56 protein-coding genes and 3 riboswitches (2 of these 59 cut by a window edge) are annotated in these 56,823 nt (G+C 55.6%); of the genes, 40 read left to right on the top strand and 16 right to left on the bottom strand.

Features of this window, described 5'->3' with window-relative positions; all coding sequences use genetic code 11:
* Together PYL13_RS01225 and cobO are read right to left on the bottom strand one after the other, a co-directional pair.
* A protein-coding gene (locus PYL13_RS01225; RefSeq protein ID WP_275643422.1) for a cobyric acid synthase crosses the window boundary here: on the bottom strand, positions 1-620 show its 5' end (the start). It extends 838 nt beyond the left edge of the window; 620 of the gene's 1,458 nt are visible here — the first part of the coding sequence; the start codon lies at positions 618-620; its stop codon lies off the left edge, out of view.
* Between the two features lie 11 nt (positions 621-631).
* Positions 632-1,249: a cob(I)yrinic acid a,c-diamide adenosyltransferase gene (gene cobO / locus PYL13_RS01220; RefSeq protein ID WP_275643421.1), complete on the bottom strand. Its 618-nt coding sequence runs from the start codon at positions 1,247-1,249 to the stop codon at positions 632-634.
* A gap of 134 nt (positions 1,250-1,383) precedes the next feature.
* Positions 1,384-1,596, top strand: a riboswitch (cobalamin riboswitch).
* A 122-nt stretch (positions 1,597-1,718) separates the two neighbouring features.
* On the opposite strand from cobO, the gene PYL13_RS01215 reads away from it, so the two are divergent.
* From PYL13_RS01215 to PYL13_RS01185, 7 genes are read left to right on the top strand one after another with little or no spacing between them, the layout of a single operon-like run.
* Entirely contained in the window at positions 1,719-2,144 is a 426-nt protein-coding gene (locus tag PYL13_RS01215) for a DUF1636 family protein (protein WP_275643420.1), read from the top strand.
* Complete coding sequence (gene cobW, locus PYL13_RS01210; protein ID WP_192490566.1) at positions 2,141-3,178, top strand: cobalamin biosynthesis protein CobW; 1,038 nt, start codon at positions 2,141-2,143, stop codon at positions 3,176-3,178. Before PYL13_RS01215 ends, cobW begins: the two co-directional genes overlap by 4 nt.
* A 3-nt stretch (positions 3,179-3,181) precedes the next feature.
* Positions 3,182-6,532, top strand: a complete 3,351-nt coding sequence (cobN, locus tag PYL13_RS01205) for a cobaltochelatase subunit CobN (RefSeq protein WP_275643419.1) — start codon at positions 3,182-3,184, stop codon at positions 6,530-6,532.
* The gene (cobG, locus tag PYL13_RS01200; RefSeq protein WP_275643418.1) at positions 6,529-7,884 is read left to right on the top strand and encodes a precorrin-3B synthase; all 1,356 of its coding nucleotides are present in this window, start codon (positions 6,529-6,531) and stop codon (positions 7,882-7,884) included. Before cobN ends, cobG begins: the two co-directional genes overlap by 4 nt.
* Positions 7,884-8,516, top strand: a complete 633-nt coding sequence (locus PYL13_RS01195) for a precorrin-8X methylmutase (protein ID WP_259148972.1) — start codon at positions 7,884-7,886, stop codon at positions 8,514-8,516. The genes cobG and PYL13_RS01195 overlap by 1 nt, the downstream gene beginning before the upstream one ends.
* Positions 8,513-9,262, top strand: coding sequence for a precorrin-2 C(20)-methyltransferase (locus PYL13_RS01190; RefSeq protein WP_275643417.1), 750 nt, complete (start codon positions 8,513-8,515; stop codon positions 9,260-9,262). The genes PYL13_RS01195 and PYL13_RS01190 overlap by 4 nt, the downstream gene beginning before the upstream one ends.
* Positions 9,259-10,020, top strand: coding sequence for a precorrin-3B C(17)-methyltransferase (locus PYL13_RS01185; RefSeq protein ID WP_250984167.1), 762 nt, complete (start codon positions 9,259-9,261; stop codon positions 10,018-10,020). Before PYL13_RS01190 ends, PYL13_RS01185 begins: the two co-directional genes overlap by 4 nt.
* Here the strand turns inward: PYL13_RS01185 and PYL13_RS01180 are convergent.
* The gene (locus PYL13_RS01180) at positions 9,987-10,754 is read right to left on the bottom strand and encodes a cobalt-precorrin-6A reductase (protein WP_275643416.1); all 768 of its coding nucleotides are present in this window, start codon (positions 10,752-10,754) and stop codon (positions 9,987-9,989) included. The two genes, PYL13_RS01185 and PYL13_RS01180, sit on opposite strands and share 34 nt — an antisense overlap.
* Here PYL13_RS01180 and cbiE point away from each other — a divergent pair.
* The 3 genes from cbiE to cobM are packed head-to-tail and all read left to right on the top strand — an operon-like array spanning position 10,753 to position 13,165.
* Positions 10,753-12,021 (top strand): precorrin-6y C5,15-methyltransferase (decarboxylating) subunit CbiE, encoded by a 1,269-nt coding sequence (cbiE, locus tag PYL13_RS01175; protein WP_275643415.1) that lies wholly within the window; start codon positions 10,753-10,755, stop codon positions 12,019-12,021. The genes PYL13_RS01180 and cbiE overlap by 2 nt on opposite strands.
* Positions 12,018-12,395 (top strand): cobalamin biosynthesis protein, encoded by a 378-nt coding sequence (locus PYL13_RS01170; protein WP_250984170.1) that lies wholly within the window; start codon positions 12,018-12,020, stop codon positions 12,393-12,395. The genes cbiE and PYL13_RS01170 overlap by 4 nt, the downstream gene beginning before the upstream one ends.
* Positions 12,392-13,165: a precorrin-4 C(11)-methyltransferase gene (cobM, locus tag PYL13_RS01165; protein WP_275643414.1), complete on the top strand. Its 774-nt coding sequence runs from the start codon at positions 12,392-12,394 to the stop codon at positions 13,163-13,165. The genes PYL13_RS01170 and cobM overlap by 4 nt, the downstream gene beginning before the upstream one ends.
* Here cobM and PYL13_RS01160 read toward each other — a convergent pair.
* Positions 13,120-14,250 carry a cobalt-precorrin-5B (C(1))-methyltransferase gene (locus PYL13_RS01160; protein ID WP_275643413.1) on the bottom strand — a complete coding sequence of 377 codons (1,131 nt, stop codon included), beginning with the start codon at positions 14,248-14,250 and terminating at the stop codon, positions 13,120-13,122. The genes cobM and PYL13_RS01160 overlap by 46 nt on opposite strands.
* 58 nt (positions 14,251-14,308) lie before the next feature.
* On the opposite strand from PYL13_RS01160, the gene cobA reads away from it, so the two are divergent.
* The 9 genes from cobA to PYL13_RS01115 all read left to right on the top strand — a co-directional run bounded on the left by cobA (position 14,309) and on the right by PYL13_RS01115 (position 25,554).
* On the top strand, positions 14,309-15,094 hold the full coding sequence (gene cobA / locus PYL13_RS01155) for a uroporphyrinogen-III C-methyltransferase (RefSeq protein ID WP_275643412.1): 786 nt from the start codon (positions 14,309-14,311) through the stop codon (positions 15,092-15,094).
* On the top strand, positions 15,091-16,404 hold the full coding sequence (locus tag PYL13_RS01150) for a cobyrinate a,c-diamide synthase (protein ID WP_275643411.1): 1,314 nt from the start codon (positions 15,091-15,093) through the stop codon (positions 16,402-16,404). Before cobA ends, PYL13_RS01150 begins: the two co-directional genes overlap by 4 nt.
* A gap of 96 nt (positions 16,405-16,500) precedes the next feature.
* A complete protein-coding gene (locus tag PYL13_RS01145; RefSeq protein WP_275643410.1) occupies positions 16,501-18,033 on the top strand; it encodes an acyl-CoA carboxylase subunit beta in 1,533 nt (510 codons plus the stop codon).
* Between the two features lie 90 nt (positions 18,034-18,123).
* A complete protein-coding gene (gene yghU / locus PYL13_RS01140; protein WP_275643409.1) occupies positions 18,124-19,035 on the top strand; it encodes a glutathione-dependent disulfide-bond oxidoreductase in 912 nt (303 codons plus the stop codon).
* An 11-nt stretch (positions 19,036-19,046) separates the two neighbouring features.
* Positions 19,047-19,424, top strand: a complete 378-nt coding sequence (locus tag PYL13_RS01135) for a hypothetical protein (RefSeq protein WP_192490551.1) — start codon at positions 19,047-19,049, stop codon at positions 19,422-19,424.
* A gap of 34 nt (positions 19,425-19,458) precedes the next feature.
* Positions 19,459-19,995 carry an RNA 2'-phosphotransferase gene (locus tag PYL13_RS01130; RefSeq protein WP_275643408.1) on the top strand — a complete coding sequence of 179 codons (537 nt, stop codon included), beginning with the start codon at positions 19,459-19,461 and terminating at the stop codon, positions 19,993-19,995.
* 28 nt (positions 19,996-20,023) lie between these two features.
* The gene (locus tag PYL13_RS01125) at positions 20,024-22,027 is read left to right on the top strand and encodes an acetyl-CoA carboxylase biotin carboxylase subunit (RefSeq protein ID WP_275643407.1); all 2,004 of its coding nucleotides are present in this window, start codon (positions 20,024-20,026) and stop codon (positions 22,025-22,027) included.
* A gap of 72 nt (positions 22,028-22,099) precedes the next feature.
* Entirely contained in the window at positions 22,100-24,241 is a 2,142-nt protein-coding gene (gene scpA / locus PYL13_RS01120; RefSeq protein ID WP_275643405.1) for a methylmalonyl-CoA mutase, read from the top strand.
* Between the two features lie 119 nt (positions 24,242-24,360).
* Complete coding sequence (locus PYL13_RS01115; RefSeq protein WP_275643404.1) at positions 24,361-25,554, top strand: cytochrome-c peroxidase; 1,194 nt, start codon at positions 24,361-24,363, stop codon at positions 25,552-25,554.
* A gap of 58 nt (positions 25,555-25,612) precedes the next feature.
* Here the strand turns inward: PYL13_RS01115 and leuB are convergent, their stop codons facing one another.
* From leuB to PYL13_RS01100, 3 genes are all read right to left on the bottom strand, one after another.
* Complete coding sequence (gene leuB / locus PYL13_RS01110; RefSeq protein ID WP_192490547.1) at positions 25,613-26,725, bottom strand: 3-isopropylmalate dehydrogenase; 1,113 nt, start codon at positions 26,723-26,725, stop codon at positions 25,613-25,615.
* 228 nt (positions 26,726-26,953) lie between these two features.
* Complete coding sequence (leuD, locus tag PYL13_RS01105; RefSeq protein WP_192490546.1) at positions 26,954-27,559, bottom strand: 3-isopropylmalate dehydratase small subunit; 606 nt, start codon at positions 27,557-27,559, stop codon at positions 26,954-26,956.
* Between the two features lie 167 nt (positions 27,560-27,726).
* Entirely contained in the window at positions 27,727-27,963 is a 237-nt protein-coding gene (locus PYL13_RS01100; protein WP_275643403.1) for a hypothetical protein, read from the bottom strand.
* Positions 27,964-28,074: 111 nt separating this feature from the next.
* On the opposite strand from PYL13_RS01100, the gene PYL13_RS01095 reads away from it, so the two are divergent.
* Positions 28,075-28,986 (top strand): HpcH/HpaI aldolase/citrate lyase family protein, encoded by a 912-nt coding sequence (locus tag PYL13_RS01095; RefSeq protein WP_275643402.1) that lies wholly within the window; start codon positions 28,075-28,077, stop codon positions 28,984-28,986.
* Positions 28,983-29,189 carry a DUF1737 domain-containing protein gene (locus PYL13_RS01090; RefSeq protein ID WP_259148994.1) on the top strand — a complete coding sequence of 69 codons (207 nt, stop codon included), beginning with the start codon at positions 28,983-28,985 and terminating at the stop codon, positions 29,187-29,189. The genes PYL13_RS01095 and PYL13_RS01090 overlap by 4 nt, the downstream gene beginning before the upstream one ends.
* A gap of 65 nt (positions 29,190-29,254) precedes the next feature.
* Here PYL13_RS01090 and PYL13_RS01085 read toward each other — a convergent pair whose 3' ends face one another.
* Entirely contained in the window at positions 29,255-29,695 is a 441-nt protein-coding gene (locus PYL13_RS01085; protein ID WP_192490542.1) for a metallopeptidase family protein, read from the bottom strand.
* Positions 29,696-30,028: 333 nt separating this feature from the next.
* On the opposite strand from PYL13_RS01085, the gene rplU reads away from it, so the two are divergent.
* The 17 genes from rplU to leuC all read left to right on the top strand — a co-directional run bounded on the left by rplU (position 30,029) and on the right by leuC (position 45,579).
* The gene (gene rplU / locus PYL13_RS01080; RefSeq protein ID WP_192490541.1) at positions 30,029-30,343 is read left to right on the top strand and encodes a 50S ribosomal protein L21; all 315 of its coding nucleotides are present in this window, start codon (positions 30,029-30,031) and stop codon (positions 30,341-30,343) included.
* A gap of 41 nt (positions 30,344-30,384) precedes the next feature.
* Positions 30,385-30,654: a 50S ribosomal protein L27 gene (gene rpmA, locus PYL13_RS01075; protein ID WP_250984184.1), complete on the top strand. Its 270-nt coding sequence runs from the start codon at positions 30,385-30,387 to the stop codon at positions 30,652-30,654.
* A 128-nt stretch (positions 30,655-30,782) separates the two neighbouring features.
* Positions 30,783-31,418 carry a GNAT family N-acetyltransferase gene (locus PYL13_RS01070; protein WP_275643401.1) on the top strand — a complete coding sequence of 212 codons (636 nt, stop codon included), beginning with the start codon at positions 30,783-30,785 and terminating at the stop codon, positions 31,416-31,418.
* Positions 31,415-32,008: a GNAT family N-acetyltransferase gene (locus PYL13_RS01065; protein ID WP_275643400.1), complete on the top strand. Its 594-nt coding sequence runs from the start codon at positions 31,415-31,417 to the stop codon at positions 32,006-32,008. The genes PYL13_RS01070 and PYL13_RS01065 overlap by 4 nt, the downstream gene beginning before the upstream one ends.
* A 145-nt stretch (positions 32,009-32,153) precedes the next feature.
* Positions 32,154-33,224, top strand: coding sequence for a GTPase ObgE (obgE, locus tag PYL13_RS01060; RefSeq protein WP_192490537.1), 1,071 nt, complete (start codon positions 32,154-32,156; stop codon positions 33,222-33,224).
* Positions 33,221-34,390 (top strand): glutamate 5-kinase, encoded by a 1,170-nt coding sequence (proB, locus tag PYL13_RS01055; RefSeq protein ID WP_275643399.1) that lies wholly within the window; start codon positions 33,221-33,223, stop codon positions 34,388-34,390. Before obgE ends, proB begins: the two co-directional genes overlap by 4 nt.
* A complete protein-coding gene (locus PYL13_RS01050) occupies positions 34,383-35,669 on the top strand; it encodes a glutamate-5-semialdehyde dehydrogenase (protein ID WP_275643398.1) in 1,287 nt (428 codons plus the stop codon). Before proB ends, PYL13_RS01050 begins: the two co-directional genes overlap by 8 nt.
* On the top strand, positions 35,644-36,297 hold the full coding sequence (locus PYL13_RS01045; RefSeq protein ID WP_192490534.1) for a nicotinate-nucleotide adenylyltransferase: 654 nt from the start codon (positions 35,644-35,646) through the stop codon (positions 36,295-36,297). The genes PYL13_RS01050 and PYL13_RS01045 overlap by 26 nt, the downstream gene beginning before the upstream one ends.
* Positions 36,298-36,398: 101 nt before the next feature.
* The gene (rsfS, locus tag PYL13_RS01040; RefSeq protein ID WP_246788134.1) at positions 36,399-36,827 is read left to right on the top strand and encodes a ribosome silencing factor; all 429 of its coding nucleotides are present in this window, start codon (positions 36,399-36,401) and stop codon (positions 36,825-36,827) included.
* Positions 36,828-36,989: 162 nt separating this feature from the next.
* A complete protein-coding gene (gene rlmH, locus PYL13_RS01035; RefSeq protein ID WP_275643397.1) occupies positions 36,990-37,472 on the top strand; it encodes a 23S rRNA (pseudouridine(1915)-N(3))-methyltransferase RlmH in 483 nt (160 codons plus the stop codon).
* A 101-nt stretch (positions 37,473-37,573) separates the two neighbouring features.
* Positions 37,574-38,998, top strand: coding sequence for a murein hydrolase activator EnvC family protein (locus tag PYL13_RS01030; RefSeq protein WP_250984189.1), 1,425 nt, complete (start codon positions 37,574-37,576; stop codon positions 38,996-38,998).
* The gene (locus tag PYL13_RS01025; RefSeq protein WP_250984190.1) at positions 38,988-40,316 is read left to right on the top strand and encodes a S41 family peptidase; all 1,329 of its coding nucleotides are present in this window, start codon (positions 38,988-38,990) and stop codon (positions 40,314-40,316) included. Before PYL13_RS01030 ends, PYL13_RS01025 begins: the two co-directional genes overlap by 11 nt.
* A 65-nt stretch (positions 40,317-40,381) precedes the next feature.
* A complete protein-coding gene (locus PYL13_RS01020; protein WP_275643396.1) occupies positions 40,382-41,578 on the top strand; it encodes a divergent polysaccharide deacetylase family protein in 1,197 nt (398 codons plus the stop codon).
* Between the two features lie 47 nt (positions 41,579-41,625).
* On the top strand, positions 41,626-42,141 hold the full coding sequence (locus PYL13_RS01015; RefSeq protein WP_275643395.1) for an RNA pyrophosphohydrolase: 516 nt from the start codon (positions 41,626-41,628) through the stop codon (positions 42,139-42,141).
* A 104-nt stretch (positions 42,142-42,245) separates the two neighbouring features.
* Positions 42,246-43,043: a transporter substrate-binding domain-containing protein gene (locus PYL13_RS01010; RefSeq protein WP_250984193.1), complete on the top strand. Its 798-nt coding sequence runs from the start codon at positions 42,246-42,248 to the stop codon at positions 43,041-43,043.
* Between the two features lie 49 nt (positions 43,044-43,092).
* Entirely contained in the window at positions 43,093-43,908 is an 816-nt protein-coding gene (locus tag PYL13_RS01005; protein ID WP_250984194.1) for an amino acid ABC transporter permease, read from the top strand.
* 261 nt (positions 43,909-44,169) lie between these two features.
* On the top strand, positions 44,170-45,579 hold the full coding sequence (gene leuC, locus PYL13_RS01000; RefSeq protein WP_192490525.1) for a 3-isopropylmalate dehydratase large subunit: 1,410 nt from the start codon (positions 44,170-44,172) through the stop codon (positions 45,577-45,579).
* A gap of 88 nt (positions 45,580-45,667) precedes the next feature.
* Here leuC and PYL13_RS00995 read toward each other — a convergent pair whose 3' ends face one another.
* From PYL13_RS00995 to PYL13_RS00965, 7 genes are all read right to left on the bottom strand, one after another.
* Entirely contained in the window at positions 45,668-47,092 is a 1,425-nt protein-coding gene (locus tag PYL13_RS00995; RefSeq protein WP_246788154.1) for a M48 family metalloprotease, read from the bottom strand.
* 374 nt (positions 47,093-47,466) lie between these two features.
* Complete coding sequence (gene thiQ / locus PYL13_RS00990; protein WP_275643394.1) at positions 47,467-48,186, bottom strand: thiamine ABC transporter ATP-binding protein; 720 nt, start codon at positions 48,184-48,186, stop codon at positions 47,467-47,469.
* Positions 48,183-49,808 (bottom strand): thiamine/thiamine pyrophosphate ABC transporter permease ThiP, encoded by a 1,626-nt coding sequence (gene thiP, locus PYL13_RS00985; protein ID WP_275643393.1) that lies wholly within the window; start codon positions 49,806-49,808, stop codon positions 48,183-48,185. Before thiP ends, thiQ begins: the two co-directional genes overlap by 4 nt.
* A gap of 32 nt (positions 49,809-49,840) precedes the next feature.
* Positions 49,841-50,863 (bottom strand): thiamine ABC transporter substrate binding subunit, encoded by a 1,023-nt coding sequence (gene thiB, locus PYL13_RS00980; protein ID WP_275643392.1) that lies wholly within the window; start codon positions 50,861-50,863, stop codon positions 49,841-49,843.
* Between the two features lie 41 nt (positions 50,864-50,904).
* A riboswitch (TPP riboswitch) is annotated at positions 50,905-51,013 on the bottom strand.
* 76 nt (positions 51,014-51,089) lie between these two features.
* Positions 51,090-51,482 carry a VOC family protein gene (locus PYL13_RS00975; RefSeq protein ID WP_275643391.1) on the bottom strand — a complete coding sequence of 131 codons (393 nt, stop codon included), beginning with the start codon at positions 51,480-51,482 and terminating at the stop codon, positions 51,090-51,092.
* A gap of 95 nt (positions 51,483-51,577) precedes the next feature.
* The gene (locus tag PYL13_RS00970) at positions 51,578-53,404 is read right to left on the bottom strand and encodes an ABC-F family ATP-binding cassette domain-containing protein (RefSeq protein ID WP_275643390.1); all 1,827 of its coding nucleotides are present in this window, start codon (positions 53,402-53,404) and stop codon (positions 51,578-51,580) included.
* Positions 53,405-53,407: 3 nt separating this feature from the next.
* Positions 53,408-54,061: a thiamine diphosphokinase gene (locus tag PYL13_RS00965; protein ID WP_275643389.1), complete on the bottom strand. Its 654-nt coding sequence runs from the start codon at positions 54,059-54,061 to the stop codon at positions 53,408-53,410.
* Between the two features lie 89 nt (positions 54,062-54,150).
* Positions 54,151-54,227, top strand: a riboswitch (SAM riboswitch).
* A 100-nt stretch (positions 54,228-54,327) separates the two neighbouring features.
* Here PYL13_RS00965 and metA point away from each other — a divergent pair.
* Positions 54,328-55,245, top strand: coding sequence for a homoserine O-acetyltransferase MetA (gene metA, locus PYL13_RS00960; RefSeq protein WP_250984201.1), 918 nt, complete (start codon positions 54,328-54,330; stop codon positions 55,243-55,245).
* A 74-nt stretch (positions 55,246-55,319) separates the two neighbouring features.
* Complete coding sequence (locus PYL13_RS00955) at positions 55,320-56,342, top strand: aldose epimerase family protein (RefSeq protein WP_259149011.1); 1,023 nt, start codon at positions 55,320-55,322, stop codon at positions 56,340-56,342.
* Positions 56,343-56,350: 8 nt separating this feature from the next.
* On the opposite strand, the gene mtgA is transcribed toward PYL13_RS00955, so the two are convergent.
* Positions 56,351-56,823, bottom strand: partial view of a monofunctional biosynthetic peptidoglycan transglycosylase gene (gene mtgA / locus PYL13_RS00950; RefSeq protein ID WP_275643469.1) — the 3' portion only. The gene runs 211 nt beyond the window's last position; the window shows 473 of its 684 coding nt (coding positions 212-684); the start codon falls outside the window, past its right edge — the gene reads right to left on this strand; its stop codon occupies positions 56,351-56,353.

The following is a 56,823-nucleotide window of genomic DNA, read 5'->3' as shown; positions in this document are numbered from 1 at the left end:
TCGAACAGTGTTGGATCGCCGCGGAAACGGTTGACGATAAATCCCTCGATCATCGCCGCATCATCCAGGTCCAGAACCGTTTTGGTGCCAACCAGGCTGGCGATAACGCCCCCTCGGTCAATATCGCCGATCAGAATGACGGGTGCATTGGCGGCACGGGCAAATCCCATATTGGCAATATCATTGGCGCGCAGATTGACTTCGGAGGCACTGCCAGCACCTTCGACCAGCACCAGATCAGCTTGTGACTTGAGACGTTCCAAACTCTCTAACACATGCGGCATCAGACCTGCCTTCATATGCTGGTAATCGGCAGCCTTAGCATTACCAATGACCTTTCCCTGCACAACCACCTGCGCACCGGTTTCGCTTTGCGGCTTCAACAGCACCGGGTTCATGTGAACAGATAGAGGAACGCCGGCAGCGCGCGCCTGTAGCGCCTGGGCGCGGCCAATTTCACCGCCGTCAGCGGTCACAGCAGCATTGTTGGACATGTTTTGAGGTTTGAATGGCAGCACCGACAAGCCACGTTTGACAAAGGCGCGGGCAAGGCCTGCGACCATAAGCGATTTGCCGACATCAGAGCCGGTGCCCTGAAACATCAGAACGCGTGCTGCCATGTGGTTTTATCCTAAAACTCGATACCGGCCTGGGCTTTGACGCCAGCCTTGAAGTGATGCTTCACCAGCGTCATCTCAGTCACCATATCAGCAGCATCGATCAAAGGCTGCTTGGCGTTACGGCCGGTGACGACAACATGCAAATCGGGGCGACGGTTCTGCAATGTCTCGATCACGTCGTTCAGGTCAAGATATTCGTAGCGGAGAGCAATGTTCAACTCGTCGAGGACAAGAAGTCCGATCGTTTTGTCCTCCATAAGCGTCTTTGCTTCCGCCCATGCCTTGGCGGCTGCGGCGACATCGCGTTTCAGATCCTGAGTGTCCCACGTGAAACCTTCGCCCATGGTGCGCCATTCGACGCGGTCTCCGAACAGAGTCAAGGCTTGTTGTTCACCGGTCGCCCAAGCGCCCTTTATGAACTGCACGACACCGACGCGGCGGCCATTGCCAAGCATGCGCAGCGCCAGACCGAAGGCCGCGGTAGACTTGCCTTTACCCGGTCCGGTGTTGATGATCAAAAGCCCTTTTTCGACCGTTTTTTCCGCGACTTCGGCATCCTGGACGGCTTTGCGATTGACCATTTTTTGGCGGTGACGCTCGGCCTCAGTCTCGGTAATCTCGCGGGTCATGGCGGTATTCCTGTCATTGCTATGTCTAAAAACGCTTATCTGCTATTTGCGAAGCGGCAACTATAGCCAATTTGCCTCACCCGGCAATGCTGGCGGCATGTGGGCTTTGCATTGACCGCAGCAGCGGTTGCGCCTAAGTGTAAATCACTGACGGTCTTTTTCCGGCAACGGGAAAAGCTAAGAGGGAACACGGTTCCGCCCCGATTTGACGGGCCACTCCGTGGCTGCCCCCGCAACTGTAAGCGGTCAGCCCACGCCGAAACGCCACTGGACATATGTTCGGGAAGGCGGCGACACGGGCGCCATAAGCCGCAAGCCAGGAGACCTGCCGTTTCAGGAAAATACGTCTGTCGGGCGGGGTGCTCCGGTCAGTCGAACCGATCGAATATCTGGCTCTCATCGCGATGAATTGCCGTTTTCGATAACCGCACCCCATGATTTTTTGAAGGCGCGGAAAGCGAATACGGATTTGGATATTACGGCAACATCGCCCTGCCTTGACGGTAAAACACAAAACGGCACCGCTGATGGTGTCGTTGTATTTGTCTGCCGAAACTGTCGCAGCGAGGACGATCCGAATGCCGATCCCCGCCCCGGCGCGCTTTTGTCATCTGCCGCTATCGCGAAGGCCCAGGAAGTTGGTATCGAGGTACGTAGCGTCAATTGTCTTGCCAATTGCAAGCGTGGTTTGAGCGCTAGTATTCGCAGTGCTGATGGCTGGTCCTATATTTTTGGCGGCCTTGCACAAGACGAGGCTGACGACCTGCTGATCGGCGCGCAATTGCTTGCCAGTGCGCCGGACGGTCTTATGCCTTGGCGCGGACGTCCCGACAGTTTGAAACGCGGCATGATTGCCCGTATTCCACCATTTGATTACACAGAGGAAAAATCATGAGCAATTCGCTGGACCGTGTCCCTTGCACCATCGTCACCGGTTTTCTGGGTGCTGGAAAAACCACGCTTCTGCGTGGTCTTCTGGAAAAACTGGAAGGCAAGCGTCTTGCGATTATCGTCAATGAGTTTGGCGATGTTGGCATTGATGGCGAAATCCTCAAGGGTTGCGGTATCGAAAGCTGCCCGGAAGAAAATATCGTTGAACTGGCAAATGGCTGTATTTGCTGCACGGTTGCCGATGATTTTCAGCCAGCGATCGAGCAGATCCTCAGCCGTCAGCCGAAGGTGGAGCATATTTTGATCGAAACCTCCGGCCTTGCCCTGCCGAAGCCTCTGGTGCAGGCGTTCCAGTGGCCGGCAATCAAAAGCCGCGTCACGGTGGATGCTGTTATCGCCGTTGCCGATGGTGCTGCACTTGCAGAAGGCATGGTGTCGCATGATCTGGATGCTCTAGCCGCCCAGCGTGCCAATGACGAGGCGCTTGACCATGATGATCCGGTCGAAGAAGTGTTCGAAGACCAGATTGCCTGCGCTGACCTTATCGTCCTGACCAAGGGTGATCTGCTGGATGCTGAAGGTCTGGAACGCGCCAAGGCCCATATTGGCGAACATCTGCCCAAGGCTGCAAAGATCGTTGTTGCGTCCAATGGCGCCATCGATCCCGCTGTCCTGATCGGTCTTGGTCTTGCTGTGGAAGACGACATTGAAAATCGCCATACCCATCACGATGAGGAAGAAGACCACGATCACGACGAGTTCGACAGCTTCGTTGTGGAATTGTCCGCGGTAAGTGACCCTGAAGCTCTGGCGTCCCGTATCGCTGAAACAGCCGCTGCGGAAAACGTGCTGCGCATCAAGGGATTTGTCGAGGTTTCCGCCAAGCCTATGCGCCTGCAGGTGCAGGCAGTAGGTTCGCGCGTCAATCATTACTTTGACCGCCCTTGGGCAGCAGGCGAAACCCGCCGCAGCCGTCTGGTGGTTATTGGTGAAAAGGGTATCGATCGCGCAAAAATCGAAAAGATGCTTGCGGCCTGATCCATGCATATTCTCGCCACCACATCTTCGTCTCTCGACGACCTGATCGAGCCGGTTGATCTCAACCAGCCACAGGCGGATGTGGTGGTGTTATCTTTTTCTAGCAGCGATCTGGCAGGTCTGGAGCGCGGTTGGACGCAGGCATGTGCTGGCTCCCTCTCGCTCGTCTCTGCCAACCTGTCCGAACTTCGCCATCCCATGTCTGTCGATCTCTGGATTGAGAAGACGGCGGAAAAGGCGAAACTGATCCTTATCCGGATTCTCGGCGGTGCAGATCGTTGGCGTTACGGTGTCGATCAGCTTGGTTTGATGGCTAGGCGACGTGGCATCAAACTGGTCCTTTTGCCCGGTGAATGCAGCGAGCGGGACGACAAGTTGGAAGCGGCGTCCACCGTTGACGCTTCTACTCTTTCGGCAATCCTGTCATTTTTCCGCGAAGGCGGCAGCTCCAATATGGCGCTGCTGTCCGCCGGTTTGAGCGCTTTGGTTCAGGGTGAAGCATGGCCTGAGATCGTACCAGACCCTTTGCCAAAGGCCGGGTTCTACCGACCCGGTGAGGGGTTTGTCGATCTTGAGCGAGCATTGGATGGCTTTGCTCCCGATGCACCTGTCTTGCCAATGTTATTTTACCGCTCGATGTTGCTGGCGGCGGATATCGCGCCTGTCGATGCGTTGTTTGCTGCTTTGGAAAGGCGTGGGTTTGCGCCATTGCCGATTTTCGTCAGCGGCCTGAAGGACGCTGAGGCAATTCGGTTTCTAGAGGAGAAGCTGCCTCTGTTGGAACCTGCAGCAATCATCGCTGCGACTGCTTTTGCAAGCCACACCGACGATGTTGGCGATACGCTTTTCGACCGATTGGGCGTTCCGGTTTTTCAGGTCATCATGGCGACAACACGTCATGATGGCTGGGTCGACAATATGCGCGGTCTCAACCCTTCTGATCTTGCCATGCATGTGGTGCTGCCAGAGCTGGACGGGCGCATTCTGGCTGGGGTCATCTCGTTCAAGCAGCTTGATCCGCAGGGTGGGCAAGGTCTGGTAAACGTCGCTGAAGCTGATCGCGTCGAGCAGGTTTCTGCACGGGTCGAAGCTTTTCTTCGGCTCAAGAGTGCAGAGCCATCCGATCGACGCCTCCTCATTCTGATGCCGGACTATCCCGGTGCCGCACCGGGCCGAACCGGATATGCTGTTGGTCTGGACGTGCCACAGAGCGTGCTGGAGATGATGCGTGACCTCAGTGATGCTGGTTACCGCGTTGAAAACATCCCTGAAACCGCACGCGGTTTGCTGGATCGTATTGAAGGCGAAACAGCTGATCTTTCGCAGGCTGACTATGCCGCCTTTTGCGCATCGCTCCCGTCGTCTGCTTGTCAGGCCTTACAAGACACCTGGGGTGACGCGGCACTGGACGATGTCGTTACTGATGGTCATTTCCATTTTAGAGCAGCGCATTTCGGCGCGGTGACGGTCGCACTTGCTCCTGATCGCGGACGCAACGAGGACCGGCGTGTTGATTATCACGATCCTGCCTTGCCGCCGCGTCATGCATTGGTGGCTTTTGGTGCCTGGATGCGTGAAAAGCTTGACGCACATGCTGTGATCCATGTGGGTGCCCATGGCACCCTTGAATGGTTGCCGGGTAAAACCGTTGCGCTGTCGCAAGCCTGTTTTCCGGAAATTGTTACCGGACCGCTGCCTGTCATCTATCCATTTATCGTGTCCAATCCGGGTGAAGCTGCTGTCGCCAAGCGACGTATCGCGGCGGTCACCATCGGGCATATTCCGCCTGCACTCGTGGATGCCGGACTTTCACCAGATCAGGCGGCGCTGGAGCAGCTTGTTGATGAATATGCACAGGCGGATGGGCTTGACCGCCGCCGCCGCGATAGACTGGCCACGCTGATCGTTGAAAAGGCGCGCGATACGGGCCTGGCAGCTGACGCCGGCGTTGACTTGGGTGATGATGCCGATACGGCGCTGTCGCGCATTGATGCTTTTCTCTGCGATCTCAAGGATTTTGCCATCAAGGATGGCCAGCATGTGTTTGGGCGCGCGGTGGATGGCGAACAGGACCCGCTGAGAACTCAAAGTGCAACCGCAGAAAAAGTTGCTTTGTTGGCAGCGCTGGACGGCCAGCACATAGTTCCCGGCCCGTCAGGTGCTCCTGCGCGTGGCAGGCTGGATGTGTTGCCGACCGGGCGCAATCTTTACGCTGCCGATCCGCGCACCATGCCCACACCAACGGCGTTTGAACTGGGCCGGATGGCGGGCGAAGAGGTGTTGCGGCATTATCTGCAAAGCCACGGTGATTGGCCAAAACATCTGGTTTTCGACCTCTGGGGATCGGCCTCCTTACGCAATGGTGGTGAGGATGTCGGGCAAGCTCTGCATCTGATGGGGGCAAGGCCGATCTATGATCCTGCCACTGGCCGGGTGACTGGCATCGAAGTTTTGCCACCGGCTGCGCTTGGACGTCCCAGAGTGGATGTCACCTTCCGCATTTCCGGCCTGTTCCGCGACATGTTTCCAGCTCTGATTGCGCTGCTGGATGCTGCGGCCAAGGCGATTGCGCAGCGTGAAGAAGCGCCCGGCGATAATCCACTGGCTGAGGAAGCGGTCACTCTGGGTCGTATTCCCGCGCGTATCTTCGGCTCTGCACCCGGCACTTATGGAGCGGGGATTGAAGAAAAATTGGCAAATGGCCGCTGGGATGAGCGCGATGAATTGGGGCAAATCTATCTTGATGCTGCTAGCCATGCCTTTGGCGGTGCCGACGGTTTGGATGTCTTTGCTGATACCGGCTTTGCTGGTCAGGTGAAAAAGGCTGAATTTCTGATCCATACTGGTGATGATCCCGGGCGGGATCTTCTCGATGGTTCATCGGATGTCGCTTTTATCGGTGGTTTTGCTGCAGCCAAGGCCGCACTTGGTCAAGCCGCAGATGTCGTGGCACTGGACACCACTGATCCGGCTCGCCCAAGGGCAAGATCCATCGCGCAGGCCTTGACCCGTGTGGTGCGGGCTCGCGCAGTCAACCCACGGTTCATTGCCGGACAAATGCGCCACGGGCCGCGTGGTGCTGCCGAATTTGCCGAAACGGTTGATCGATTGATTGGTTTTGCTGAAACCACTCATGTCGTTCCGTCATCGCTGATCGAGGCGCTTTATGATGCCTATTTGGGCGATGAGGCGGTTCGGGATTTCATTCTGCAAGAAAACCCGCAGGCTGCCGAGGTAATGGCGCAGCGATTTATCTCTGCCCGCCGCCGAAATCTCTGGCACAGCCGCCGTAACGCCGTGGACGCTGAGCTCGAAATACTGCTCACACCCCGACAGATGCGGGTGGCAACATGAGTGCATTGCCGCTTTCCGACATACAGCCATTTTCGCGTCGTGGCGTTTGTCCGGCACTGTCTGCACCGATGCAGACCGGTGACGGGTTGCTGTCTCGGGTGGCCTTTACGGGTTATGTGTATCCGCAGGATTTCATTACACTTTGCGCATTGGCCACTCGGCACGGCAATGGTCTGGTTGATATCACCGCACGCGGCGGGCTTCAGTTTCGTGGCCTGAGCCCACAAAGCGCAAGCAGGCTGGAGCGTGACGTCCTGAAACTTGGCTTGCCTATTCGCCAAGGTCTGGCCGTTGAAACGTCACCGCTGGTTGGCGTCGACCAAACCGCAATTGCGGACACACGAAACATCGTACACCGGATTCGTTTATCGGCTGAAAAGCTTGGTCTTCACGACAGGTTAGCGGCGAAGATGTCGGTCATCGTTGACAGTGGCGGCCATGTCAGTCTCGGTGATTTGCTGGCTGACATTCGTCTGCGGGCCGTGACAATGAATGGCGAGATATTCTGGCAACTAACGCTGGGTGGCGCGGAAAATAAGGCTTTGAGGGCCGGTTTGCTGCGCCAGGAACACGCTGCTTCCGTGGTCATTGATCTGCTTTCGCACCTTGCGACAATCGGGCCAGATGCGCGTGGACGGGATTTGGATCTCGCTACCGTACGTACGGTCTGCGGTGAACGGTTGCTGGACCACGATGTCGATGTTGCCCCACGCGTAGCACAATTGCCGTACGGTCTGATGCCGTTGGGTGATGGTTTCTTTGCTGCTGGACTTGCACCTGCGTTCGGACAAATTTCAGCCGAGATGTTGGCTTCGCTCTTTCAAAAAGCAGCTGTACTGGGTTTGGCAAATGTCAGACCTGGACCATCGCATTCGCTGATATTTTGTGGCCGCGAAGCGGATTGCCGAGAGTTGCTTGCCTATGCTGCCACGGCTGGTTTTGTGACGATGGCAAGAGATCCCCGATCTGCCATCGCCGTCTGTCCGGGCGCCCCAGCCTGTGGTTCAGCCTTCATGCCGACCCATGCGCTTGCAGACCATGCAGCTGCTGAATGTGGCTCGATACTGGACGGATCATTTACGCTGCATTTATCAGGCTGCGCCAAGGGATGTGCACATCCCTCACCAGCGCTTTTGGCTTTCCACGGCCGTGCTGAAGGTCTGGCTTTTGGGCTTTCAGCGCGTGTCGGAGACCCACCAACTGCTATTCTGCCGATTGGCGCACAAAAGGCTGCGCTTTCGCGGCTTGCCCAGCTTTACGAAAAAGAACATAAGCCCGGAGAAAACGCGCGTACATTTTTTTCCCGTTTGGGAAGCGAAACCGTCAGCGCGCTGCTCCAACAGGATAATTGATGACCGACTACGATTACATCCGCGATGGTAATGCCATCTACGAACGCTCATTCGCCATTATCCGCGAGGAAGCCGACCTTTCTGCGTTCACAGTTGATGAGGCTGACATTGCGATCCGTATGATCCATGCCTGCGGACAGGTCGAAGCCGCGCAGCACTTCCGTTTCTCCAAAGACTTTGTTGTCGCTGCGCGTGGTGCATTGCAGGCCGGTAAACCTGTTTTGTGTGACGCTGAGATGGTTGCGCGTGGCGTTACCCACGCACGTCTTCCGGCCAATAACGAAGTGATCTGCACCTTGCGTGATCCGCGCACGCCTGAGCTCGCCAAACAGATTGGCAATACCCGGTCGGCAGCAGCGCTTGATCTGTGGGCAGATAAGCTTGATGGCGCGCTTGTGGCCATTGGCAACGCGCCAACCGCGCTGTTCTATCTGCTTGAGATGCTTGACAAGGGCGGAGTGCGTCCGGCCGCCATTATCGGCATGCCGGTTGGTTTTGTCGGGGCTGCGGAATCGAAAGATGCTTTGGAGGTCAGCCCGCTCGGCATTCCCTACGCCATCGTCAAGGGACGCCTGGGTGGTTCGGCCATGACTGCTGCCGCGGTTAATGCCATCGCGAGGGCGGGTCTGTGAGTGCTGCTCTTCTTGAAAATGTCAAAGGCAAGCTGATTGGTGTTGGCACCGGCCCGGGTGATCCTGAGCTTTTGACCTTGAAAGCCGTTCGCGCCATTGAAACTGCCGATGTGCTGGCGTTCTTCTGCAAAAAAGGCAGCACCGGCAATGGACGCGGTATTGTCGAGGCTTTCATCCGACCAGGCACCATCGAGATGCCGCTGGTTTACCCAGTTACGGTGGAAAGCGATAAGAACGGCGAGGACTATCGCGGTGCGATAGCCGGATTCTTTGATCAGTCGGCCAAGGATATTGCCGTTCATCTGGATCAGGGACGTAATGTCGCGGTGCTGTCCGAGGGCGACCCGCTGTTTTATGGTTCCTATATGCATCTGCATTTGCGACTTGCGCCATCGTATCCGGCGGAAGTGGTGGCGGGTATCACGGCGATGTCTGGTTGCTGGTCGATGACTGGCCTTCCACTGGTACAGGGCGACGACATCTTGAGTGTCCTGCCTGGCACGCTTTCGGAAGACATCCTCGCAGAACGTCTGTCTGGCACTGACGGTGCTGTTATCATGAAGGTCGGACGCAACCTGCCCAAAATTCGCAAGGCGCTGGAAAAGGCCGGCAAGCTGGAAAGCGCGCTTTATGTCGAGCGTGGCACGATGGCGAACAGTGCGGCCATTCCGATGCGCGAGCGGGACAGTTCTCCTGCTCCCTATTTTTCGCTGGTTCTGGTTCCTGGCTGGAAAGACCGTCCATGAGCGGCCGTCTTACCGTTGTTGGACTCGGTCCGGGCAATCTCGCGCAGATAACACCGCAAGCTCTGACAGCTGTGGAAGCGGCAGACGATTTTTTCGGCTATATTCCCTATCTCGACCGCCTGTCCTTGCGGCCGGATCAGCGTCGCCATGCCTCTGACAATCGCGAGGAAATCTCCCGCGCCGAAGCCGCGCTGACGCTGGCTGCGGCGGGTGGCAATGTCTGCGTGGTATCCGGTGGTGATCCCGGCGTTTTCGCCATGGCTGCGGCGGTCTGTGAGGCCATTGAAAATGGTCCTGACGCGTGGCGTGATATCGAATTTTCGGTGGTGCCAGGTGTGACGGCCATGCTGGCGGTTGCGGCTAAGGCTGGTGCTCCTCTTGGGCATGACTTCTGCGCAATATCGCTCTCGGACAATCTCAAGTCTTGGGCGCTGATTGAAAAGCGCCTGATTGCGGCGGCAGGTGCCGGCTTTGTCATGGCGTTTTATAATCCGGTCAGCAAGGCACGCCCGCATCAGTTGTCGACTGCATTCGAGGTGTTGCGAGCCCATCTACCGGGCACGGTGCCGGTTATTTTCGGCCGTGCGGCAGGGCGTGTTGACGAACGTATCCGTGTTGTGCCGCTGTCGGAAGCGACAAGCGATATGGCCGACATGGCAACCTGCATTATCGTCGGTACCGAAGAAACCCGGCTTATCATGCGCGATGGCAAAGAACCGATTGTTTATTCACCACGGTTTTCCAAAAGGGAAAGCTGATGCTTAATGGCGGTGAGCGCAGCTTCGATATTGGGCAACGTCGCGGCGCAGGGATGCGGCGGGCGTTCGATCATCACCACCTCGATGTCCAGCTGCCGCGCCGCTTCGATCTTACCATAAGCCGCCGTGCCGCCGGAATTTTTGGACACGATGATGTCGATCCGGTTATCGCGCAGCATGGTAATCTCGTCCTCCAGTACAAAGGGTCCGCGCGCGGTGATGTAACGGGCATCGGGCACATTGAGAGGTGGTTCAACCGGATCGACGCTGCGGACCAGGTAATGATGTTGGGGCGCGGCCTCAAATGGCAAGAGCTCCTGGCGACCAAGCGCAAGGAAGGCATTCTTACTGCTGGAGCCCACTGCGCCGACCGCCGTATTGACATCGGCAACGGCCTGCCAGCGGTCACCCACCTGCCTTTGCCACGGCGCCCGCTCCAGCGCAATCAGCGGCACTTGCGCCTGCTGCGCAGCATGAACGGCATTGGCAGAGATAAGTGCGGCGTAGGGATGCGTCGCATCAATCAGCAGATCAAACGCATTTTCCATGATAAAGGAAGCAAGACCATCTGCTCCGCCAAAACCGCCAATGCGCACCGGAACCGGCTGTTTGACAGGCTCGCGAGTGCGTCCTGCCATAGAAAGCAATATCCGATAGCCGGATTCTTCCGCCAGTTTGCCCGAGAGAATACGGGCATCGGCGGTACCGCCAAGAATAAGAATGGAACGTGTCATGGCTTCTGAATATGCCGGAAATGGACAGGCTTCCACCGAAAAGGCACAAACCCCTTGGCTTTTGATCGTCGGTATTGGCGAAGACGGGCTGCATGGCATCAGCCAAAATGCCCGCCTTGCCATTGAGGAAGCAGAATTTGTGTTTGGTGGCAAAAGACATCTTGTACTTGCTGCCGACGCGATTAAGGGTGACGCGAAATCCTGGCCGGTGCCGTTTGATGTCGCAATGGCCGACGTCGTGGCGCTGCGCGGCAAAAAAGTCTGCGTGTTGGCCTCTGGCGATCCGTTTTTTTACGGGGTCGGCGTCACGCTTCTGCGGCATGTGGCGGCAGAGGAAACCCTCTCTTATCCCGCGCCATCGGCGTTTTCGCTTGCCGCATCAAGGCTCGGCTGGGCGTTACAGGATGTCGAATGTGTGTCCCTGCATGGTCGTTCGATTGATCTCATCCGTCCGTATTTGCAGCCGGATGCAAAACTCATAGTTTTGACATCTGATGACAAGGCGCCTGCCCTGGTGGCGGAGCTTTTGACGGAGACTGGTTTCGGCACTTCGGAATTGACATTGCTCGAGGCCTTGGGTGGTTCACGTGAAACACTACGGCAAACAAAGGCCTCTGCATTTTCATTCACTGATGTTGATCCCCTGAATGTGCTGGCGGTGGACGTGGTTGCGCATAAAACAGCGCGTGTCTTGCCATTTACGAGCGGTCTCGACGACACCCTGTTTGAGCATGATGGCCAGATCACCAAACGGGAAATTCGCGCCGTGACTTTGTCATCGCTTGCCCCCCGTTATGGCGAAGTTCTCTGGGATATCGGTGCGGGTTCCGGCTCCATTGGGATTGAATGGATGCTGTCGCACCCGTCCCTCAGGGCCATCGGCATCGAGCAGAATGCGGAGCGGGCAGAACGCGCTGTTCGTAATGCCGAAAACTTTGGTGTTCCGGGGCTGGAAGTTGTCATCGGTACTGCACCTGATGCTTTTGAGGGTTTGCCGGTGCCGGATGCAATCTTTATCGGCGGCGGCGGCAGTGAAGCCGGTGTGCTGGATGGCGCAGTCAGAGCGTTGAAGCCAGGTGGTCGATTGGTCGCTAATGCTGTGACGTTGGAAATGGAGGCCGTGTTGCTGGCCGCTCAAGCCAGGCTTGGCGGTTCACTGATCCGGCTGGAAGTATCGCGTGCTGCACCGGTCGGTGGCATGCAAGGCTGGCGTCCGGCCATGCCGGTCACCCAATGGTCCTGGGTAAAACCGGGAGAAACGGCGTGATTGTTGCGGGCATTGGATGCCGCAAGGGCGTCAGCGTTGAAGCGGTCATGGCGGCGTTGGATGAGGCGGCCAGGCAGCATAAGGTCAATATCGACTTTATCGCCACGGCACCGTTAAAGGCTGATGAGCCAGCTTTGCTGGAGGCCGCAACCATACGCAACATGGCCTTTGTTGTCGTGGCGCAGGCAGATTTTGAACAGGCGGCGAGCCGCACCCTCACCCGCTCGGCAGTAAGCGAAGCGCATTCCGGTTCCCCAAGCCTCAGCGAGGCCTCGGCCCTTGCGGCGTTGGGACCAGATTCAAGACTTATCGCGCCGCGTATGGTGATCAATGAGATTACGGTGGCAATTGCCACGTCAGGAGATCAGGAATGACAGTTCATTTTATTGGTGCCGGTCCGGGCGCTGCAGACCTCATTACAGTGCGCGGGCGTGATCTGATCGCCGCCTGCCCGGTCTGCCTTTATGCGGGATCTCTGGTGCCGAAGGCGTTGCTGGATTATTGCCCACCCGGCGCACGTATTGTTGATACGGCGGCCTTGTCGCTGGATGAAATTGAAGCCGAATATGCTGCGGCTGCCCGTGAAAGCAAGGACGTGGCGCGTCTGCATTCGGGCGACCTTTCGGTCTGGAGTGCCATGGGTGAACAGATCCGCCGCCTTGAACGTCTTGGGCTGGATTATACGGTAACGCCTGGCGTGCCCTCCTTTGCAGCAGCAGCGGCCACCTTAAAGCGGGAACTGACTGTACCGGAGGTGGCGCAAAGCCTTGTGTTGACCCGTGTGTCTGGTCGCGCCTCCAAAATGCCGGAGACGGAAAACCTTAGGGCATTTGGTGCGACAGGGGCAACACTTGCTATTCATCTTGCCATTCACGCCATTGCCAAGGTGGTTGAAGAGCTGACACCGCTTTATGGCGGTGATTGCCCGGTGGCCATCGTGGTGCGTGCCTCTTGGCTAGAGGAGCGGATTATCCGTGGAACGCTTGGGGACATCGAGGCAAAACTTGCTGAGGAACCGGTTGAGCGTACCGCATTGATCTTTGTCGGCAAGAGCCTTGCTTCGGAAGATTTCCGTGAAAGCGCACTTTACAGCACAGACTATGTCCGCAGGTTCCGTTCACCCAAGGGGAATGCAGACGCGTGAACCGAGCAGGCGAAGCCACTTTGGCCCTTGAGTATGCCAAGGCGGTCAAAAACGAGGATTTCCAGCGACATATCGGGATGCTTCAGCGCCGCTGCAGCGGTGACCCACGCTTTTTTGGCCACCACGGCGCCCAGATCGATACCGTTGGTTTCGGCCATTTCAAACGCATGGGCAACCGTGTTGGCGGAAGTTATCTGGTCGATAAGCGCTGCCTCGGCGCCGGCCTCGCTGGCCAAAGCCGCCAGCGCATCAAGATCGGCAAGGCCACGTTTGGAGTGTACATCCAGCATGCCTTGCGCCAGCTTGGTCATCTTGGCGACGCCGCCGGCAATGGTCACTTTTTCAACGGGATGGCTGCGCAGATATTTCAGCATACCGCCAATAAAATCGCCCATATCGATGAGTGCGATTTCATCCAGCCCGTAAAAAGCCTGTCCGGCCTTTTCAGAACTGTTACCGGTGGCACCAAGAACATGGGTCAGACCGGCCGCGCGCGCCACATCGATGCCGCGCCAGATGGAGTGTATCCATGCCGAGCAGGAAAAGGGAATAACCACACCGGTGGTGCCGAGAATGGAAATGCCGCCGACAATGCCAAGTCTGCCATTCAGGGTTCTCTCGGCAATTTTTGCGCCGTCCTGAACGGAAATCTCGACTTCAAAATCGGCGTTGGCACCGGCGACTTCATGAATCGCGGTTTCCATCATCTTGCGGGGAACCGGGTTTATAGCCGGCTCTCCAACCGGCAACGGCAGACCGGGACGGGTAACGACGCCGACGCCCTGCCCTGCCTTGAAAACAATTCCGCTTCCCGGTTGGCCGCGTCTGACAGTGCTTTCAATCAGCGCCCCATGGGTGACATCAGGATCGTCACCCGCATCCTTTATAACCCCGGCTCGGGCGTAGTCTGTGCCCATTTCATGGGTGGCAAGCGAAAAGCCCGGTCTGGCACCGCTTGGAAGTTCCACCTCGACAGGGTATGGAAAATCGCCGGTCAACAGGGCGGCGCAGGCAGCTTTCGTCGCTGCGGTTGCGCAAGTACCCGTGGTCCAGCCGCGGCGAAGGTTTTTTCCATCCGTTTCCATGCCCATTCCTATAACCGGTGGCGGCTTTTCCGTCATCGTTAAACAGCAAGTAAAGACAATGACGACAGCCGAAATTCTCAACAGCATCATGTCCACTGGTCCGCATCTCCAGCCGGGACATGTCTGGCTGGCCGGTGCCGGTCCCGGCGACCCGCGTTATCTGACGCTGGAAGTGGCTGCGGCCTTGGGACAGGCTGACATCATCGTACGCGACGCCTTGGTAAGCGACATGGTTCTCAAGCTTGCGCCACAGGCGGAGATTGTTTTTGCGGGCAAGCGTGGGGGAAAACCCTCTGCTGTGCAGGACGATATTACTGCATCGCTGATTGTTTTCGCCCGTCAGGGTAAAAGAGTTTTACGTTTGAAGGGTGGCGATCCCTTTGTTTTTGGTCGTGGTGGCGAAGAAGCGGAAGCTCTGGTCGATGCAGGCATTCCGTTTCGAGTGCTTCCCGGTATGACCTCGTCATTGACGGCTTTGGCGTCAGCCTCCATTCCTGTCACCATGCGTGGTATCAGCCGGGCCATCACACTTGCAACCGGGCATGCCGCCGGCACTGAAGATGACGTCGACTGGCTAGCATTGGCTAAAACCAATGAGCCTGTTGTTGTCTATATGGGGCTGAAAAACATCGAAAAGATCGTTTCCATGCTGATGCAGGGCGGGCGTGCGCCTGAAACGCCGGTTGCGGTCATCATGTCCGCAACCACGCCACAGGAGCGGATTTTCACCAGTCGTCTGGAGACGATTGCTGTAGATGCCGAGCGCGAACAGTTTGAAGCGCCGGCACTGATTGTGATCGGTGACATCGTCTCGATGCGGTCTCGCCTTGGAGTGAAAGAATGACTGCACGCGCACTCATCATCGGCGCACCCCGTTCCGGGTCTGGCAAGACCAGCGTAACAATTGGCTTGCTGCGGGCTTTCGCACGCCGCGGCGTGAAAGTGCGTGGCGTGAAGACTGGTCCGGATTACATCGATCCCGGCTTTCATGCGGTCGCGACGGGGACGCCGGGCCTTAATCTGGATAGCTGGGCGATGCAGCCGGGCCTGTTGCAGCACCTGTTTGCCGAGCAGGCTGACGGTGCGGAGCTGCTGCTGATTGAAAGCGCCATGGGTTTATTTGATGGTATTCCGGTTGCCGAAAATCGTACTGGATGCGCTGCCGATCTGGCGCGGCTTTTCGGCATTCCGGTTCTGCTGGTTCTGGATGTCTCCGGCCAATCACAAACTGCGGCAGCGGTTGCCTATGGTTTTGCCCATTATGATCCTGACGTAAAAATCTCTGCTGTTGTGCTGAACCGGGCAGGCAGCGAAAGACACCGCACGCTGTGCACCGATGCCATTGAAAAAATCGGCTTACCTGTCGCTGGGTGCGTGATGCGCGATCCGTCGCTGGTTTTGCCAGAACGACATCTGGGATTGGTACAGGCAAGTGAGCATCCCGAAATTGATGCCCATATCGAGGCCCTGGCCGATGCGATGGAAAAGTCGCTTGATCTCGATGCGCTGATGGCAGTCGCAGCACCCGTCAGTCTTGATAGTGGTTCACGTGAAACCGCGATTGCGCCGCCAGGCCATCGTATCGCTTTGGCGCAGGACGCTGCTTTTACCTTCCTCTATCCGCATCTCGACAAACATTGGCGGGCGGCAGGTGCCGAAATCATTCCGTTTTCGCCGCTGGCCGATGAGGCGCCGCGAGATGATTGTGACGTCTGCTGGTTGCCGGGTGGATATCCGGAACTGCATGCCGCAACGCTCGGTACTGCTGCAAACTTCAAGGCAGGTCTGTCACGTTTTGCTGAAAGCAAACCGGTTCACGGCGAGTGCGGTGGTTACATGGTTCTGGGTGAAGCGCTGGAAGATGCGCAGGGTGCCACCCATGCCATGACGGGTCTTCTGTCGCATTCGACCAGCTTTGCCAAACGCAAGATGAATCTGGGCTACCGGCAGGCAACCATTGCCGTTGACGGTCCTGTCGGTTCTGCCGGTGACGTCTTGCGCGGGCACGAGTTCCATTATGCGCGGGTGACGGAACCCGGTCATGATGCGCCATTTGCAGAGATTGCCGATGGCCAGGGACGGCCACTTGGTCCTTCCGGCGGACGGCGCGGTCATGTTACCGGCACGTTTTTCCACGCCATCGCCAAAGGCTGAAATTGCCAGGCGTGGATTTAATCCTTGCGACTTTTGGCTGAATAGCCTCCCTTGTCGGTCTGTCATAAGGTTGATTTGGTGATTGGGGGAGGAGCAATGCCGTCAGTTCTTGAAGAGTTGCAGGAACGCCGTGCCGAGGCGCGTCTTGGTGGCGGGCAGAAGCGTATCGATGCGCAACATGCCAAAGGCAAGCTGACAGCACGCGAGCGCATTGATGTGCTACTCGATGAGGGCTCTTTCGAAGAATACGACATGTATGTCACCCACCGTGCGGTGGATTTTGGTATGGAAAGCCAAAAGATTGCCGGGGATGGTGTTGTGACCGGCTGGGGAACGATCAACGGACGCCAAGTCTATGTGTTTGCACAGGATTTTACCGTTCTGGGCGGGTCTCTTTCTGAAACTCATGCGCAAAAAATCTGCAAGATCATGGATATGGCGGTGCGCAATGGTGCGCCGATCATCGGCCTCAATGACAGTGGCGGAGCCCGCATTCAGGAAGGCGTTGCCTCACTTGGCGGTTATGCGGAAGTCTTCAAGCGCAACGTCATTGCCTCGGGTGTGGTGCCGCAGATCTCCGTTATCATGGGGCCATGCGCAGGCGGTGCAGTCTATTCGCCTGCCATGACAGATTTCATTTTCATGGTTCGCGACACCTCCTACATGTTCGTGACCGGGCCGGATGTGGTGAAAACTGTCACCAATGAAATTGTCACGGCTGAGGAACTGGGCGGAGCCGGAACCCATACAAAAAAGTCTTCCGTTGCTGATGGAGCCTATGAAAACGACATCGAGACCCTGGAGCAGGTGCGGATGTTGTTCGACTTTCTGCCGGCAAACAACCGCGAGAAAGCGCCGATAAGACCGCATTTCGATGATCCTGCACGGCTTGAAATGCGGCTTGATACGCTGGTGCCAGACAATTCGGCCAAACCTTACGATATGAAGGAACTGATCCACGCATTGGCAGATGAAGGGGATTTTTTCGAACTTCAGGAAGCCTTTGCCAAAAACATCATCACCGGTTTTATCAGGCTGGAGGGGCAGACTGTAGGGGTAGTTGCCAACCAACCGATGGTGCTGGCGGGTTGCCTTGATATTGATTCCTCGCGTAAGGCTGCACGTTTCGTGCGGTTCTGTGATGCATTTAACATTCCACTGCTGACGCTGGTCGATGTCCCAGGTTTTCTTCCCGGTACGGCACAGGAATATGGCGGTGTCATCAAGCATGGCGCAAAACTGCTTTATGCCTATTCTGAGGCAACAGTGCCGATGGTGACGCTGATTACCCGCAAGGCCTATGGTGGTGCCTATGACGTGATGGCATCAAAACACATCGGTGCCGATATCAATTACGCCTGGCCAACGGCTGAAATTGCCGTGATGGGCGCCAAGGGGGCCACCGAAATTCTCTACCGGTCGGAACTTGGTGATCCCGAAAAAATTGCAGCGCGAACGAAAGAATATGAAGAGCGTTTCGCCAATCCGTTTGTGGCGGCGGAGCGCGGTTTCATTGACGAGGTTATCATGCCGCATTCCTCTCGCCGTCGCATTGCCCGGGCTTTTGCGTCACTGCGTGGCAAGCAGGTGGACGTACGGTGGAAAAAACACGATACAATTCCGTTATAGGGGCAGAAATGCTTTGGAGGCCTTACTATATTGCCTCCGGGTCATTCCGGTTTTCCGGATGCGCCATTTCAGGAACAAGGACACATTTTGATGACCGAGAGATCTCCCGCGAATAACTTCCCCGCTGGTTATGAAGCCCCGAAAGTCTGGGAATGGGAAACGGGCAATGGTGGCCAGTTTGCCAGTATAAACCGCCCAACCGCAGGCGCGCAGAAACAGAAAGAATTGCCGGTCGGCAAACATCCGTTGCAGCTTTATTCCCTGGCAACACCCAATGGCCAGAAGGTCGGCATCATGCTGGAAGAGCTGCTCGCGGCAGGCCATACCGGTGCTGAATATGATGCTTGGTTGATCAAGATCGGTGAAGGCGAGCAGTTCGGTTCGGGGTTTGTCGAGGTTAATCCAAACTCTAAAATTCCGGCACTGATGGATCATTCGACACCGGAACCAACTCGCGTTTTCGAATCCGGTTCGATCCTTGTCTACCTTGCTGAAAAGTTTGGCGCCTTCCTGCCAAAAGATCTGAAAGCCCGCACGGAAACGATGAACTGGCTGTTCTGGCAGATGGGTTCTGCACCATTTGTTGGTGGTGGCTTTGGCCATTTTTATGCCTATGCCCCGATCCACATCAAATATGCCATTGATCGTTATGCGATGGAAACCAAGCGCCAGATGGATGTTCTCGATCAGCATCTGGCCAACAACAAATTTGTTGCTGGCGATGAATACACTATCGCGGACATGGCGATCTGGCCGTGGTATGGCAAGCTGGCTCTCGACCAGTCCTATCCCAATGCCGGAACCTTCCTCGACACCGGCATCTACAAAAACGTCAAACGCTGGGCTGACGAGATTGCCGCGCGTCCAGCGGTAAAACGGGGTTGCATGGTCAACAAGACGTCCGGCGACCCATCTGAACAATTGCATGAGCGCCATGATGCCTCTGACTTCGATACGAAGACACAGGACAAAATTGGCCAGAATTCGTCTGCAAAGGCGTAAGGAGACTACCCATGGCAAACCTGCCCGACATGACAAAACACCGAGGTTTCCCATCCGGCATGCCGGGCACCGGCGTTCAATTCACGATACGCCGCGCCAATCCGAAAGGGGTAACGCCAATCAAGGCGTTACCACGTCGGGCTCGTCCCGATACGAAGGAACACCGTATCGATGCGGCCTTCCTGCATGCTCTCTGGCATCACTTTGGCTCAGAGCCATTCGAACGCGGCAATCTTGATGCGGCACGCATCAATTTGCTCTTCGGGCGTGAGGTTATTGCTGGCGAAAAGAATTTTGATCCGTTGTCCTATGAGGCATTGCTGCAGATCAATGAGAAGGTGGCGCGCCTGAGCTTCCCGGAATCCTTCGACGACGTTTTCGAGGTTTGATACCGCATCATTCTCCGTAAGGGTTCAAACTGCAATGTCGGCACACACCAGCAAATTTTTGAGTTACGTTTTGCGCCACGCACCCGAGAGCATTGGTCTCACGCTGGATGGACAAGGGTGGGCGGATGTCAGCGATTTGCTGGAAAAGGCAAATGCGGCGGGCACGCCGCTTGATGGTGTAACGCTGCGCCAAATTGTTGCCGAGAGTGACAAGAAACGTTTCACTCTTTCGGATGATGGCCTGCGTATTCGCGCAGCTCAGGGTCATTCTGTCACCGTTGATCTAGACAAATCACCTAGTGAGCCGCCACCCCAACTCTTTCATGGCACGGCGACGCGTTTTCTTGACGCCATCATGCGCGAGGGGTTGCTTCCCGGAAGCCGCCAACAGGTCCATCTGTCGGCCGACGATGTGACCGCGAAGGCGGTTGGCCAGCGGCATGGTAGGCCAGCAATTTTGAGTGTCGATGCCGCGGAAATGTTTGCTGCCGGGCATCAATTTTATCAGGCAGACAATGGTGTCTGGCTGATTGACGCAGTTCCTGCCGAGTATTTGACATTGATTGATTGAGCGTTATGCCGTTCGGAGGCGGTGATACATGATATCCAAAATCCTCATTGCCAATCGTGGTGAAATTGCCTGCCGCGTTATTCGCACGGCAAAGAGGATGGGGATTGCCACTGTCGCAGTTTACTCAGATGCAGATGCCAATGCACTGCATGTAAAGCTGACCGATGAGGCGGTGCATATTGGCCCTGCCCCATCAAACCAGTCTTATATCGTTATCGACAAAATTCTTCAGGCAATCCGTACGACCGGTGCAGATGCGGTGCATCCCGGTTACGGATTTTTGTCTGAGAATGCCGCCTTTGCTGAGGCTTTGGAAAAAGCGGGCGTGGTTTTCATTGGCCCACCGGTTGGTGCCATCGAGGCGATGGGCGACAAGATCACCTCCAAGAAGCTTGCGGCCAAGGCAGGGGTTTCCACCGTGCCCGGTCATATGGATCTGATCGCTGATGCCGATGAAGCGGTCAGGATTGCTGCGCAAATCGGTTATCCTGTGATGATTAAGGCCTCTGCTGGTGGCGGTGGCAAGGGCATGCGTATTGCCTGGAATGATCAGGAGACTCGCGAAGGATTTCAGTCGTCAAAAAACGAGGCGAAATCTTCCTTTGGTGACGACCGCATCTTTATTGAAAAATTCATCACCGAACCGCGCCATATTGAAATTCAGGTGCTTGGCGACCAGCATGGCAATCTGATTTATCTGGGCGAGCGCGAATGTTCGATACAGCGCCGGAACCAGAAGGTCATTGAAGAGGCTCCCTCGCCTTTTCTGGATGCGGCAACACGCAAGGCCATGGGTGTACAAGCGGTCGCACTGGCCCAAGCCGTTGGTTATTTCTCTGCCGGAACGGTCGAATTCATCGTTGATGGACAAAAGAACTTCTATTTCCTTGAAATGAACACCCGGCTGCAGGTTGAACATCCGGTCACCGAGTTGATCACCGGTATTGATCTGGTCGAACAGATGATCCACGTCGCGGCGGGCGAAAAACTCACTTTTGGGCAGGATGATGTCGTTCTTAACGGGTGGGCGATTGAAAGCCGACTTTACGCTGAAGACCCCTATCGTAACTTTCTTCCGTCGATTGGCAGGCTTTCCCGCTACCAGCCACCAGCCGAAGGGCAGCAGGAAACGGGTGTGATTGTACGCAACGACACAGGCGTGTTCGAAGGCGGCGAGATATCCATGTATTACGATCCAATGATTGCAAAGCTCTGCACTTGGGCGCCGGATCGTATAAGCGCCATTGATGCGATGGCTGAGGCGCTGGACAAGTTCGAGGTGGACGGCATCGGTCACAATCTGGCCTTCCTGTCAGCGGTCATGCAGAAACCACGTTTTCGCGATGGAAATCTGACGACAGGCTTTATCGCTGAGGAATTTCCGGACGGTTTTGTCGGCGTTGAGCCGGATTCCGAAGGTTTAAACAGGTTGGTGGCGATTGCGGCCGTCATTCACAAGCGTTTGCAAAATCGCGCGACAGCAATTTCCGGATCTCTTGGCGGTCATCACAAAGTCCTTCGTCCAGATTGGGTTGTTTCCCTTGCTGGGCAGGAAAGACACATCGTCCTCTCAGCAAACGATGACGGCGATGTTGTACAGATCGACAAGCAGCAAAATCTACATGTTACCACCGACTGGTTGCCGGGTAGAACTCTCGGCGTCTTTACCATTGATGGCGACGTTCTTTTTGCCAAGGTGGATATTGCTGGCACCGGCATTCGTTTGCGCTGGCGGGGAATCGATGTGCTTGCGAATGTTCGCTCGCCGCGTATCGCTGAACTTGCCCGGTTGATGCTGGTCAAGGTGCCACCTGATACCTCTAAAATGCTGCTATGCCCAATGCCAGGTATCATTACCTCAGTTCTGGTGGCCGTGGGGGATGATGTGGAGGCCGGACAGGCACTCGCGACCGTTGAAGCCATGAAGATGGAAAATGTGCTGCGAGCTGAAAAACGCGGGCGCATTTCAAGTGTTGCTGCAAAAACCGGTCAAAGCCTGAGTGTTGACGAAATCATACTGGAATTTGAATGAGGACTTCGCCGCTGGAACCCAATCCGGTGAGCGTGGTTTCCTATGGATGAATGACGGTAAAGGGAGAGATTGATGCCGGTGGACAAGACAGTGAAGGACTGGGAAGCGCTTGCCGAGAAGGAAGTGAAGGCTCCCGCAGAGACACTCGTCTGGCACACACCCGAAGGCATCGATATCAAGCCGCTCTACACAGCGCAGGACATTGAGGGCATCGATCACCTCGATACCTTACCTGGATTCAAGCCATTTGTGCGTGGACCGCGTGCGACCATGTATGCCGGTCGTCCTTGGACGATCCGCCAATATGCTGGTTTCTCCACAGCGGAAGAATCCAACGCATTTTACAAGCGTAATCTTGCCGCTGGCCAAAAAGGCCTGTCAGTTGCCTTCGATCTGGCAACCCATCGCGGTTATGACAGCGATCATCCGCGGGTAGAGGGTGATGTAGGCAAGGCTGGTGTTGCTATCGACAGTGTCGAGGACATGAAGATCCTGTTTGACGGCATTCCGCTCAAAGACATGTCGGTTTCCATGACCATGAATGGTGCCGTCATTCCCATTCTCGCCAACTTCATCGTTGCGGGGGAGGAACAGGGCTGTACGCGCGCCGAACTGTCCGGCACCATCCAGAATGACATTCTCAAAGAATTCATGGTGCGCAACACCTATATCTACCCGCCAGAACCGTCGATGCGCATCATTGCCGATATTATCGAATATACAGCGAAAGAGATGCCGCGCTTCAACTCGATATCGATATCCGGCTACCATATGCAAGAGGCTGGGGCGACACTGGTACAGGAACTGGCATTCACTCTGGCGGATGGCCGGCAATATGTACGCGCAGCAATTGCCAAAGGTCTTGATGTGGATGCCTTTGCCGGTCGGCTGTCGTTCTTTTTTGCCATTGGCATGAATTTTTTCATGGAGGCTGCCAAACTGCGTGCCGCACGTCTTTTGTGGTCTCGCATCATGGAGGAATTCGAGCCGAAGAAGCCGTCTTCCCTCATGCTGCGCACCCATTGCCAAACGTCGGGTGTGTCGTTGCAAGAGCAGGACCCATACAACAATGTTATCCGCACCGCCTATGAAGCGCTGTCGGCAGCGCTCGGCGGTACGCAATCCTTGCACACCAATGCACTGGATGAAGCAATAGCCCTACCGACCGATTTTTCGGCGCGTATTGCCCGCAATACCCAGCTTATTTTGCAGCATGAAACCGGCGTGACGAAGGTCGTCGACCCACTGGCTGGTTCCTATTACGTGGAAAGTCTGACCCATGAGCTGGCAGAGAAAGCCTGGCAGCTTATCCAGGAAGTAGAAGGGTTGGGCGGCATGACCAAGGCCGTGTCGGAAGGTCTGCCAAAACGGCTTATCGAAGAGGCGGCGACGCGCCGGCAGGCTGCGGTTGATCGCGGAGAAGAGGTGATTGTCGGGGTCAATCGTTTCCGTCTGGAAAACGAAGAACCTATCGACATTCTGGAAATCGATAATAGTGCAGTCCGAGCAGCACAGATCAAACGTTTGGACAAGCTGCGTCAGCAGCGTGATCTGAAAACACTGGAGCAGACACTCGCCCGACTGTCCGACGTGGCAAAGTCGGGACAGGGTAACCTGCTGGAAGCGGCTGTTGAAGCGGCGCGTGCGCGTGCGACGGTTGGTGAAATTTCAGATGCCATGCGTGTGGTGTTTGGCGATCACTCCGCCGTGCCAGATGTTGTCGATAATGTCTATGGCGCAGCCTATGGTGACGATCCCGAGTTTTCGACGCTGAAGGGTCGATTGACCGAACTTGCCGGTGTCTTGAAAGTCCAACCGAAAATCATGGTCGCAAAACTTGGACAGGACGGGCACGATCGCGGTGCCAAGGTCATTGCCTCGGCCTTTGGCGATGTTGGCTTCAAGGTCGTAGCTGGCCCCCTGTTCCAGACGCCTGAAGAGGCGGCAACCCTGGCTATTGAGAGCAAAGTTCACGTGGTCGGTATGTCGTCGCTTGCGGCGGGTCACAAGACGCTGGCGCCACAGCTGGTTCAGGCGCTAAAGGCCAAGGGTGCAGAAGATGTGATTGTGGTGGTTGGCGGTGTTATTCCGCGCCAGGATTATCAGTATCTGCTCGATAATGGCGTAGCTGCCGTGTTTGGTCCTGGCACCCATGTGCTTGAAGCAGCACGCGCGGTTGTGGATCTGATGCAAGGACGCCTTCGTAACACTTGATGGCGGCGGCCGGTCACAGCTGTGGCAAAGTGGAAGCAAATAGAAAGTTTCTGGCGTTTGAATGGGCTGAGGTGATATAGGTCAACAATAATGCGGCATTAGGCCGGTATTGAAAGACCATGTTTAAGATCACCTTCCGTCTTGTCATAACCAGCGTGGCTTTGTTCGCTTCCGCGAATGGTGCTCTTTGGTTTTCGCCTGCCCATAGTGGCGAGGATTACGCGACGATAGAGAAACTGGGCGAAGCGTTATTCAACGACCCCAATCTTTCCCATAATCGCAGCCAAGCCTGCTCCACCTGCCACATGCAGGGTTTCGGCTTGGTGGATGTGCGGGAGAACGACGGTGCTGGCCAAGACGTATCGCTTGGCGACAATGGCAGTTCGCTTGGTGATCGCAATGCGCCAACCGCGTCTTACGCAAAGCTCTCTCCCCCGTTCAGCAAAAATGAAGCGGGCGAATATGTCGGAGGCCAGTTCTGGGATGGTCGCGCCTCGAGCCTTGAAGATCAGGCCGCAGGTCCGCCCTTGAACCCAGTGGAAATGGGCATGCCCAATAAGGCCACAGTGGTTGGACGTCTCAAAGAAAATCCGGATTATGTTGCAGCCTTCGGCACGCAATTTGGATCCAAAGTATTTGATAATCCTGATGATGCCTATGACGCGATGACAAAGGCATTGGCTGCTTTTGAGCGCACCGACGAATTCGCGCCCTTCGATTCCAAATATGATCGGTATCTGCGCGGCGAAGAAAAACTGACGGATCAGGAAGAACTGGGCCGGGTGCTGTTTTTCTCCAAACAGTTCACCAACTGCAATCTCTGCCATGAGGTCAACGGACCGAACGGTATCGAAAAAGGGCTGTTCACCAACCATAAATATTTCAATATAGGCGTGCCGGAAAATGCGGCGGTGCGCAAAGCCAATGGCTCAAAAGTGGGTACAGTGGATACGGGTCTGGCGCAGAACCCGGCGGTGACCGATGCCGATGCGCAGCGCGGCAAGTTCAAGGTACCGACACTGCGCAACGTCGCCGTAACCGGCCCTTACATGCACAATGGCGTGTTCAAGGATTTACGCACCGTTGTGCTGTTTTACGTGAAGTACAATAGCAAGAAAAAAAGCCGTCAGATCAATCCGGAAACCGGTGACGTCTGGGCTGCACCGGAAGTCCCTGAAAATATCGCCATGACAGAGCTGACGGCAGGGCCGGCGCTTGATGACAAGCGCGTCGATGCTTTGGTGGCGTTCATGAAAACGCTGACCGACAAGCAGTATGAGCATCTTCTACCGAAAGATGCGGGCACTCAATAACAAACGGGCAGAGAAACATCGCTCCTCTGCCCGCCTTCTCTAAAGTTTTTGGGTTGGATCAGGCAGAGAGTGCCTTGAACTCGGCCAGAACCGCGTCACCCATTTCAGATGTGCCAACCTGACGGCAACCTTCATCCATGATGTCGGAGGTACGAATGCCCTTTTCCAGCACGTTGGCAATTGCTGTTTCCAGTCGGGTTGCCTCGTCGACCATGTTGAACGAATAACGTAGGCACATGGCGAAGGAGGCGATCATGGCGATCGGGTTGGCAATGCCTTGACCGGCGATATCCGGTGCCGAACCGTGAACCGGCTCATACATGGCTTTGCGTTTGCCTGTCTTTGCATCCGGTGCGCCAAGCGAAGCGGATGGCAGCATGCCCAGCGAACCAGTCAGCATGGCCGCGACGTCGGACAGCATGTCGCCGAACAGGTTGTCGGTAACGATAACGTCGAATTGTTTTGGTTTGCGCACCAGCTGCATGCCGCCGGCATCTGCCAGCATGTGCTCCAGCTGTACGTCCTTGTACTTTGCAGCGTGGGTTTCCGTCACAACCTGGTTCCACAACACGCCCGATTTCATGACGTTGCGCTTTTCCATCGAGCAAACGCGATTGCCACGGGTGCGGGCCAGTTCGAAGGCAACGCTGGCGATACGTTCAATCTCGAATGTGTCGTAGATCTGTGTGTCGATACCGCGCTTCTGGCCGTTACCCAAGTCGATAATCTGCTTTGGCTCGCCAAAGTAGACGCCACCGGTCAGTTCTCGAACGATGAGGATATCGAGACCTTCAACCAGTTCCTGCTTCAGCGAGGAAGCGGCAGCAAGTGCCGGGTAGCAGATGGCCGGACGCAGGTTGGCGAAAAGCTCGAGATCCTTGCGAAGGCGCAACAGCCCTGCTTCCGGACGCTGCTCGTACGGCACGCCATCCCACTTCGGACCACCAACGGCACCAAACAGAATGGCGTCTGCCGCCAGCGCCTTTTCCATGTCTGCATCGGAAATTGCTACACCATGGGCGTCATAGGCCGAACCGCCAACAAGACCTTCTTCGATCTTGAAGCCGGTGTTTAGGGCGCTGTTCATGTGGTCGATCAGCTTGCGGACTTCAGCCATGGCCTCAGGGCCGATGCCGTCGCCGGGCAGCAGAAACAGGGTGCGAACTGTCATGGGAACCTCTCCTTGGCGCATACCGGAAAACCGTAACCAGTTTTGCGATAACGGCATGCACAACGTGAAAACCTCAATCCCGCCTGACCGTGTTTCACGTGAGACGTGACGCGGTCTGCGGGGGTCCAGGTTTCATATCCTTGGGATGAGGGCATTTCAAGGAAAGCAAAAGCCGATTTGGTACGGATTTTCGTTCCAAATCGGCTCTAAATAGTCAGGTAAAGCTGTTTACGCCCAGGGACGGACGGATGCGTTGGTTTTTTCAAACGTATCGATAGCTGAAGAATGTTCCAGCGTCAGGCCAATGTCATCGAGACCGTTCAGCATGCAATGGCGCTTGAAGGCATCGATTTCGAAGCTGATCGTGCCGCCGTCAGGACCACTGATCTGCTGGTTTTCGAGATCGACGCTGAGAACGGCGTTGGAGCCGCGCGATGCGTCGTCCAGCAGTTTTTCTAGATTTTCCGGGCTGACGATGATCGGCAGAATGCCGTTCTTGAAACAGTTATTGTAGAAGATATCGGCAAAGCTGGTCGAGATGACACAACGGATGCCGAAGTCCAGAAGCGCCCATGGCGCATGCTCACGCGACGAACCGCAACCGAAATTGTCGCCAGCCACAAGGATCTGTGCATTCTGGTAGGCGGGCTTGTTCAGCACGAAATCCGGATTTGGGGAACCGTCTTCAAGGTAACGGGATTCCGCAAAAAGACCCTTGCCCAGACCGGTACGCTTGATGGTCTTGAGGTAATCTTTCGGAATAATCATGTCCGTATCGATGTTAACGACCGGCATGGGGGCGGCAACACCCGTCAGCTTGGTGAACTTGTCCATCTATCGCTCCAGCTTGGCTGTATTCGCAAAGCAAAATCGGGCTTTGCGCATGATGATGTCGCCAATAAAGCAATTTCCGCAAGATTTGAAGGGAAAACAGCTCAACGGGCATACGCCACTTCAAAGCAGCGGAAACGCCGCTGCTTTTCCAGTGCGCTTTCATATCATCAAAGGTCGATGATTGTGCCCTTGCCGTCGTTCCAGACGCGGATGTCACGCTGGCTCTGATTGCGGGTCTTGACCGGAATAGGTGCCGGTTTCAGTCGGGCAGTTACTGCGCGAGTAAGGCTGATGAGCGCGAGCACGCCAACAAATGCCACAGTAAAAGAAGCCGTGAAAACGGCGGCCAGCGCCAAAATTGCGATGCTGGAAGCCGCTATGATTAAAGTGCGGATGCCTTGCATAATTCAAAACCTTTCGTTCATCAGCAATGTGGGCGTTGTTTGCCTTGCTTGCAAGAGGATTCGACGCGAAGTGTGCTTGCAGATGCCACAAAACCTTGACACAAGTGCGGCATGATCAAATTTGAGCCTGAAAATATTGCTCGTCCGCGCCGTTCGGTACTTTGTGTGCCCGCCATCAATGAACGTGCGCTACAAAAACTACCTGATCTCGACTGTGATGCGGTGATTTTCGATCTCGAAGATTCTGTGGCTGTTGATGCCAAGCAGCAGGGACGCGAAGCTTTGGAGCGTTTTTTTGACAAGACCCCACTTGTCGGGCGCGAAACGATCATCCGCATCAATGCCTTTGACAGTACGTTCGGCCGTGCAGATCTTGAAACGGTTTTGCGTTGCGTGCCCGATGCGATCTTGTTGCCCAAGGTCGACCAGCCGTCTGACGTTCATGACATCTCTGATATTCTGACCGAAAGAGATGGCGCGGAGAACATGCGCATCTGGGCCATGATTGAAACACCGCGCGGTGTTTTGAATGCGGCTGCCGTCGCCGAGGCAGCACACACACCAGACTCGCGTCTTTCGGCCTTTGTTGTCGGCCTCAACGATCTGCGCAAGGAAACCGGTGTGCCCAATCTGCCCGGCCGTACCTATCTGGTTTCCTGGCTGATGCAGATCGTGCTGGCTGCAAGAGCCTACGGCCTTGATGTCATCGATAGCGTGTCAAATGATTTCCGTGATCTCGACGGTTATGCAGCTGAGTGCGAGCAGGGCCGTGCCATGGGGTTTGATGGCAAGATGCTGATTCATCCGGCGCAGATCGCTGCTGCAAACCGGCATTTTGCGCCGTCAGAAGACGCTTTGGAGGAAGCACGCAGTATTGTTGCTGCTTTTGCTGCGCCCGAGGCGGCTGGTCTGAACATTATCAACGCGAATGGTCGCATGATCGAGCGCCTGCATGTAACGGGTGCTGAAAAACTGTTGCAAATGGCCAGTGCCATAGACGCAAGAAAGGCAGACAGACTATGAAACTCTACCGTTTTATCACCGGTCCCGATGATGCAAAGTTTTGCCATCGCGTCACCGATGCCCTCAACAAGGGTTGGGAGCTTGCGGGATCACCGACCTATGCTTTCAACGCGGCAACTGGCGTCATGCATTGCGGCCAGCCGGTCACCAAGACCGTTGAGGGTAAGGACTATCACCCGGACATGAAGCTCGGCGAGCAATAATCGCGGCTATCTTTTTCAGCATTTCCGGAAGATGGTGCCCGCATTCACATGCGGGTATCTGTGTTTTAGCGTTCGGAAGCAGCAGCTTCAGCACTTTCTTCGATGCGCTCCATGTCGTCATCGGACAGACCGAAATGGTGGCCGATTTCGTGGATGAGAACATGGGTGATGATGTCGCCCAGTGTCTCTTCGTTTTCGGCCCAATAATCCAGGATAGGACGGCGATAGAGCGTGATACGGTTCGGCATTTCACCCGTTTCCATGGTGAAACGTTCGGTAATGCCCCTGCCCTCAAACAATCCCAAGAGGTCGAACGGGGTTTCGAGCGCCATATCCTCGAAAACTTCATCGGTCGGGAAATCGGAAATTTCGATAATGAGATTGTTGGTCAGTCCGCGGAATTCTTCCGGCAGGTGGCCGTACGCCTCGATGGCCAATGACTCAAAACTGGAAATTGTTGGTGCATGGCGGTCCCGCCAATCGTCGGTCTGGTCAATGCGGGCCATTTTTACTCCTTGCTATGGCCATCATATAAACAGTTGAAGCAGAAATTTCGAGAGCCGTTTGCAAGAACATGAAAAATCATCGCAAATGGCATGGCTGACAAGGGATTTTGCGTGGTTTGTGCCTTGACAGATCAAGGGCGCTCAAGTATCCCGGCACGCGAATTGAAGGGGCGTAGTGCGTCTTCTGTTTTGTTCTGCCTTTTCGGGCAGGTTTCACCGGTGAAGATTTTGACGCCATTTGGCTCAGGGTTTTCACTACTCCGACTGATAAAAAGACGGCCGGACACTTGGTTTCAAGTGATCAGAGCCGGAACGAACATGAAAGGATAAAAAATGTTCGCAGTCATCAAGACCGGCGGTAAGCAGTACCGCGTGGCCGCCAACGACGTACTTACCATCGAAAAGCTGGAAGTCGAAGCTGGTGACACTGTAGAATTCACCGAAGTTCTCGTTATCGGCGAAGGCGCCGACGCAAAGTTCGGTGCACCCTTCGTAAAGGGCGCGACCGTCAAGGCTGAAGTTGTTGAACACAACCGCGGCAAGAAAGTTCTGTCCTTCAAGAAGCGTCGTCGTCAGAACTCGAAGCGTATTCGCGGTCATCGTCAGCATCACACTGTTGTTCGTATCACGGACATCGTTGCTGCCTAATCGGCGCGTCACGGGAAACTAGGTTTTAAAGGAGCACTCCAATGGCACACAAAAAAGCTGGCGGTTCATCGCGTAACGGTCGCGATTCGAATTCCAAGCGCCTTGGCGTAAAGAAGTTCGGCGGCGAAGCCGTCATTCCAGGCAACATTATCCTGCGCCAGCGCGGCACGCAGTGGCATCCGGGCACCAACGTTGGCCTCGGCAAGGACCACACGATTTTTGCGCTGACCGCCGGTAACGTATCCTTCCGCACGAAGGCTAACGGCCGCGTATACGTGTCTGTGGCACCGAAAGCGGAAGCCGCAGAATAAGCCGGTAAGCGTTATATGCAGCCGGTGTCTCATCGACCCGGCTGACGCTTTAGGTTCAGTCAGAAAACAGGGGAGATGGGGCACCACCCATCTCCCCTTTTTCTTTATCCCTATAGGAGGACTGAACCATGCAGGATGAATTGATCAGGGCTGACCAAGAGCGGTCGCCCCAGGAACGGCTGAGGCCGCAGCGGTCGAGGACCGATTGCCCTGTCTTATTATCGCAACGGCTCGTTTTGCGCGCGCCACACGAAGAAGACATTGACGCCCTTGCCCATCTCGCCAACAACGCCAATATTGCGACCATGGTGTCGCGTATGCCGCTCCCATATACGGCCAAAGATGCCGCTGATTTTGTGCGACGTACGAAAGCTGGCGAGATTGGCAAGTGCGTCTATGCGATTACCCGCATGGACAATGGCGAGTTTATGGGATGCTGCGGTCTGGAGCCCGACCCTGACGACCCCGGTGCCGTCGAACTTGGCTACTGGCTAGGCGAACCCTATTGGAATAATGGTTACACGACCGAAGCTGCACATGCCCTGATCGACATGGCGTTCCGCACCCGTGACATCGACTTTATCGATGCCCGTTGCCGGGTTACCAATGTCGCATCGCGCCGTGTTATCCAGAAGTGCGGTTTCCAGTTCCAGAGCTCCGGCATGGTCGGTTCGCTGGCTTTGGGCGGCATGGTGCCTGTCGAATGGTTCCGGCTGGATCGCAAGACCTGGGTTTCTCTCAGAAGCTGGGGGGATATGCGATGACCAACGCTGAATTGTTGCGCAGCAGGCAGGTTGATACTCTGCCACCTCCCGGTCCCTGCCCGACCATTGAAACACGTCGTCTCGTACTGCGGCCGCAACGGCTTGCCGATGCCGGCAGTATTGCAGAATCCTTGAGTGATTTTGCAGTAACACGCATGCTGGCCAGAGTTCCTGCCCCTTATTATCGGCAGGATGCTTTGGAATGGCTGATCCTGCGAACATCCGGCACATTGCCGGATTGGGATTTCGCCATTACCTGCGATGACGATACCCTGATTGGCGTCGTTTCCGTCGAGTTCCGTCACGGCGAATGGCATCTCGGTTACTGGCTCAACCGCTTTTATTGGGGCAAGGGCTACATGACCGAGGCGGTTAGTGGTGTTGTTGAACGGTTCTTCCGCCGCATGCCGAATGCGACCATGCATTCTGGTGTCTTTGCGGATAATCCCGGTTCGCTGCGGGTTCAGGAGAAGCTGGGTTTCCGGATTACCGGCTGCCATGAGACCTATGCGGTCTCGCGCGCGGCAATGGTTGCGCATCTGGATACCGTGTTGACGGCCGAGGATTTCGTGCCTTCACGACCGCGATAACCATACACGAGGCCGGTTTCTTGCGAAGCCGGCCTTGTTTTACATGGCGCTGCCCGTCACGATAATCTTTGACGTGCGGGCAAAGCGCCTATATTCCAAGCGACAAAAGCAATGTTGCGTAAACGGCTGACAGAACGGCACTACAATGAAATTTCTCGATGAAGCAAAAGTCTATATCAAGTCCGGTGATGGCGGCGCAGGCGCTGTATCCTTCCGGCGCGAAAAGTTCATCGAGTTCGGCGGACCGGATGGCGGTGACGGCGGACGTGGTGGCGATGTCTGGGTGGAAGTGGTCAACGGCCTTAACACGCTGATCGATTTCCGCTTTCAGCAGCACTTCAAAGCGTCGATCGGCCAGCATGGCATGGGCAAGACCCGTACCGGCGCCAAGGGTTCTGACGTGACGCTGAAAGTGCCAGTTGGGACGCAGATTTTTGAAGAAGACAATGAAACGCTGATTGCCGACCTGACCAAGGAAGGCCAGCGGTTCCGTCTGGCCGCCGGTGGTAACGGTGGTTTCGGCAACGCCTATTTCAAATCCTCGACCAACCAGGCACCGACCTGGGCAAATCCTGGTTTGGCGGGTGAAGAAAAAACCGTTTGGCTGCGTCTCAAGCTGATTGCCGATGCCGGTCTGGTTGGTTTGCCGAATGCAGGAAAGTCCACTTTCCTCGCCACGGTTACCCGCGCGCGCCCGAAGATTGCCAACTACCCATTTACCACGCTGCATCCCAACCTTGGCGTTGCGACCATCGATGGCCGCGAATTCGTGCTGGCTGACATTCCGGGCCTGATCGAAGGTGCGCATGAGGGCGTTGGTATCGGCGACCGTTTTCTCGGTCACGTCGAGCGGACGCGCGTATTGCTGCATCTGGTTTCGGCGCAGGAAGAAAAGGTTGGCCAAGCTTACAAGACGGTCAAGGCCGAGCTTGAGGCCTATGGCGGTGGTCTGACCGACAAGGCGGAAATTGTCGCCCTTTCACAGATCGACGTTCTCGACGAAAAAGAACTGAAGAAAAAAGCCAAAGAGTTGGAAAAGGCGTGTGGACGTCCGCCACTTCTGATTTCGGCAGCGACCCATGCCGGCATGACGGAAGTGTTGCGTGCGCTGCGTGACATTATTGTTTCTGCAGCAGGTGGTGAAACTGCGCTGCCAGACCGTTCCATGCCGATCGAGGACAGAAGCGGTGAGGATGACGGAGACGACCGGTTATGAGCGCAAAGCGCAAACCTGTTTCCAGCCACCACCGCATCGTTATCAAGATCGGTTCGGCTCTGCTTGTTGACCGTAAGAGCGGTCTAAAAAAAGACTGGCTGGACGCGATTTGCGAAGACATCGCCGCTTTGAAGGCGAAGGGCGCTGATGTTCAGGTGGTCTCTTCGGGTGCGATTGCGCTCGGGCGTACCGTCCTAGGTCTGCCACCCGGCGCATTGAAGCTGGAAGAAAGCCAGGCAGCAGCAGCTGTTGGCCAGATTGCTCTGGCCCGCGCCTGGTCTGAGAGCCTTTCACGGCATGACATTATTGCCGGGCAAATCCTGTTGACGCTGTCCGATACGGAGGAGCGCCGGCGTTATCTCAACGCCCGCGCGACCATCAACCAGCTTCTGAAGATCGGCTCCATTCCGATCATCAATGAAAACGATACGGTTGCGACAACCGAAATCCGTTATGGCGACAATGATCGTCTTGCAGCCCGTGTTGCGACGATGACCGGAGCCGACCTTCTGGTGCTGTTATCGGATATTGACGGGCTTTACACAGCGCCCCCGCATCTTGATCCCGACGCCAAGTTTCTCGACAGTATTGCAACGATCACGCCTGAAATTGAGGCGATGGCTGGTGGTGCTGCGTCGGAACTGTCGCGTGGCGGCATGCGCACCAAGATTGATGCTGGCAAGATTGCGACGGCTGCCGGTTGCGGCATGATTATCGCGTCTGGCAAGACCCTCAATCCCCTTCGTGCCATTGACGAGGGTGCACGATCCTCGTGGTTTGCGCCGTCAGGCACACCTGTCACCGCACGCAAAACCTGGATTGCCGGACAATTGCAGCCTGCCGGTGAAGTGCATGTCGATGCCGGTGCACAGACTGCGCTTTATGCCGGAAAAAGCCTTTTGCCAGCCGGCGTGCGGCGGGTGAGCGGCAATTTCGGGCGCGGCGATGCCGTGGCCATCATCGGCGTGGACGGGCGTGAAATCGCGCGTGGTCTTGCCGGTTACGATGCCGAAGAGGCCCGCCAGATTACTGGGCACAAGTCCTCGGAAATTGAAGCTATTCTGGGTTATGTCGGACGTTCCGCCATGATCCATCGCGACGATCTCGTTATGACCGGCGCAAGTGTGACCGTATCAGCCGTAAAGAAGGATGAAATCCATGCCTGAGCAGGCCGTGAGCCGTAGCCTTGATATTGACGGACTGATGAATAAGATCGGTCTTCAGGCGAAAGCTGCTGCGCGACCTCTTTCAGTGGCGTCGACGGATCAAAAGAACCGTGCGTTGCTGGCTATGGCGTCTGCGATCGAGGCATCGAAAGACAAGATTCTTCAGGCCAATGCGATAGACCTGGCGGCTGGTAAAAAGGTGGGCCTTGCTGCCTCCTTTATTGACCGCCTGACCCTTGATGAAACCCGTATTGCTTCGGTCGCAGAAGGCATTCGCGCCATTGCGGCACTTGCTGACCCGGTCGGTCAGGTCATTGCCGCATGGGATCGCCCTAATGGCTTACAGATCGAACGCGTGCGGACGCCACTTGGTGTTATCGGCGTGATTTACGAAAGCCGACCCAATGTGACGGCCGACTCTGGCGCGCTTTGCCTCAAGGCGGGCAACGCGGTCATCTTGCGCGGTGGTTCGGACTCCTTACATTCGTCGCAAGCAATTCATGCCTGCCTCGTTGAAGGTTTGAAAATTGCCGGCCTGCCGGAACATGCCATTCAACTGGTCCCCGTTGCCGATCGTGCAGCGGTCGGTGCCTTGCTTGGCGGCCTGAATGGCACCGTGGACGTCATTGTCCCGCGCGGCGGCAAAAGCCTTGTCTCGCGGGTGCAGACGGAAGCCCGCGTGCCGGTTTTTGCGCATCTCGAAGGCATTTGCCACATCTACGTGGACAAATCCGCTGACCTCGCAATGGCCGAAAAGATTGTTCTCAACGCCAAGATGCGCCGCACCGGCATCTGTGGTGCCGCTGAAACCCTGCTTATCGATGAGGCTGTTGCTTCCACGCATCTGCAGCCGCTGGTGAAGGTTCTTCTGGATGCGGGTTGTGAAGTTCGCGGCTCTGAAGTCGTTGAGAAGGCCATTTCCGGTGTGAAAGCTGCGACCGAGGAAGACTGGCGCACTGAATATCTCGACGCGATCATTTCGGTCCGTCTGGTGGACGGAATTTCCGGCGCGATCGAGCATATCAGCACCTATTCCTCCAACCATACGGAAGCGGTCATTGCCGAAGATGGCGCGGTTGTTGAACGCTTCTTCAACGAGATCGACTCAGCCATTCTGCTGCACAATGCCTCAACGCAATTTGCTGATGGCGGAGAATTCGGCATGGGTGCGGAAATCGGTATCGCGACCGGCAAGATGCATGCGCGTGGTCCCGTTGGGGTGGAGCAGTTGACGTCATTCAAATATCGCGTGCATGGCACCGGCCAGATACGGACCTGACGTTTTGATGGCAGACCCTGTCAACCGGCGTTACCTGACCATGCCGCATGTGGAGCGCGGCATGGTGGTGGGACTGTTTGGTGGGTCGTTCAATCCACCACATGGTGGGCATGCGCTGGTCGCAGAAATCGCGTTGCGCCGTTTGGGGCTGGATCAACTGTGGTGGATGGTGACGCCGGGGAATCCACTTAAAAACCACAAGGAACTTGCCCCGCTTTCCGCGCGCATCCAGGCGTGTGAACATCTGGTTCATGATCCACGTATCAAGATCACGGCCTTTGAGAAGTCATTTGGGGTCAGTTATACCGCCAATACGCTCAAGAAGATCAAGGCTAGAAACCCGGGAGTCCGGTTCATCTGGATCATGGGGGCAGACAATTTAAAGAGCTTCCACCGCTGGCAGAAATGGCGGGAAATCGCCGAGACATTTCCAATTGCAGTTATTGATAGACCGGGAGCGACCCTGTCCTATTTATCATCCACGATGGCGCAGGCTTACAGTCATGCGCGTGTCGATGAAGATGACGCCGGCGTATTGTGGACCAAAAACGCCCCAGCCTGGACCTTTGTCCATGGTCCCCGCTCGACCTTAAGTTCGACGGCTCTGCGCAATTCAGTGAAGAGATAAAAGGTGATTTAAGCGATCCCTTGAAAACCGGTGGCTTTGATGCCACCTTCATGTAACGGATCGAAAAAAGAATCGGTTCGTTTTGTGCTTGTTTTGTCATTATGAAAGGACAACCTCTGACAACAGTACACGCTAAGGGAAGAGCATCCGTTGCTATCCCGAAGGGTCATGACAGTGGCGCCGATGCCGCCAGACGTGCCCTCGAAACCGTCATCGCCAGCCTCGATGACTCCAAGGCAGAAGATATCGTTACCTTGAATATTGCCGGGAAATCGGCGCTCGCTGACTACATGGTTGTAGTTTCCGGGCGATCGAGCAGGCATGTCTCGGCTATCTGTGAGCACCTTATTTCAGACCTCAAGGATGATGGTTTCCGTAACTCCCGCGTAGAAGGGCTGGAAACCGGTGATTGGGTTCTGATCGACACGGGTGACATTATCGTGCATGTGTTCCGTCCGGAAATTCGTGTGTTTTACAACATCGAAAAGATGTGGGCGACGCCGGATATCGAGGAAGAAACACTGCACTGAACGAAAGCTCCCTCTGAACTGGATTTCAGACCAGGAGCATTCTTGAGTGTCGTCAAGCGCGGCCGGACGATGGGCGTCTGGCCGGAAAAAATTCCGCGGTCATGTCATTGTTCAGCGTTCTGACCCTTGCTACCGTTGATCATCAACCAATGTGGAGCAGGAATGCGGATTGCGATTTTTGCAGTCGGGCGGCTCAAATCCGGTCCTGAGAAGGATCTTGCGTCGCGTTATCTAGACCGTTTTGCCAAAAGTGGTCCGGCCATCGGTCTCGAGTTTTCACGGGTGATCGAGGTGGCTGAAAGCCGTGCATCGAATGCCGAGACCAGAAAACGCGAAGAAGCTGCACTGCTTGAGAAACAATTGACCGACGGGGCAGCGCTTATCTTGCTGGATGAGCGCGGCAAAGCACTTGATAGCCCGGCCTTTGCAGATGCCATTGGCAATCTGCGTGATGGTGGCAAACGTGATCTTGTCATTGCCATCGGCGGTGCAGATGGTCTCGACCCTGCCCTTTATGAAAAAGCCTCCGCTGTTTTATGTCTCGGGAAACTGACCTGGCCACACCAGCTTGTTCGAATCCTGATTGCCGAGCAGCTTTATCGTGCCGTTACCATTCTTTCGGGGCATCCATACCACAGGGTATAAGGAAACACGCCATTGTGTTGCCTGAATAAAAGGATGTTGTTGGCTGGCGATTGCGAAGCAGAGTATGTTAATCGCTTGATTTTGATTTTCCAGAAAGCGGCATGAACCGGAAAAGCGCCCACACCAGATGCGTGACCTCTGCGGGAGCAGCCTTGGCTGTCTCTCTTTTTGTGCTTGCGCAGGGTGTGTACGCGCAAGAGCCGGTGGCTGCGCCCTTTCCGACACAGGCTGCACCGACCGAACAGAATGGGCAGACCGCGCAGCCAGACGCCCTGAATGACCTTGAAGCGCGGCGTGATCGTAATCGCGAGGACTTGCAAGAGCTGGTCGATAGTATCGGTCTTTCCGAAGACAAGGCTCGACAGCTGGAAGAAAGCATTGCGTCTCTCAATCAGGACAGCAGTCGTATCCGCCAAGAATTGATCGATTCTGCGTCGCGTAGAAAAGATCTTGAACGCAAGATTGAAGAGGGTGAAGACCGGCTGGCCAAACTTGGTGTGCAAGAAGACGGCGTGAAGGCGTCGCTTCGTGAGCGTCGGGGTGTCTTGGCTGAAGTGTTGGCTGCTCTGCAACGTATGGGGCGTAATCCGCCGCCTGCCCTGCTTGTTTCGCCTGAAGACGCTCTCGCATCCGTGCGTAGCGCCATTTTACTTGGAGCTGTGGTTCCCGGTGTGCGGCATGAAACGGACAAGCTGGTCGCGGACCTCAAGGCATTGACGGATGTGCGCAAGGCCATCGCCAGTGAGAAGATTGACCTGACCGCCATGATGACGGCAAAGCTCGAGGAAGAAAAGCGCCTCGACCTGTTGCTCGCTGAAAATGACAGGCAGGGAACGCGCACGGCTGCGGACCTTGAAGCGGAACGCAAACGCTCTGAAGAACTTGCCTCTAAGGCAACGAGTCTTGAAAGCCTCGTTGCCTCATTGGAAAACGAGATATTCTCCGTCCGTGAAGCGCAGGAAAAGATGCGCGCCGAAGAGGAACGGGTTCGTCGTTTGTCGGAAGATGAGCGCGAGCGTGAAAGGGCAAATGCCGATGCTGGCATGCCCGATAAAAACCGCATTGCGCCCGCATATCCGTTTGCAAGTCTGAAGGCCAAACTGGATATGCCGGTAACGGGCGATGTGCTGAGAAAGTTTGGCGATGCCGATGGAACTGGCCATACCTCTCGCGGTGTTGTGATCGCAACCGGTCCCGGCGCACTGGTAACAGCCCCCGCAGACGGGTATGTTGTTTTTGCTGGAGAATTCCGCAGCTATGGCCGAATGATTATTCTCAATGCAGGTGACGGGTACCATCTGGTACTGACCGGAATGGATGCGATAAGAACCCGCCAGGGTATGTTCGTGTTTTCAGGTGAACCCATTGCTTCCATGGGAGCAAAAAGAGTGGCCAGTGCAGCAGCATTGGCGCTGGAAACTGATAGGCCAACGCTTTACATAGAATTCAGAAAAGACGGTGTGCCGGTTGATTCCCAACCTTGGTGGACCGCAAAAAATACCGGAAGGGCGCACAATGATTCGTAAGGTTTCGCTTCTGCTCATCGGTGGACTCATGGGTGCCACGGCGATGAGTGTCATTTATTCTGCGAGCATCCCGGCGCAGGCCGCTGGGCCGTCTACCTATAAGGAATTGTCGATTTTCGGCGACGTATTCGAGCGCGTACGTGCACAATATGTAACGCCACCGGATGACAAGAAGCTGGTTGAGAACGCCATCAATGGCATGCTCAGCTCTCTTGATCCGCATTCAAGCTTCCTCAATGCGCAGGATGCTACCGATATGCGTAGCCAGACCAAGGGTGAGTTTGGTGGCCTCGGTATCGAAGTGACTATGGAAAATGAACTGGTCAAGGTTATCACACCAATCGATGATACGCCTGCCTCCAAAGCTGGCATTTTGGCCGGCGACTTCATTTCGGAAATCGATGGTCAGCCGGTTCGAGGTCTCAAGCTCGAGCAGGCCGTTGAAAAGATGCGCGGTGAGGTCAAGACACCTATCAAGCTGACGATCATTCGTCAGGGTGCTGACAAGCCGCTTGATATCACCGTTATGCGCGACATCATTGCCGTACGTGCCGTCAAGTCGCGTGTTGAAGGTGACAATGTTGGTTATTTGCGTGTGATCTCATTCACTGAGAAGACCTATGACGATCTCGAAGCCGCGATCAAAAAAATCAAGGCCGAGGTACCTGCTGACAAGTTGAAGGGTTATGTTCTCGACCTTCGCCTCAACCCGGGCGGCCTGCTTGATCAGGCGATCAACGTATCGGATGCCTTCCTTGAAAGAGGTGAAGTGGTTTCGACCCGCGGCCGTAACCCGGAAGAAACCCGTCGCTTCAACGCAACCGCGGGCGATCTGACGGACGGCAAGCCGGTTATCGTTCTGGTGAACGGTGGTTCGGCGTCTGCTTCGGAAATCGTTGCCGGTGCTCTGCAGGATCTGCGTCGTGCCACCGTTGTCGGCACTCGCTCGTTCGGCAAGGGCTCTGTCCAGACGATCATCCCGCTGGGTGAAACCGGTGCGCTTCGTTTGACCACGGCGCTCTATTACACGCCATCTGGCAAGTCCATTCAGGGCACAGGTATCGAACCTGATATCAAGGTCGACCAGCCGCTGCCGCCAGAGCTTCAGGGCCGCATTCGCTCCGAAGGTGAATCCAGCCTGCCGGGTCACATCCAGGGCCAGAGCGAAACGGACGAAGGTTCGGGTTCTGCTGCTTATGTGCCGCCGGAAGCCAAGGACGACATTCAGCTGAACTACGCGCTTGATCTGCTGCGCGGCGACAAGACCGACCCGTCTTTCCCGCCAAACCCTGAAAAAGCTGTCGTAACCAAGCAGTAATAAGGGGCGCCGGTTTTCCGGCGCTTTCCCTACCCCTGCATACAACACTCGGGATAGGCCGCGTTTTGGTATCTGAACTGCGCAAACCCTTGGGGCAAGATCGTAAGGAAAGCGCCGGCAAAAGCCGGCGTTTTTCTGTTGCTGCTCTTGCCGGTACCGTTGCGCTATGCGCGGTTCTGGGATTGTCTGTTTACACAGTGATTGCTCCTGACAATCTGGCAAAACCAGGCCTCGATCCACAATCATCGCCTGACGTTGCGCAGGCGGAAAAAACTCCGTCGCCTCAAACCAAAACGGAAAAAGAAACGGCTGGACTTCCCGTCAGCAGTGGCCGGTCCGGCGCAAATGTGCGCCAGGAAACCACCGAGGACGGCAATGTCGTATCGGTGTTTTCGCCCCGCCCCCGGGATGATGACGGTCCGGTTTTGATGACCGGTCAGACGTATGGTCAGAACCCGCGCGTGGCCACCATGCCGAACGAGGATCTGCTGGAGGATTCGGCTTTTGGCAAATTGCCGAAAACCGGAGCTGATGGTTTGCGTTCGCTGGAACAATATGCCCGTCCATGGTCTGGCGCGCGTGGTACACGTATTGCCATTGTGATTGGCGGACTTGGCCTTAGCCAGACCGGCACCCAGAACGCTATCAGAACATTGCCACCGGAAATCACGCTTGCCTTTGCAGCCAGCGGCAACAGCCTGCAGCGCTGGATGCAGGAGGCGCGGCGTCAGGGGCATGAAATTCTGCTGCAGGTTCCTTTTGAACCGTTCGGTTATCCTGGTAACAATCCCGGTCCTGATACCTTGCTGGTTGGCGACAGCCAGAAGATCAATATGGAGCGCCTACACCGTTCCATGGCCAAGATCACTAACTATACCGGTGTGATGAATTACCTTGGCGGCCGCTACATGGCCGATGCCAAGATGCTGGAACCTGTTCTGCGTGACGTCAGCGAGCGCGGGCTGCTGTTCCTTGATGATGGTTCTTCGGCGCAATCCCAGACTGGCGCGGTTGCCAAAGCCTTGGCAATGCCGCACGCGTTTGGCGATATACAGATCGACGAACAAGTGAACCGTTCTTCCATCATGACACGGCTTGATGATCTTGAACGTCTGGCGCGTCGCAACGGCTCGGCGATTGGTGTTGCCTCGGCCTTTGATGAGAGCATTACCGCAGTGTCCGACTGGGTCTCGGAAGCGACATCGCGTGGCATTGAGATCGTTGCGGTTTCGGCGCTTGTTTCTGACAGGCCGGGACAGTAAAGATCGCTGCTGCGGCTATCGGATGCCGTTTTCCGTGAGGACTGTTCATGACAATCAAGCCTGAAGATTTGCCTTACCGTCCCTGCGCCGGGATTATGGTGTTGAATGCGCAAGGGCTGGTTTGGGCCGGACGACGTATCCCTGAAAAGAACTCGGAATATGATGGCTCCGAGCAGCTGTGGCAAATGCCTCAGGGCGGCATCGATGATGGCGAAAAGCCGTTGAACGCCGCTATTCGCGAGCTTTATGAAGAAACCGGCATGCGTAGCATCACCCTGCTTGCCGAAGCGCGCGACTGGATACATTACGACCTGCCGCCTCATCTTCTTGGCATTGGTCTCAAAGGAAAATTCCGTGGGCAGGCGCAGCGCTGGTTTGCTTTCCGTTTTGACGGCGACGAAAGCGAGATCGAGATCAATCCGCCACCAACCGGCAATCATCCGGAATTCGATGCCTGGAGCTGGAAGCCGATGGAAAGCCTGCCGGACCTTATCGTGCCGTTCAAACGCGGTGTGTACGAGCAGGTTATCGCCGAATTCCGGCACCTCTCTCCGCAGGCCTGATTTAACCGGATCGTTTTAAAAGCCGCATGTTTCAAGCCAATTTGTTTCTTGTCTTTGCGGCTTGAAATGTGACATTTTCACCGCTCCCGCCACAGGAGAAAGACATGTTTTTCAGACGTACGCTGCTTGCCGGCATCATGGCCGCAATTGTTGCCCCTTTCACGGGTTTTGCTGCCGATCTTCCCGACCTTAAAGGGCGTACGGTGGTCGTGGTCACGGAAAATGCTTACCCGCCGCTGCAGTTTGTCGATCCTAAGTCTGGCAAGGCTATCGGCTGGGAATATGATGCGGTTGCCGAGCTTGCCAAGCGTTTGAACTTCAAGGTCGAATATCAGAACATCTCTTGGGACGCGATGATCCAGGCGGTTTCGGATGGCCAATATGACATCGGCATGACCGGCATCAGCATCAAGGATGACCGCAAGGAAAAGGTCGACTTCTCCGACCCCTACATGCGCTCGGAAATGTTCATGCTGGTGCGGGCTGATGAAAACCGCTTTACCGATGCCAAGAGCTTTGCTGGCTTCGACAAAGGCCTTGTTGGCGCGCAGGCTGGAACAACCCCATTTTACACCGCCGTTTATGATGTTCTCGACGGCAACGAGCAGAACCCGCGTATCAAGCTGCTGGAAACCTTCGGTGCCAGCGTACAGGCGCTCAAGACCGGCGACGTTGATCTGGTCCTGACCGATGGAGTTGCCGGCAATGGTTACGTAGCCGCGTCCAACGGCACCTTGAAGCTGATTGGTGCGCCTTTGGGTGGCGATGATTTTGGCTTCATCTTCAAAAAGGGCTCGGACCTCGTCGCACCGATCAATGCAGGTATCGCGGCCCTCAAGGCAGACGGCACCATTACCGCGCTCGATAAGAAGTGGTTCCTCGACTACAAGCTTGGCGAATGAGTGAAATCATCGCCTGCATGCTGATTTCCGTTTATCGGAAATTGTCACGATGAGTTTTATCAAACACAGCACCACGGAGAAGGACTTTCCGTGGTGGCTCGTTGCATTGGTCGTGATCGGTGCCGGACTGGCTGTGACAATCATTGCCACAGACCTTTACGCGCAGGTTTTTTCCACCGTTGTCAAAGGCATCGGTATCACCATCTTCGTGACGCTCGCAGCTTTTTTTCTTGCTGTCGTGTTTGGCCTCGGCATTGCGCTACTCGGTCTGTCGGACAATGTGGTGCTGCGGCAGATTGCGCGCTTTTACATTGAAGTTATCCGCGGCATCCCCATCCTCGTCTTGCTGTTCTATATTGCTTTTGTCGGGGCGCCGGGTCTTGTCAGTCTCTACAACTGGGTGACTACGCCGCTTGTATCGGCAGGCTGGTTGGAGCCGGTTCTGGTGCGTGACTTCTCGCTGGTCTGGCGGGCGATTATCGCGCTTACGATTGGTTACGCATCGTTTCTCGCGGAAATTTTTCGCGCTGGCATTCAGTCCGTTGACGAAGGACAGATTGAGGCCGCAAAGGCTCTTGGGCTTAATCGTTACCAACGGTTTCGGCTGATCATTCTGCCGCAGGCGGTCAGGACGGTTTTTCCGCCACTTTCCAACGACTTTGTATCGATGGTGAAGGACAGTTCGTTGGTGTCGGTGCTTGGCGTTGCCGACATAACCCAGATGGCCAAGGTCTACGCAGCTGGCTCGTTTCGTTTCTTCGAAACCTACTCGATCGTCGCCTATATATACCTGATCCTCACGGTTGGTTTGTCGCTTGTTCTCAGGCGTATTGAAAAGGCCATGCGGCGGGCTCCGGCTGGATAAGGCGAGCCCCCGTGTTCCTGCGTGTCATTGATATTGAAGCGCAGGCAGCAATCTGCTAATGAAATGGCCATGGGATCGAAATTCGGATGTCTCGCGCAAAATATTTTCGTGCTGCAGGATCATAAGCGTCTGCCGGCACGTTTCTTCGCGCGCTTGTCCGGGGCGCTCAATAGCCGACTTACGCTCGCCTGATAGCCCTTCAAGGCTGTCAGCCTTTTTGCGAAGCCCATTTCCCTTTTTCAATATCCGATGGATAAAGCCATGAGCGCACCCCGCACCCTTTATGATAAAATCTGGGATGATCACGTCGTTAATAGTGATCCGAACGGAACCTGTCTTCTCTACATCGACCGTCACCTTGTTCACGAGGTGACGTCGCCGCAGGCCTTTGAAGGTCTGCGTATGGCGGGTCGTCCCGTTCATTCGCCAACCCGCACACTGGCCGTGGTCGACCACAATGTTCCAACCACTGCTGACCGTCTTGAAGGCATCAAGAACGAAGAAAGCCGTATTCAGGTTGAAGCGCTGGCACAAAATGCCAAGGAATTCGGTGTTGAATATTATTCCGAGCGCGACAAACGTCAGGGTATCGTTCACATCGTCGGTCCTGAACAGGGCTTTACCCTGCCCGGCATGACGATTGTGTGCGGTGACAGCCACACATCGACGCATGGCGCGTTTGGCGCCTTGGCGCACGGTATTGGCACTTCGGAAGTGGAACACGTTCTGGCGACCCAGACGCTGATCCAGAAGAAGGCCAAGAACATGCTGGTGCGTGTCGATGGCAAGGTGCCGGAAGGCGTAACAGCCAAGGATATCATCCTCGCCATCATCGGTGAAATCGGCACAGCCGGTGGTACCGGTCACGTGATTGAATTTGCAGGCGAAGCCATTCAGTCGCTGTCAATGGAAGGCCGTATGACGGTCTGCAACATGACAATCGAAGGCGGCGCACGTGCGGGCCTGATTGCTCCGGACGAAACGACCTTCGAGTATATCAAAGGCAAGCCACGTGCACCGCAGGGTGAAACGCTGGAACAGGCAATTTCCTACTGGAAGACTCTGAAGTCTGACGAAGGCGCACATTACGACAAGATCGTTGTTCTCGATGGCGCCAATCTACCGCCGATCGTTTCCTGGGGTTCGTCACCGGAAGACGTTGTTTCGGTTCAGGGCACCGTTCCAAACCCGGATGATATCGCTGACGAAAACAAGCGTAACTCCAAGTGGCGTGCGCTGGAATATATGGGCCTGCAGCCGGGCACCAAAATGACTGACGTTGCCATTGACCGGGTCTTTATCGGTTCGTGCACCAACGGACGTATCGAAGATCTAAGGGCTGCTGCCGTGATGGTTGATGGTCGCAAAGTTGCACCAACTGTCTCGGCTATGATTGTTCCGGGCTCCGGTCTGGTAAAGGAACAGGCGGAAGCCGAAGGTCTCGACAAGATCTTCCTCGACGCCGGTTTTGAATGGCGCGAACCTGGCTGTTCGATGTGTCTGGCGATGAATGACGATCGCCTGCAGCCGGGTGAGCGTTGTGCGTCGACCTCGAACCGTAACTTCGAGGGACGTCAGGGCTACAAGAGCCGTACGCACCTTGTGTCGCCTGCCATGGCCGCTGCCGCTGCAATTGCTGGCCACTTCGTTGACGTGCGCGAGTGGAAATAAGTTTTAAGACTGCTGAATAAGACAAAGCCCTCAGGAAACGAAATTTCCTGAGGGCTTTTTTGTTCGGATAGAAGGCGTAATTCGCCGATTATTCCGCGATGATCTTCACGCGCTGTCCGGGCTGCAACACTGCGCCAGCGCCCATCGCATTGATCATCTTGAACAAATCCAGTTTGCGGTCCGTGCCCATCATGCGCGCCGCCATGGTGGCTATGGTTTCGCCTGGCTTTGCCGTTACCACGCGCACGCGCAATGGCTTCAGGGAGGCGATTTCTGCGCTGGTCATCTGCCGGAAGCTGGTACGCAAGACGTTGGCGACCGTATCAAGCTGTGGATTGCCCTTCGGCACAGCGGTCAGGAAGCGGAAAATCTGCTGACCCTGCCTGATGACAGTGACGTCGAAATCCCATTTTTCAGCCGTGGCGCGGGCAGTTGCCGCCTCAAGACCATTGACCTGCGTTTTGCGCACGGTATTCGGCAAAAGCCCTGCGACCCAGCCGCTGGTCAGGTAATTGGCAAGATCGGTCTGCTTGGCATCTGCCACACCATCAAAACGGATGGCCATTTCGCCGGGGCCGGTTGCAAGAACCGCTTCAACCTTGTTGTCGATTTGGAAACCTTCCGGCACATCGAAACGAATGCCGAGGCTGCCATGCAGGAATGTCTGGCCGCGTACATAGCCTTCTTGCGGACTGTCGCCATAAAGCAGGCCGTCAATGCCGTTCAGATACCATTCGCGGCCACGATCTCCGACGCTGCCTTCCTGCCCAAATGCGCGGGCATGGCGACGTGCCAATTCAACGCGCTGTGGCGCATTGGGGTGGCTGGAAAGGAAGTCGAGGCTCTGGTCGCTATCCGGCTCAACGGATGTGTAGCGGGCATAAGCGGCCATGGAATCGAGGAAGCGCGCTGCGGCATAGGGGTCATACCCCGCCTCACCCAGCATGCGTACACCAATGACGTCGGCCTGCAACTCCTGCTGGCGAGAAAATGCTGCCAATCGCAGCTTACCGCGCGCCAATGCCTGTTTTCCAGCCAGATCACTGGACAGCACTTCCGCCACAACACGGCTGGCAATCACCTCAGCCTCTTCGCGGCGCTGGCGTTCAATGCCGTGGTTGGCAGTGACGTGGGCCATTTCATGCGACAGAACGGCGGCAACTTCCGACGCGTCGTTGGCGAGCGCCAACAGTCCGCGTGTCACATAAAGATAGCCACCGGGCAGCGCGAACGCGTTGATCGCCGGAGAATTGAGAATGGTGATGCGGTAGGATTGCTGCGGATTTTCCGAAACGGCCGTCAACGCGCCGGTAATGCGGGCAACCAGCCTTTCGGTTTTTTCATCGCGGTATTCACCGCCATAACTTGCAACAATACGCGGGTGTTCGCGTGCTCCCATTTGGGCACGCGGGTCATTTTTCTGAACTTCTTCAACAGTCTGCGGGTTGTCCGACGGGCGAACACTTGCCTGGTAGGATTGGCTGAACAGCGACTGGCATGCACTGAGCGTCATCGCAGCAATTGTCAGGCCGGCAACAGAGCGCACAAGTTTGCCATAACGCTGCGCGCGCGGATCAGATGTCCTTGCCGGCCTTGCTATTATGGAAATCGTCATCTTGTCAGTCAGTTCCTATGCCCCTGATGTTACGCACTGCTAGTTTATTGTGCGAATACTGTCCATCAATGGACACAAATTGTCACGCCTTGTGGTGTGCTATTATCGATGACGAATCTTTTCAATATTCTTGACCATCTTGCATGGCTCATCAGGCAACCAAAGTAAATTAGCAAATAGACGATCAAATAAACTCAATCCCCTGTTGAAGCCGTACTAAGCCGATTGCCACTTGCCCACGTCGAAATTGTGGCGAACGGCGTGTGCCGCAGCTATCCCTTCAGGAACGTACGAATTTGGGGGATGTTCCCGTTCTCGGAAAAAATCTCCGGTGTGCCCTGGAACAGGATTTTCCCCTTATCCATGAACACGACATGTTTGGCCAGCTGTTGTACTTCCTCGGGTTTGTGGGTGACCAGCAATACAGTGTTGCCGGTTTCCTGATGCAAACTGGACAGCAATTCAGCCATCCCGGCGCGCAAACCGGGATCAAGAGCGGCAAAGGGCTCATCCAGCAACAGAACCGAGCGGTGGCGCACCAGAGCCCGTGCCATGGCAACGCGTTGCCGCTCTCCACCCGACAGATTTGGCGGCAGACGCTTTTCAAAGCCCGCAAGACCGACACGCTGCAGGGCATTTGAAACGGACTGCCGCTCTTGCGCGGAAAGTTTCAGCGAAGGATTGATGCCGAGCGCTATATTGGTGAACACATCAAGGTGCGAAAACAGGTTGTTGTCCTGAAAGATCACCGAGACCGGTCGCTCGGCCGGGGCTAGGTGTGTGACGACCTGCCCGTCAATCATGATGGTGCCGGCATCTGGTGTTTCAAAACCAGCGACCAGATTCAACAGGGTTGATTTCCCTGAGCCGGATGGGCCGGTAATTGCCGTGATCGTGCCCTGCGGCAAGTGGCAATCAAGGGAAAACTCCTGCGATCCAAGTTTCAGCGCTACATCATTAAAACGAATGCCGGAAGGAGCGGTTTCAGTCATTGGTTTTGCTCCTTGCTGGTTTGTGCGGTGCCTGCGCCACCCATGGCCAATATCAGGCAGATCACACCCAGGATCAGCGCATAACCATCGGCGTCATTGGTACGATAGCTGCCCATATTGCTGTAAACCAGCCAAGGCAGCGTGATAAAGTTCTGCGAGCCGAACAGGGCGATTGCGCCGAGATCGCCAAGCGACAGCGCCATTGCAAAGCTGAAGGCCGTTGCCAGAGGTCTACGCAGGATTGGCCAATGGAGGTAACGCAATCTGGCAAAACCATGCATGCCGAGACTGGCTGACAGTCTTGCTGTTCGTGCCTGGTGGGTCTGGAACGCCGGTTCAAGTACCCGCATAACGAAGGGCAGCGCCATCAGCATGTTGATGGAGGCAACCAGCGCCGGTGCAAACAGTGCGATATCGCCGAGCGGCCGTAACAGCAGGAACCAGCCACTCCCCAGCACCACTGGCGGCACCAGCAGCACCACGGATGCGCCACCGGACATCGCGGATGCCATGAGGCGTAGTGGCAGGTTTGCCTTGCGGTTGCCGCGGATCGTCGAGCGCGCGTTGATGAGGGCAACGGAAATGCCAATGGCAATACTGGCCGAAACCAGCGCAATGGACAGGCTGGTTCCGGCTGCCTGCCAGAACACATCGGCCGCCAACAGGCGCGATAAATTGGCGGTGGAGCCGGATATGGCGATACTGAGCAAGGGTGCCATCATAAAAACCACAGCGGCGATGATTAGAATACCGTCGCGCAGCCGTGCCTGAAGCCGTTTTCCATCATAGCGCTGGATGGCCCGGCCGTGGCTCAAACCCTCGTCGTCAGGTCTGGGCAGCCAGCCTAATAAGGCGAGCAACAACCCGGTCATGACGATTTGCAGAGTAGAAAGTGCAATGGCGCGTGGAGGATCGAAATCAAAGCGCAGCGATTGATAGATCGCTACTTCGAGCGTTGTCGCCGCAGGCCCGCCGCCCAACATCAGCACAAGGGTGAAACTGGTGGCGCAGAGCATAAAAATCAGCCCGGCGACACCGGGAACCAGTTTTATCAGCGCAGGCCATTCAATGAACCGGAAAATGGACCAGGAGGGCATGCCAAGGCTTGCCGCCATACGCCAATATTCACCGGGAATACGCTCCAGCCCGGCCAGCAGCAAACGGCTGGCAAGCGGCAGGTTAAAGAAGACATGTGCCAGCAGAATTCCTGACAGGCCATAAATGCTGAAAGGTTGTTCAACACCGAGTGATGTCAGTGTGGTGTTCAGGAAGCCCTGTCTTCCCCATATGGCAATAAGGCCAAGCGCACCCACGATAACCGGTAGCCCCATAGGAACGGCCATAAGGCGGATAATCCAGATACGACCGGGAAACTCAGTTTGCCTTGCCAAAGCCAGTGCGACAGGCAGCGCGAAAAGGATCGATAGTCCGGTCGATAACGTTGCCTGATAGAGGGTGAAGCGCAGGATACGCCAGGTGTAGGTACCGAACAGTTCATCGCTTGCAGCACCTGCATCAAAAGACAGAAGGGCAAATGTGCCAAAGCCAATGAATGCGAGAACAGCGGCAAAAGCCGCCATTCCCGTGCCTATCGATTGCCGTTGTTCGGCCTTTGAAATCATGGCGCTGGCCTGAATTTCCGATCTGGAAAACGTTAATTAATGCTCATGGCTGCCAGCCACTCATCAATCCATGCCTTGCGGTTCTTGGCCACCTCCTCAGGTGACATCAGGAATGTCTTGGTCGGTACAACAAGTTTGGAAAACGCCTCTGGCAGCGGTGCGCTGGTTGCCGCAGCCGGCATCATCCAATTATTTTCCGGTATGGCGTCTTGGAAACCTGGTGTCAGCATGAAGGAGAGGAATGACTTGGCAAGGTCTTTCTCCGGAGCATTTTTCAATAGGCCGGCCACCTCGATCTGAATGTAATGACCTTCCGAGAAACTGGCTGCCTGATAGCGGTCGGTGTTTTCTGCGACCATGTGGTAGGCAGGTGAGGTCGTGTAGGACAACACCATTGGCACTTCTCCCTTGGTGAACAGGCCATAGGCTTCAGACCAGCCCGGCGTGACCGTCAAAATACGGTTCTTGAGCTTTGCCCAGGCTTCCGGTGCCTGATCACCATAAACGGACTTCACCCACAGGAGCAGGCCAAGGCCGGGGGTAGAGGTGCGCGGGTCCTGAATTGCAATCTTCTGGGAAGGATCACCTTCGACCAGATCCTTCAGGCTCTGTGGCGGGTTCTTGATGGTCTGGGTGTCATAGATGATGGCGAAGTGGCCGTAGTCGTAGGGAACAAAGATATCATCCTTGAAGTCGCCTGGAATCTTGGCAGCTGACGTATCGATGCCGCTTGCCTCGAACAGGCCGGTTTCCTTGGCTTCAGCAACAAGGTTGGTGTCGAGCCCCAGAACGACATCGGCGTTGGATGTTTCACCTTCCATCTTGAGGCGCGTCAAAAGCGCAACGCCATCGGCAACACCGACAAAATTGACAGTGCACTGGCAATTTTTCTCAAATGCTTCCTTGACCTTGGGGCCAGGACCCCACTCGGACACGAAGCTTTCATAGGTGTAGACCGTCAGTGCCTTGTCGGCTGCAAATGCTGCGCCGGGCACGGCAAATGCCGCAAGCACCAGTGCCTTGGCAATCAGGGAATTGTTCAAAATGCTGCGCATCCGCGCCTCCTCTTTCATATGTTGAACGGGAATAGGGCGCTGATAATGAGCCGTCTAATCCCTCCGCCGGTGTTAACCGGATCAGGTTCTTCGGGTTGGCGGAAGCCTCTCAGCCTTGTCCACAAAGACAAAGCACCCCGTTAGAGCAAGGCAAGGTGTAATCTTACTGTCATCACTTGGCAAGATAGCCAGTCATGGCAACAGTCGGGTGTCAAATCCGATGGTGTCAGGACTGTCCGGTCATATGGACCAGTTCCCAGACATGGCCGTCGGGATCCTGAAAACTTCCGGCATACATGAAGCCATGATCTTGAACCTGTTTCCATTCGCGGCCGCCGGAGGACAATGCTGTGGCAATCATCCTGTCGATGTCTTCGCGGCTTTCTGCCGTCAGGCAGGTCAGCACTTCGGTCGTGCGGGTGGCGTCGGCAATATCGCCGTTGATGAAATCACGGAAACGTTCTTCCTGGAGCAACATGACGAAGATATTCTGCTCCACGATCATGCACAGCGTCCTCTCGTCCGAATACTCGGGATTGAAGCTGAAGCCGAGTGCGGTGAAGAAAGCTTTTGTCGTTTCGATATTGCGAACAGGCAGATTGACGAAAATCATACGCATTTTCTGAACTCCTCCATCTTTGCCAAGGAAAACGTAAAATCGCTTCCCTGTCAAAGACGGATGAAGAACAGAGGTTCCGGTATGGTGGAAGGAATTTAGCCTTCCAGTTCCTCGCGCAGCATTTCAAGCTCCAACCACTCTTCTTCCATGGTGACCAGCTTGTGTCGCAGCTTTTCCATTTCGTCGGCAAGCTTGCCAAAGGCTGTGGGGTCTTTGGTGAAGAGGTTGGGATCTGCCATCTTTTCTTCGCGCTTGGCGATTTCGATCTGGGCCTTTTCCATCTCCTTGGGCAGGTTCTCCAGAGCGAACTTCTGCTTGAAGGACAATTTACCTTTGGCCTTTGGTGCATCATCCGACACAGTTGAAGAGGAGGTGCTTTTTGCCTTTTCCTGCTTTTCCGCCCTGCGCTTTTCCTCGGCCGCGCCCTTGCGCTGCGCCATCATGTCGGAATAACCGCCGGCATATTCGATCCAGCGGCCATCCGGCGCATCGGGGTTGGCTGGCGCAATGGTCGAGGTCACGGTTCTGTCGAGGAAGTCACGGTCGTGGCTGACGAGAATGACGGTGCCGACAAATCCGGCGACCACTTCCTGCAACAGATCAAGCGTCTCGATGTCGAGGTCGTTGGTCGGTTCATCGAGGATGAGAAGGTTGGTGGGGCGGGCGAGAATACGTGCCAGCATCAAACGGGCACGTTCACCACCGGAGAGATTCCTGATCGGTGTGCGGGCCTGTTCCGGCTGGAACAGGAAATCCTTCATGTAGCCGGTGACGTGCTTCAGTTCGCCATTGACCAGCAGGTTTTCACCACGGCCGTCGGTCAGATAGTCCGCCAGCGTGTCATTCGGGTTCAGTTCTTCACGCTTCTGATCGAGCGTGGCTATATCGAGATTGGTACCGAGTTTGACCGTGCCGCTATCTGGTTGCAGCTGTCCGGTCAGCATTTTCAAAAGCGTGGTCTTGCCTGCTCCGTTTGGCCCAACAAGACCAATACAGTCGCCACGATGCACGCGCAGTGAGAAGGGTGCCACGATGGTGCGATCACCATAGGACTTGGTAATGCTGTCGGCCTCGATCACCAGTTTGCCGGATTCACGGGCATCAACAGCTGTGGTCTGTACGGAACCTTGCGGTCCCTTGTGGCCACGATGTTGGGCGCGCATAGCCTGAAGTTCTCCGACGCGGCGCATATTGCGTTTGCGACGGGCGGTTACGCCATAGCGCATCCAGTGTTCTTCGCGCTCAATCGCCTTGCCGAGTTTGTGCTGCTCGAGTTCTTCCTCTTCCAGCACCTTGTCGCGCCATTCCTCGAAATGGGCAAAGCCGCGGCTGAGGCGACGCGAAGTACCGCGATCAAGCCATACAGTGGAGTTGGAAACTTTTTCAAGGAACCGACGGTCGTGCGAAATGAGGACCAGTGCGCTGCGGCTTTTCTGCAGTTCGTCTTCCAGCCATTCGATTGTCGGCAGATCCAGATGGTTGGTCGGCTCGTCCAGCATCAGGATATCGGGTTCAGGTGCCATCACCCGGGCAAGGGCCGCACGGCGGGCTTCACCACCGGACAGGCTTTTGGGGTCTTCCTGTCCCGTCAGGCCAAGGTGGTTAAGCAGATATGTAACCCGATATGGATCATCGCCCGGTCCAAGCCCTTCTTCGGCATAGGCCTGTACGGTGTCGTAACCACTAAAATCCGGTGCCTGCTCAAGATAACGGATGGTCGAGGAGGGGTGTCTGAACACCTCGCCGGATTGCGCTTCGACCAGGCCGGCGGCAATTTTCATCAACGTGGACTTGCCGGAACCATTGCGACCAACGAGGCAGATACGGTCACCCGGTTCCACTTGCAGGTTGGCACCGTTCAGCAGTGGTGTAACACCAAAGGTCAGCGTGATGTCGTCAAGTTTCAAAATGGGAGGCGCCAAGGCTCAGGCTCCAGTCATATCATAAGGGCGGGCAAGGATGATGGCTCTACCGCTTTTCAGGGAGAGGCGCACCGGACCTTCCGCAACGTTGGAAATTGTGCGGGATGTGCCGAAGGTCAGCGAATAGTCATTCAACGGATAACGGGCGTTCTCGATGTCCAGGCCGTCAAGATCGCTGAAACCGAGAACGGAAAACAGCGAACCGGCGGGCAGGTCGAGTGCTTTCTCGCCACCGGATACCAAGGGGTAGGCCTCTTCTTCACCCGATAGAAGGGTGACGTCGTAACCTTTTTCTTTAAGGCTGATGGCATTCAGCATGTGCTGAAAGGCATGGTCGGTTCGGTCGCCACCCAGTGCGCCAATCAGAACGAGGCTTTGGGCGCCACGCTCAATCGCCTGCGAGACAGCGATCTCGCCGTCTGTTGCGGCCTTGCTTGCGGGAAAGGTGTGACGCTCCACATCCGGCCATTCGGTGAGAAGAGCGGTGTCGGTGGAATCAAAATCTCCCACCCACAATTCCGGTGTCAGCGACAGCGGCTGCGCATGGCGCATGCCATTATCGGCTGCGATGACGCGTGTTCCGTCTGCGGCTTTGCGCACGCGCTCGGTTACCGACAGGTTGCCGCCCAGCAGAATTGTAAAGCCCGTTTTTTCCATGCCCCGCCAATAGCCCAAATGTTCGCAGAAGGGAACGGCCAGCGCCCGCAAATGCGGCTATATTGATTTTCGTGGCATGCGGGATTATGTAATCTCCTAGTGGTGATTTGCCGACCGGCTTGCAGCCACTTTAAAGAAGTCGCTAAAGGGTCGAGGAAACGTGGATTTTCCAAGAACCGGTTGCGATTTCGTTGCCGGTTTTTTTGTTTTGTGCGGTTTGTCCGGGCTGTCTGCCTTGCTTACCCGCCGGATGAGAGTGTTCCAATATGCCCATCAAAATACCCGATACGCTGCCTGCTTTTGAAACCCTCATCAATGAGGGTGTGCGGGTGATGACCGAAACGGCGGCTGTTCGTCAGGATATCCGCCCGTTGCAGATCGGGCTTTTGAACCTCATGCCGAACAAGATCAAAACTGAAATCCAGATGGCGCGCCTTGTCGGCGCATCCCCTTTGCAGGTCGAGTTTTCGCTGGTGCGTATTGGCGGACACCGTGCCAAGAACACCTCTGAAGAGCATCTCTTGTCGTTCTATGAGACCTGGGAAGAGGTCAAACATCGCAAGTTTGACGGTTTCATCATTACCGGCGCACCGGTGGAGACCATTGCTTACGAGGATGTGACCTACTGGGACGAGATGCAGAAGATTTTCGAATGGACGCAGACCAATGTCCACTCAACCCTGAACGTCTGCTGGGGCGCGATGGCTGCCATCTACCATTTCCACGGCGTGCCAAAACATCCGCTCAAGGAAAAGGCGTTTGGTGTTTATCGTCACCGCAATCTTTGCCCGTCGTCCATCTATCTGAACGGTTTTTCCGACGATTTCCAGGTGCCGGTTTCACGCTGGACCGAGGTCCGTCGCGAGGACATTGAAAAGCATCCCGAGCTTGAAATCCTGATGGAGTCGGAGGAGATGGGTGTCTGCCTGGTGCATGAAAAGAAGGGCAACCGTCTCTACATGTTCAACCATGTGGAATATGATTCCACATCGCTTTCCGATGAGTATTTCCGGGATGTGAATGCTGGTATTCCGATCAAGGTGCCGCATAACTACTTCCCGCACAATGATCCTGATATCACCCCGCAGAACCGTTGGCGCAGCCATGCCCATCTGTTTTTCGGCAACTGGATCAATGAAATCTATCAGACGACCTATTACGATCTGAACGAAATCGGAAAGTGAAATTTGCTGATTGCGAAGCGACGGGAAATGACGCAACGTCTGGCCCGTAATTCTTGCAAACGGAGGTCGATATAATGACGAATGGTGCCGCACGGGAAAACTTCGGCGTAACGCCCACCGGTGAAAAAGTGGAGCGCGTCACTATTTCGGCAGGCGGTTTGACCGCCAATATTATCACCTGGGGCGCAGTCATTCAGGATCTGCGCCTCGATGGCCATCAGCCACCGTTGGTTCTCGGCTTTGATAAGTTTGAGGACTATCCGCAATATTCCTCTTATTTCGGTGCAACGCCCGGCCGTAACTCCAACCGTATCGATAGCGGGCGTTTCTCGATTGACGGCAAAGAATACCAGCTTGAACTGAACGAAAAAGGCGTCACCCATATCCATGGCGGCAGTGATGGTATCGGTAAAAGCAACTGGCTGATCATGGAACATGGCCCAAGCCACGTCGTGCTGCAGATCATTGATCCCGATGGCCGTGCCGGTTATCCCGGCAATTGCACGGTAAACGTGACCTACACAATCCGTGAAGGTGGTGTGCTTTCGGTTCTCTATGAGACAACCACTGACCAGCCGACCATCGCCAATATCTGCCAGCATTCCTATTTCAATCTGGATGGTGCTGACACCGCACTCGATCACGAGATCATGATTGCGGCTCACCACTATCTGCCGACGGATGAACGGCAGATCCCGACCGGTGAAATTCGTGCTGTTGAAGGCACTGCATTTGACCTGCGCTCATCCACGCCGATGAAGCGTGAGGACAATGGCGAGCAGGTTCTGTACGATCATAATTTCTGCCTGTCGCCTGAGCGCCGCGAAAAGCGCAAGGTGGCACGGGTGTTTGCACCTGCTTCCGGCGTTGCACTTGAGGTGCACACCACGGAGCCGGGCGTGCAGTTCTATTCCGGCTTCAAGCTCAACACAGCCGTTCCCGGTCTCGATGGCCGTCATTACGGTGCCTTTGCAGGCTTCTGCCTTGAAACACAGATTTGGCCGGATGCAGTGAATCATCCCGATTTTCCGAACGGCATCTTGCGTCCAGGCGAGATTCTGCGTCAGGAAACCGATTATATCTTCACGCGCGGCTGATCAGCCAGTCAATCGAGAACACATCCGACATAGCCGCCGGATGCACGGGCGCGGCGCTCATTGAGCGTCGCCAGCCGCTGCGTGCCACGTCCCGGTTTGGAGGCTACACGTTCGATTGGGTTCGGCAGGCTGACGGCCAGAAGTGCCGCCTGTCTGGTGCTGAGCTTGGAGGCTGATGTCTTGAAGTGATAACGGGCCGCCGCTTCGATGCCGTAAATACCCGGTCCCCATTCGGCGACGTTCAGATATATTTCCATCATCCGCCGTTTCGACCAGACGAAGTCGGCGGTCATGGCCAATGGAATTTCCAGAATTTTACGAACGAAGAAACGACCATTCCACAAGAACAGGTTCTTTGCGGTCTGCATGGGAATGGTGCTGGCACCACGGGTGGTATCACCCTGCAATGTGCCCTCGATCACACCACTCATCTGTTTCCAGTCAACACCGCCATGGAAACAGAACTGGCCGTCCTCCGACA

The sequence above is a fragment of the Agrobacterium sp. Azo12 genome, assembly GCF_029193765.2.
Taxonomy (GTDB): Bacteria; Pseudomonadota; Alphaproteobacteria; order Rhizobiales; family Rhizobiaceae; genus Agrobacterium.
Note: the sequence above shows the minus strand (reverse complement) of the source record. Positions and strands in the feature narration are given on the sequence as shown.

Coding starts and splice junctions, on each gene's coding strand:
- cobM (WP_275643414.1), top strand. CDS start 12,392: ATGACAGTTCATTTTATTGGTGCCGGTCCGGGCGCTGCAGACCTCATT.
- PYL13_RS01115 (WP_275643404.1), top strand. CDS start 24,361: ATGTTTAAGATCACCTTCCGTCTTGTCATAACCAGCGTGGCTTTGTTC.
- PYL13_RS01130 (WP_275643408.1), top strand. CDS start 19,459: ATGTCGGCACACACCAGCAAATTTTTGAGTTACGTTTTGCGCCACGCA.
- rplU (WP_192490541.1), top strand. CDS start 30,029: ATGTTCGCAGTCATCAAGACCGGCGGTAAGCAGTACCGCGTGGCCGCC.
- PYL13_RS01070 (WP_275643401.1), top strand. CDS start 30,783: ATGCAGGATGAATTGATCAGGGCTGACCAAGAGCGGTCGCCCCAGGAA.
- proB (WP_275643399.1), top strand. CDS start 33,221: ATGAGCGCAAAGCGCAAACCTGTTTCCAGCCACCACCGCATCGTTATC.
- cbiE (WP_275643415.1), top strand. CDS start 10,753: ATGGCTTCTGAATATGCCGGAAATGGACAGGCTTCCACCGAAAAGGCA.
- PYL13_RS01085 (WP_192490542.1), bottom strand. CDS start 29,695: ATGGCCCGCATTGACCAGACCGACGATTGGCGGGACCGCCATGCACCA.
- PYL13_RS01045 (WP_192490534.1), top strand. CDS start 35,644: ATGGCACCGGCCAGATACGGACCTGACGTTTTGATGGCAGACCCTGTC.
- PYL13_RS01135 (WP_192490551.1), top strand. CDS start 19,047: ATGGCAAACCTGCCCGACATGACAAAACACCGAGGTTTCCCATCCGGC.
- rpmA (WP_250984184.1), top strand. CDS start 30,385: ATGGCACACAAAAAAGCTGGCGGTTCATCGCGTAACGGTCGCGATTCG.
- PYL13_RS00975 (WP_275643391.1), bottom strand. CDS start 51,482: ATGCGTATGATTTTCGTCAATCTGCCTGTTCGCAATATCGAAACGACA.
- PYL13_RS01010 (WP_250984193.1), top strand. CDS start 42,246: ATGTTTTTCAGACGTACGCTGCTTGCCGGCATCATGGCCGCAATTGTT.
- PYL13_RS01145 (WP_275643410.1), top strand. CDS start 16,501: ATGCCGTCAGTTCTTGAAGAGTTGCAGGAACGCCGTGCCGAGGCGCGT.
- obgE (WP_192490537.1), top strand. CDS start 32,154: ATGAAATTTCTCGATGAAGCAAAAGTCTATATCAAGTCCGGTGATGGC.
- PYL13_RS00995 (WP_246788154.1), bottom strand. CDS start 47,092: ATGACGCTCAGTGCATGCCAGTCGCTGTTCAGCCAATCCTACCAGGCA.
- cobW (WP_192490566.1), top strand. CDS start 2,141: ATGAGCAATTCGCTGGACCGTGTCCCTTGCACCATCGTCACCGGTTTT.
- rsfS (WP_246788134.1), top strand. CDS start 36,399: ATGAAAGGACAACCTCTGACAACAGTACACGCTAAGGGAAGAGCATCC.
- cobA (WP_275643412.1), top strand. CDS start 14,309: ATGACGACAGCCGAAATTCTCAACAGCATCATGTCCACTGGTCCGCAT.
- leuD (WP_192490546.1), bottom strand. CDS start 27,559: ATGGACAAGTTCACCAAGCTGACGGGTGTTGCCGCCCCCATGCCGGTC.
- PYL13_RS01005 (WP_250984194.1), top strand. CDS start 43,093: ATGAGTTTTATCAAACACAGCACCACGGAGAAGGACTTTCCGTGGTGG.
- PYL13_RS01195 (WP_259148972.1), top strand. CDS start 7,884: ATGACCGACTACGATTACATCCGCGATGGTAATGCCATCTACGAACGC.
- PYL13_RS01015 (WP_275643395.1), top strand. CDS start 41,626: ATGACAATCAAGCCTGAAGATTTGCCTTACCGTCCCTGCGCCGGGATT.
- PYL13_RS01185 (WP_250984167.1), top strand. CDS start 9,259: ATGAGCGGCCGTCTTACCGTTGTTGGACTCGGTCCGGGCAATCTCGCG.
- PYL13_RS01090 (WP_259148994.1), top strand. CDS start 28,983: ATGAAACTCTACCGTTTTATCACCGGTCCCGATGATGCAAAGTTTTGC.
- PYL13_RS01180 (WP_275643416.1), bottom strand. CDS start 10,754: ATGACACGTTCCATTCTTATTCTTGGCGGTACCGCCGATGCCCGTATT.
- PYL13_RS01065 (WP_275643400.1), top strand. CDS start 31,415: ATGACCAACGCTGAATTGTTGCGCAGCAGGCAGGTTGATACTCTGCCA.
- PYL13_RS01095 (WP_275643402.1), top strand. CDS start 28,075: ATGATCAAATTTGAGCCTGAAAATATTGCTCGTCCGCGCCGTTCGGTA.
- thiB (WP_275643392.1), bottom strand. CDS start 50,863: ATGCGCAGCATTTTGAACAATTCCCTGATTGCCAAGGCACTGGTGCTT.
- PYL13_RS01025 (WP_250984190.1), top strand. CDS start 38,988: ATGATTCGTAAGGTTTCGCTTCTGCTCATCGGTGGACTCATGGGTGCC.
- PYL13_RS01030 (WP_250984189.1), top strand. CDS start 37,574: ATGAACCGGAAAAGCGCCCACACCAGATGCGTGACCTCTGCGGGAGCA.
- metA (WP_250984201.1), top strand. CDS start 54,328: ATGCCCATCAAAATACCCGATACGCTGCCTGCTTTTGAAACCCTCATC.
- thiQ (WP_275643394.1), bottom strand. CDS start 48,186: ATGACTGAAACCGCTCCTTCCGGCATTCGTTTTAATGATGTAGCGCTG.
- PYL13_RS01160 (WP_275643413.1), bottom strand. CDS start 14,250: ATGGAAACGGATGGAAAAAACCTTCGCCGCGGCTGGACCACGGGTACT.
- yghU (WP_275643409.1), top strand. CDS start 18,124: ATGACCGAGAGATCTCCCGCGAATAACTTCCCCGCTGGTTATGAAGCC.
- PYL13_RS00965 (WP_275643389.1), bottom strand. CDS start 54,061: ATGGAAAAAACGGGCTTTACAATTCTGCTGGGCGGCAACCTGTCGGTA.
- PYL13_RS01100 (WP_275643403.1), bottom strand. CDS start 27,963: ATGCAAGGCATCCGCACTTTAATCATAGCGGCTTCCAGCATCGCAATT.
- thiP (WP_275643393.1), bottom strand. CDS start 49,808: ATGATTTCAAAGGCCGAACAACGGCAATCGATAGGCACGGGAATGGCG.
- cobG (WP_275643418.1), top strand. CDS start 6,529: ATGAGTGCATTGCCGCTTTCCGACATACAGCCATTTTCGCGTCGTGGC.
- leuB (WP_192490547.1), bottom strand. CDS start 26,725: ATGACAGTTCGCACCCTGTTTCTGCTGCCCGGCGACGGCATCGGCCCT.
- scpA (WP_275643405.1), top strand. CDS start 22,100: ATGCCGGTGGACAAGACAGTGAAGGACTGGGAAGCGCTTGCCGAGAAG.
- cobN (WP_275643419.1), top strand. CDS start 3,182: ATGCATATTCTCGCCACCACATCTTCGTCTCTCGACGACCTGATCGAG.
- PYL13_RS01150 (WP_275643411.1), top strand. CDS start 15,091: ATGACTGCACGCGCACTCATCATCGGCGCACCCCGTTCCGGGTCTGGC.
- PYL13_RS00955 (WP_259149011.1), top strand. CDS start 55,320: ATGACGAATGGTGCCGCACGGGAAAACTTCGGCGTAACGCCCACCGGT.
- PYL13_RS01050 (WP_275643398.1), top strand. CDS start 34,383: ATGCCTGAGCAGGCCGTGAGCCGTAGCCTTGATATTGACGGACTGATG.
- rlmH (WP_275643397.1), top strand. CDS start 36,990: ATGCGGATTGCGATTTTTGCAGTCGGGCGGCTCAAATCCGGTCCTGAG.
- leuC (WP_192490525.1), top strand. CDS start 44,170: ATGAGCGCACCCCGCACCCTTTATGATAAAATCTGGGATGATCACGTC.
- cobO (WP_275643421.1), bottom strand. CDS start 1,249: ATGACCCGCGAGATTACCGAGACTGAGGCCGAGCGTCACCGCCAAAAA.
- PYL13_RS01125 (WP_275643407.1), top strand. CDS start 20,024: ATGATATCCAAAATCCTCATTGCCAATCGTGGTGAAATTGCCTGCCGC.